This window comes from Rhizobium sp. 01N447_2, assembly GCF_056399245.1.
Genome location: NZ_JBFTQY010000040.1, coordinates 1 through 57118, shown reverse-complemented (window position 1 = coordinate 57118; position 57118 = coordinate 1). Strand labels below are relative to the sequence as shown.

Below are 57118 nucleotides of genomic sequence, written 5' to 3'. Positions count from 1 at the left end.
TCCTCTCTCTGGTTCAGCCTGACGCGCTGGGATCTTTCGACCGCCGAATTCATCGGGCTTGAAAACTTTCAGCAGTTCTTTTCCGAACCCTTCCTGGTCAAGGGACTGCTCAACACGCTGATCTATGCCGTGACGACATCCGGCCTGAAGACGGTCTGCGGGTTGCTGCTTGCCGTGCTGTTGACCAGCAATATCTTCGCCCGCGGCTTCCTGCGCACGCTGGTCTTCTTTCCCGTCCTGGTCTCGACGATCGGCATCGGCATCACCTTCACGGTGATGATGCATCCGACCAGGGGCATCATCAATGTCACGCTCGAGACGCTCGGCATTCCGGGACCTGGATGGCTCACCAATCCGGCGCTGGCGCTTTTTTCGGTGGCTTTGGTCGATGTCTGGAAGGGTGTCGGCCTCGCCACATTGATCTTCATCGCCGGGCTTGCCGCGATCAGCCCCGATTATTATGAGGCTGCAAGGATTGACGGGGCCACGCGTCTCCAGCAATTTTTCCGGATCACCCTGCCGCTCGTGCGTCCCGCCACTGTCATCGTGGTGACATTGTCGCTGATCGGCGGGCTTCGATCCTTCGATCTGATATGGGCCATGACCCGCGGCGGGCCTGGTTTCTCCTCCGACGTGATCGCCTCGGTCATCTATAAGCAATACCAGGCTGGTTTCTACGGTCTGTCGACGGCCGGAAACGTCATCCTGTTCGCGCTGATCGCCGTAATCATCCTGCCATTCACCCTGTGGTTCAACCGGCGCGAGGTTGAGGAATGAGAAGCGTCCGCCCTTACGTGACCGGCGCGATAGCCCTTGCGGTGGCGGCCGTCATCTTCGTCATGCCCTTTGTTTTCGTCGCTCTCCAAGCGGTCAAATCGAAATCCGAAGCCTCTCGCCTTGATTTCGAATTGCCCGAGCAGTGGCTGTTCTGGGATAATCTGATCGCCGTCTTCAAGGCGCGCGACTACCAGCTCGCGCTCGCCTATTTCAACTCCACGCTGATCACCGTGGTCTCCGTCACGATCCTGATCCTGCTGTCGGCAATGGTCGGATATGTCATGCAGCGCCGCAAGACCGTCTGGAACAGGGTGGCCTCCATTGCCCTGTTCATGGGTCTGATGATGCCGCCAGCCGTGGTGCCCACCATCGGCCTCTTGCAGGAGATCGGTCTCTTCAAGACCATGACCGGGATGATCCTGATCCAGGTCGCCTATAATCTCTCGTTCTCGACATTGCTCTACCGCTCGTTCATTTCGACCATTCCACGCGACCTCGACGAGGCGGCGCTGATCGATGGCGCCAAGCCCCGGCAGATTTTCTTCAGAGTGATCCTGCCGCTGCTGAAACCGGTGACCGTCACCAACATCGTCGTGCAGTCGATCGCGATCTTCAACGATTTTACCAACCCGCTCTACTACCTTCCCGGCAAGGAGAACGTGACCGTGCAGCTGACGCTCTATAATTTCCAGAGCATGTATACGAGCCAGTACAATCTCCTCTTCATGAATATCCTCCTGGTGACGATCCCGCCGCTGGTCGTCTTCATCTTCTTCAACCGGCAGATCGTCGCCGGCATGACATCAGGCGCAGTAAAAGGGTAACCGAATGGCTGAGCTCACTCTCAAGCAAGTTCGCAAGAGTTTTGGCGCCCTTGAAGTCATCAAGGGGATCGATCTGGAGGTTGCCTCCGGCGAATTTGTGGTTTTCGTCGGCCCGTCTGGATGCGGAAAGTCGACGCTGCTGCGCATCATCGCCGGCCTGGAAGAAACAACCTCAGGCGCGCTGACCATCGGCGGCAAGGACGTGACCTATGCCGAACCCTCCGAGCGCGGCATTGCCATGGTGTTCCAGAGCTACGCGCTCTACCCGCATATGACCGTTGCCGAGAATATCGGCTTCGGCCTTTCGCTCGCCCGCCGCCCAAAGGCGGAAATCGCCGCCAAGGTCGCGGCGACGGCTGAAACGCTGCAGCTCACCCAGTTGCTGGAGAGAAAGCCGAAAGCACTCTCCGGCGGTCAGAGGCAGCGCGTCGCCATCGGCCGCGCGATCATCCGCGATCCCAAGGTCTTCCTGTTCGACGAGCCGCTCTCCAATCTCGACGCTTCGCTCCGCGCCCAGATGCGCCTTGAGATCGCCGATCTCCACGCCCGCCTGAAATCGACGATGATCTATGTCACCCACGACCAGGTCGAAGCCATGACGATGGCAGACAAGATCGTCGTCCTGAACGGCGGCGCGGTCGAACAGATCGGCAGTCCGATGGAGCTCTACCGCAATCCCGCGACACCCTTCGTCGCCGGCTTCATCGGCAGCCCGAAGATGAACCTCTATGGCGGCGAGACCGCGCGGCGAATGAACTGCACGACCTACGGCATTCGCCCGGAACATATCAGGCTTTCGGAAGGGGCCGGGCAATGGCAGGGCAGGATCCGGCATGTGGAGCGGCTTGGCGCCGACGCGATCCTCTACCTCGACATCCCCGAGCTCGGCGAGATGGTCGTGCGCGCCGAAGGCGAGACGCCGTTTGCGCCTGGTATGACGGTCTGGGCAAATCCGGTCGAGGGAGTGGAACATCGGTTCTGAGGACGGCGAGCGCGCCATCGTCTCGGCGCTCGATTCTGCCGGCGCACCGCGTTTGCGACACCGCTATCTTCACGCCAACCTTGAAAATCTCCAATCAATGATTAATATGCAATCATTGATGAATGGAGATAGAGATGGCAAGCATGACGATCCGCAATCTCGATGACGGGCTAAAGCAGCGGCTGCGCATGAGGGCAGCAACGCATGGCCGCTCCATGGAGGACGAAGCGCGGGATATCCTGCGCGCGGCGCTTGCGACCAGCGAACCACCGGCGCGCAATCTCGCAGATGCGATCCGCGCGCGCCTGCTGTCGGTTGGCGGCGTCGAGCTCGACATCCCGCCCCGCGAGCCGATCCGCGATCCCCCGGACTTCACCGCGTGATCATTCTCGATACCAACGTCATCTCAGAGCTGCTGACGCCTGCACCGAATGCGGCGGTGGTCGGTTGGTTCGCCGCACAACATCCTACATCGATCTTCACGACAGCAGTCACCGAGGCCGAGATCCTCTACGGACTGCGTCTCCTTCCCGAGGGACGTCGTCGACGCGATCTTCAGGCGGCGGTCTTGTTGATATTTAGCGAGGATATTGGCGGTCGCGTTCTGCCGTTTGATCGCGACGCTTCAAATGTCTATGCCACTATCGTCACCGACCGCCGCAAAGCCGGTCGACCGATCAGTCAATTCGATGCTCAGATTGCTGCCATCGCCATTTCACGGGGCGCTTCACTCGCGACACGCAATGTCTCGGATTTTGCGGGAATGGACCTCCAGATCGTCAATCCGTGGAAAGACAGATAAAAGCGCGGAACCGCCAGCGCATCCTGAGCTTTGAGCTGATCACCGCGCCGTAATGTCCGGCAGTTCCAAGCAGTGAAACATCACGCAATGGAATCGCTGCAGCTCGATCGATTCAGCATATTCATTGGACGCATCGGCCGCCGTACGGGGATTCTTGCGGCATGACCCAGGCGACCCATCCGACATTGCTTTTTCATCTAGATCCGGCGCGAAACATGGCGCGCTTCTATCTTCTGGCCGTCGAACCGACCCTGTTCGGCGGCAGCTCGCTCACGCGTTGCTGGGGACGCATGGGGACGAAGGGACAGATGAAGATCGACCTGTTCGACACAGCGGTCGAAGCAAGGGAAGCATCCCGGACGCTGCTGCACGGCAAGCTCAAACGCGGATATCGGCGAAATGAGGAAAATTCACAGGAATCCGGTTCAGAACCGCTCGGCACGCAGGGGCGCCAGATCGATAGCCGGTCTCTGTCCCGCAACCAGCTGGGAAACGAGATAGCCGGTCAGAGCCGACAGCGTCAGGCCGAGATGGCCGTGGCCGAAGGCATAGGTGACGCGGGGCAAGTGGCGGGAGCTGCCGATCACCGGAAGTGAATCGGGCATGGACGGGCGAAAGCCCAGCCACTCGTCGCTGCCTTGCCCGGCCGCCGGCAGGAGCATTTTCACGCCGTCACGGATCATCGCGGTCCGCCTGGGGTTCAAGGGAGCGGCAAGCCCGCCAAGTTCGACGGTTCCAGCCGCGCGCAATCCATCTGCCATCGGCACCATGTAGAAGCCGTGTTCTGGATAGCAGACCGGGCGCGACAGCAGATGGCCCGCTTGCGGGAACAAGACGTGATAACCGCGCTCGGTGTCGAGCAGGACGCGATCGCCTATCGATGCCGTAATCTTGCGCGAATGGGCGCCGGCGGCGACGACCGCGTGGTCCGTCAGGATTTGCGTGTCCGCGGTCCGCAGGCAGATGCCATTACCGCGCGGCTCGATCGCCGAGACTTCGCCGCGGACGATCTCCCCGCCGCCGCTTATAACTGCCTGGGCGAGCGCGAAAGCGAGTTGCCTGGGGCTGGAAAACACATAGGCGTCAGGGAACAGCACGCCCTTGTGGTAGAGCGGCGCAAGATTAGGCTCCATGTTCTGGACATCGGCGCGGTCCAGCCGGTCCATGGCGACGCCATGACGCTCACGCAGCGCGTTCTCAGCGTCAGCCGCCCGGAATTGCGCTTCGGTCTTATAGAGATACAGGCAGCCGTCATGCCGCTTCAGCCGTTCGGCGCCTGCCTGCGTCACAAGCGGTTGCCAGGCCGCATCGGCGTGGGAAAGCAGCACCGCCAGTGTGCCGGCGATCCGCTCGACCTCGGCTTTCGTGCTCGATGCCAGGAAGGCGCGCAGCCAAGGAACCAATTGCGGCAGGTATCTCCAGACGATCGCCAGCGGACCGAGCGGATTGAGCAGCATTCCCGGCACACGCCAGATGACCCCTGACGTCGCAAGGGGAACGACGCCGTGCGGCGCAAAGGTGCAGGCATTTCCGTAGGAGCAGGCCTGCCTGTAGGATGCATCGCCCAAGGGCGGCGCCGGATCGATAATCGTGACCCGGTGCCCCATTCTCTGCAACCAAAGCGCCGTGCAGAGGCCGACCAATCCGGCACCGACCACAGCCACATGCCGGCGCTCGGCGTCGGGCAAGGGCTGAAGCTCCGGCAGCGTCGTGTTCATCGGCTAGACCAGGCCCGCTAAGGCGCGGGGACGATCGTTCAGCGTGGCGGCGATGATGCGCAGCGCCGTTGCAAGTTCGTGACGCGACGATGCGCAGCCGACATTGACGCGAACGGCGTGCTCGACCGGCTGACGGTCGCAGGCAAAGGCGGTGGCGGCCATGACGGCAACGCCATGGGCGCGCAGATTGGCGGCAAAATCCTCGCATCGCCATGGCGCCGGCAGCCGGAGCCATAAAAACATGCAGCGCGGATCGGCGGAGAAGGAATGGCCGGCAAGGATCGTCGTGACGATCGCATGGCGGGCGCGCAGCTCGGCAAGCTGGGCCTTCAGGATCGCTTCGGCCGTGCCGTCTTCCAGCCAGCGCGTCGCAAGCAGCAGCGGCAGCGGAGAGGGCATCCAGGCGGTCGTGCGGACCGCCTCGGCAGACAGCAGCGCCCGGCCGGGCGGACACAAGAGATAGCCGACGCGCAGACCCGGCGCCAGCGCCTTGGAGAGCGCTGATATATGGTAGGTTCTGGTCGGCGCAAGCGTGACCAGGGCGCTTGCCCGGATCCCGAGCATCGGTCCATAGACATCGTCCTCGATGATGACGAGATCGTGCTTTTCCGCGACGTCGACCAGTTCGCGCCGGCGAGCCTCGCTCATGGTGACGACGGTCGGATTGTGCATCGAGGGAACCGTGAAGACGGCGCGCACGCTCTCCCGGCGGCAGATATCGTCGAGCTCCACCGCCGACATGCCCTCATCGTCACTTCCGATGCCGATGATGCGGAAGCGGAACATCTGGGCAAGCGCAATCAGCCCATAATAGGTCAGCCGATCGCAGACGATGGTATCGCCGGGCTCAATCAGGCTGCTGATCACCGCCAGCAAAGCATGCTGGGCGCCGCTGGTGACGACGATATCGTCTTCGGACGGATCGAAGCCGTTGAGCGATATCCATTTTCTCGCCGCGTGGCGCGCCCAGGCAGGACCTTCCGGCGGCTGATACTCCTGCATCTGGCGGAAGCGCCGGTCCGATGAAAGGTCTGGCAGGGATTGGGCGAGGCGCTGCTGGAAATCGTCGACGGCCGGCCGGTTGACCGTCAGATCGATGATACCGGCTGGGTTAGCTGCCCGGTCGACCCGCGGCATGGCGCCGTCGCCCATGACGATCGTGCCGCGCCGGGTGCTGCCCATTACAAGATTGAGGTTCTGCAATTCGCGGTAGGCGCGCGTGACGGTTGAGACGTTGAGCGACCGCTCCCGCGCCAGGTCGCGCTGAGGTGGGAGCTGACTGCCGGGAGGCAAGGCGCCCGAGCGGATCTTCGCCTCGAGCTCGCTTGCGAGCTCCAGATAGGCCGGTATCCGCGTTTCCCGCCCCTGATTTGTCCGGGTCACTTCCGATCTTTCAGACATACAATTCCTGTAACAGCGGCGTAAATTCCATAAGCCGAACGCACACATCAATCCCCGAGGCGCTGCGATTCAGCTCGCTTTCGTGCGACATAGCATGCTTTCCCAATGTTTTCGAGACCCTGCCGCTACCACCACACAAAATTATTTGTGTGGCTTGACAAGCCGAAGTAGACCGAGACAATATAGCCCAGCATCGAGACAAAGAGGCAGGGACCCGCCGATGCAAACAGGAGGACTTCATGAGCGAGCGCTTCATTGCTTTCGAAGGCGTGCGTAAATCCTATGACGGCGTCAGCTATGTCGTTCGCGGCCTGGACCTCGACGTCGCCAAAGGGGAATTCTTGACCCTTCTCGGCCCGTCCGGATCCGGCAAGACCACGACGCTGATGATGCTGGCCGGCTTCGAAGCGCCGACCGACGGGACGATCACGCTTGCCGACAACAGGATCGACAGCGTTCCGCCGCATCGCCGCAATATCGGCGTGGTCTTCCAGAATTACGCGCTCTTCCCGCATATGACCGTCGGCGAGAACGTCGCCTTCCCGCTGAAAATGCGCCGGCTCGGCAAGGCCGAGATCACCGAGCGGGTGCGCCGCGCGCTCGACATGGTGCGCATGGCGAGCTTCGAAACGCGGCGGCCCAACCAGCTTTCCGGCGGACAGCAGCAGCGCATCGCGCTCGCCCGGGCTCTCGTCTTCGAACCGCAGCTCGTGCTGATGGACGAGCCGCTCGGTGCGCTCGACAAGCAGCTTCGCGAACATATGCAGCTCGAGATCAAGCACCTGCATGCCCGCCTCGGCATCAACGTCGTCTACGTTACCCACGACCAGGGCGAGGCTCTGACCATGTCGGATCGGGTCGGCGTGTTCAATGACGGCATCCTGCAGCAGATCGCGCCGCCGCATGCGCTCTACGAGACGCCGGCAAACCCCTTCGTCGCAACCTTCATCGGCGAGAACAATGCGATATCGGGCGAAGTCGTTGCGATCGAAAATGCCGTCTGCCGGATTCGCGCGCCCGATGGTTCGATCATCACCGGCCATGCCGGAGAAGGGTTGAAGGAAGGCGCGCGGGCAACGCTGGTCTTGAGGCCCGAGCGGATTCAGCTGGCGCCGGCAGCCGAAATTCCGAACCGGTTCACCGCCATGCTGAAGGAAATCATCTATCACGGCGACCATGTCAGGTTGCGCGTCTCGGCCTGCGGCTGCGACGATATCTTCATCAAAGTCGCAGCGGCCCAGGATATTCCGGTTCAGTCGCTAGGCTCCACTGCCGTCATCGGCTGGGCGCCGGAGGATTGCCGCGCGCTCGCGCTCTCCTGACCGGACGCTCATTCTTTCGCAAACGCAGCTACAAAAAGGGGAACCACCATGATGCGTTTAAACTGCATGCTTCTCAGTTCCGTCATGACTCTTGCCATAGCAGGAGCCACATTTGCCGGAGATACGCTGACCGTCACATCCTGGGGCGGCGCCTACACGAAGAGCCAGGAGGAGGCCTTTTTCAAGCCCTTCGCCAAGGAAACCGGCACCAAGGTTCTCCAGGATGAATGGGACGGCTCGACCGCCAAACTGAAGGGCATGGTCGAAACCGGCCAGGTGACCTGGGATGTCGTCGATGTCGAACCCAGCCATGCGCTGCAAGGCTGCGACGAAGGCTGGCTCGAAACGATCGACTATTCGAAGCTCGGCGGCAAGGACGCCTTCATCGACGGCGCCGCGATGGATTGCGCGGTCGCGACGATCGTCTTCGGCACCATCTATGCCTATGACGCCGCCAAGTTCCCGAATGGCGGACCGACGACCATGGCCGATCTGTTCGACACGGCCAAGTTCCCCGGGCCGCGCGCCTTGCGCAAGTCGCCGAAGACCACGCTGGAATTCGCGCTGATTGCCGACGGCGTCAAACCCGCCGAGGTCTACGACGTGCTCGGAACGCCGGAGGGCGTCGACCGCGCCTTCAAGAAGCTCGACACGATCAAGAAGGATGTGAAGGTCTGGTGGACGGCGGGCGCGCAGCCGCCGCAGCTTCTTGCCGACGGCGAAGTCGTGATGACCACGGCATGGAACGGCCGCATCTACGATGCCGTCAAGAACAGCGGCAAGAACTTCAAGATCGTCTGGGACGGCCAGGGAATGGACTTCAATCTCTGGGCCGAGCCGAAAGGCTCGAAGAACAAGGAACTGGCGGACAAATTCGTCGCCTTCACCGTCAACCCCGACGTGATGGCGCAGCAGTCCAAATATATCTCCTATGGCCCGACCCTGAAAGCGGCCATCGCCAAGGTTCCGGCGGATATTCTTGTCGATCTGCCGACCGCGCCTGAGAACACGAAGACGGCCTTTGTCGTCTCCTCCGAGTTCTGGGCCGACCATGATGAGGAGTTGACCGAACGCTTCAACAAGTGGCTCGCACAGTAACCTCTTCGGGCGGGCGAGTGTCTCCCTGGCTCCGTCCGCCCCTTTCTCTACCGCAGGAAGGCATGAGCGATGGTGATCGCGACAATGAATGACGGCGAAGGCACGATGATTGCCACCCGCACGCGGGTGAAAAGCCTCGGCAGTGCGAAAAGCAAAGCGCAACTGAGAGCGCTGTTGCTGGTCGCGCCTCTGTTGATCTTCCTGCTGCTCGTCTTCGTCCTGCCCATTGCCCTGTTGTTGACGCGCGCGGTCGACAACAGGGCGGCCTCCGCCGCCCTGCCCTACACGATGTCGGCTCTGTCAGCCTGGGATGAACAATCCCCGCCCGACGAAGCGCTATTTGCCGCCTTTGCCACGGACCTGAAACAATCGCCCCGCGACCAGATCGCCGAAGTGGCCAAGCGTCTCAACTATTACGAGACCGGCATGCGCTCGATGCTGTTGAAAACGGCGCGCACGATCCGCAACGCGGAACCGCCCTACAAGACAGCCTTCGTTGCCATCGATCCCAAGTGGGAGACGCAGCACTACTGGACGATCATCAAGAATGCATCGCCGCCCTTCACCGACTATTACCTGCTCGCCTCGCTCGATCTCGAGCGCGACGCGTCGGGCGCCATCGGCAGGGTCTCGGCGGAGAATGCGGTGCATGTCGATGTCTTGATCCGCACATTCGTCGTCAGCGCTTCGGTGACCGTGATCTGCCTGTTTCTTGGCTATCCGCTTGCCGCCCTGATTGCCCGATCGAAAGGGGCGGTTGCCAATACGCTGCTGATCCTGGTGCTGCTGCCGTTCTGGACCTCGCTTCTGGTGCGCACCAGCGCCTGGGTCGTCCTGCTGCAGGGACGCGGGGTGATCAACTCGGCGCTCATCTGGCTCGGCCTGATCGACCCCGCACATCCGCTCGACCTGATCTACAATCGCATCGGCGTGCTGATCGCCATGACCCATATTCTGCTGCCCTTCATGGTGCTGCCGATCTACAGCGTMATGAAGAGCATCCCTCCGGTCTATCTGCGTGCCGCCTCGTCGCTTGGCGCGCCGCCGGTATCGGCCTTCTTGCGCATATACCTGCCGATGAGCATGCCTGGTGTCAGTGCCGGCGGGCTCCTCGTCTTCATCCTGGCGCTTGGCTACTACATCACGCCGGCTCTGGTCGGCGGGCCGGGAGACCAGATGGTGAGCTATTTCATCGCCTATTACTCCAATCAGGTCACGAACTGGGGCATGGCGGCGGCTTTGAGCACGATCCTGCTGGTGGCGGTGCTGATCCTCTATGCCGTCTACAATCGCATTGTCGGCATCGACAGGCTGAGGATAGGCTGATGACGAACTTCCTTTCTTTCCCGCGGCTATTTTCGATCCTCTTGTGGCTGGCTGGCGGCCTCGTGATCCTGTTCCTGATCGCGCCGATCGTGGCGATCGTGCCGCTCTCCTTCAATGCCGAGCCGTTCTTCACCTATCCGATGCCCGGCCTGTCGCTGCGCTGGTATCGCGAATTCTTCGATTCCAACGTCTGGCAGCTGGCGCTGAAGAACAGCATCATCGTCGCCGTCTTCGCCACGCTTCTGTCGACCTTTCTCGGCACGCTTGCCGCGATCGGCCTCAGCCGGCCCTCCTGCCCGGCGCGGGCAACGCTGACCGCCATTCTGATTTCGCCGATGATCGTGCCGGTCATCGTTTCGGCAGTCGGCATCTATTATGCCTTTGCCGCCGTCGGGCTGCTCAACAGCCTGACCGGGCTGGTGCTGGCGCATACGGCGATCGGCGCCCCTTTCGTGGTGATCACCGTGACCGCGACCCTCGCAAGCTTCGATCATAATCTGATGCGGGCGGCATCCAGTCTCGGCGCAGCCCCGGTCGAAGCGACATTACGCATCATGCTGCCGGTCATCGCGCCGGGGGTGGCGTCCGGCGCGCTCTTTGCCTTCGTGACATCATTCGACGAAGTGGTGATTGCACTCTTCATCGCCGGTTCCGAAGAACGCACGCTGCCGCGCCAGATGTGGAGCGGCGTGCGCGAAACGCTGAGCCCGACGATCGCCGCCGTCGCCACGCTGCTCATCCTGTTTTCGACGCTGTTCCTCGCCACGATCCAATGGCTGCAGCGACGTGCCGAACGTCAGAAAATTGCGCATAGAGAATAATTCAGGGGGGTTGAGCATGCAGATCGAACGCTACGAAACCGGAAAACGAATGAGCCAGGCCGTGACTTATGGCGGCTTTGTCTTCCTCGCAGGCCAGGTCGCAATCGACGCGCCGGGCGCCTCCGTCCACCAACAGACGACCAACATCCTGGCGCGGATCACCCGGCTTCTGGAAAGCGTGGGCAGCAATCCGACACGGATCGTCAGCACGACGATCTGGCTTGTCGATATCTCCAGCTTCGAAGACATGAATACCGTGTGGGACGCCTGGGTGCCTGCGGGCCATGCGCCGGCGCGCGCCACGGTCGAAGCAAGGCTCGCCGGACCGGAATTCACTGTCGAGATCGGCATGATCGCAGCGATCGGGACCTGACAGTTAAAAACCTTGCCGGAAGCGGCTGCGAACTCCTCTTTCACCCTACATGGCATCACCGGCGCGAGCGCTGAAAGCGCTTGTCGGTTGGCTATATCAATCAGCGTCCTGAGGGTCGGGCAGAGGCGGTGAATTCAACTGCCTGGCGTGACACCTTTAGTTGCAAAGCCGTGACACTCGGCGACAACCCTCAAAAGAGGGGGCGGGCAACTTGCCTTTGCCCCATTTAATCTTTAAGGACGCCCCAATTTCCAAGGCGTAGGGACTGAACGAGGATGTCACAGAACGACAACAGATCTTCGGGGCTTGGCGTAACAGCCGGCGACCTGGATCGCTACTTCACATTTCTCCGCCATGTTCTTGTGAATGCAACCGCTACGCGGGCAGCCGGTGAGAGCCTGGACTATGCAGCAGCGGTGACAGAGTCCATGCAACTGGCTCGCGCCACGCACGATGCGGGACGGAAGATCATGTTCATTGGCAACGGCGGCAGCGCGGCAATCGCCAGCCACATGGCAACAGACTATTCCAAAAACGGCGGGCTGCGCGCCATGGCGATGAACGACGGCGCGACGCTGACATGCCTCTCGAACGATCTCGGATATGAGAATGTGTTCTCGACGCAGATCGGCATGCATGCGAACGAAGGTGACCTGCTGGTGGCAATCAGCAGTTCGGGGAGATCGGAAAGCATTACCAAGGCCGTCCGCACGGCCCGGGAAAAAGGCTGCGCCATCATGACTTTGAGCGGCTTCGCGCCGGGCAATCCGCTGCGTGATCTGGGTGACCTGAACTTTTATGTGGCCTCCGATCAATATGGCTATGTGGAGATCGCGCATCTGGCGATTTGCCATGCCGTATTGGATTTCTCCTGCGGGCTTGTCCCGCCTACTCTTTCCTAACGAGCCGTTATACGCGCATGAATTTCCCCAGCATTCACGATCCGGAATTGACGCTCCTTATCCCCAACGATGATGTCACCGATCCTGAAGTGACCATCCTCGTCCCGTCTCTTAACGAGGAATTGACGATCGGAACCTTCGTCGACTGGTGCCGCGAGGGTATCGCGGCAAGCGGTGCGGCCGTGGAGATCCTCATCGTCGACAGTTCGACCGATCGCACACCCGAAATCGCGCGCGACAGGGGCGCCCGCGTGTTGCGGACACCGAAGCGCGGTTTGGGCAGGGCTTACATCGATGCTATCCCATTCGTCCGTGGCAAGTTCATCATCATGGGCGATGCGGACTGCACCTATGATTTTCGCCAGATTGCGCCATTTATCGAGGCCTTCCGGAACGGCTCCGACTTCGTGATGGGCTCGCGGTTCAAGGGCTCGATCGAAGACAATGCGATGCCGGCGCTGCATCGCTATTTCGGGACGCCACTGACGACGTGGATTCTCAATCGGATGTTCGCCAGCCGCTTTTCCGACATCCATTGCGGCATGCGGGGCATCAGTGTCGATGCATTGCTGCGCATGGATCTTCGGTCGCAAGGATGGGAATATGCATCGGAAATGGTGCTGAAGTCCGTGCATATGGAGCTTCCGACCACCGAAGTGCCGATCCACTTCCTGAAAGATCCGGATGGACGGCTAAGCCACATGAAGCGGCGGGGTTGGATGGAGCCGTGGCGCGCTGGCTGGCGTAATCTTCAGGCGATGTTTGTCTACGGGTTTGATTTCTTTCTCATCTGGCCGGGCTTCCTGCTTCTGGCCCTCGGCTTGATTATCATGCTGCCATTGCTCGCTGGACCCATGTCCATTGCCGGTGTGCGCTTCTCGTCCAATGCCATGCTTTTTGCCATGGCCCTGGCCGTCCTTGGTCAATCAATGCTGGTTTCGGCCGCGATCGGTCGGGTTATCTTCGACTATTCGGGACGCGTGCAGCCTCGTTTCGAGCGGCTTCTGCCTTATAACGCGACGATCTGGGGAACGGTCGTGGCCGTACTTGCAGGCGTTTTATTGGCGTTTCCGCTCTTCGATTCCTATGTCGGGAATGGATACCTGCTGCCTGAGATTGGCGTCGAAACGAACTGGGCCGTCTTCGGGCTCTGGCTTATCACGACAGCGTTCCAGATCTTTATTTCAGGGCTCATGATCCGGGCGCTTGGGGTCATGCTGCCCGTCAAGAAGCCTGCGCCCCCTCTCGCGGGATAGGAGCCACGGGAGCGGTGATGATCGCAGGTTGGTGCGCGGTTTCTTTTATAATCTTATGGGGCCTGGTGATCGATCGAGGGATCGTCGTTTGGCTCAATCGAGGTTGCGATCGGCCCTTTCGAGACGGCATCGACTTTTTGTTCAGCGGCATTTTGCCGGCTCTTGCGATCTCAGGCGGTGCGGCTACCGTCCTTGGCGCAGTTCACGGATTACGATGGGAAATCGTTCTTCCTATCGTGGCTGTCTCGATGATCTGGCGGCGGCGCGATCTTGTCGCCGTTCTTTGCGACCTGGGTTCACTGTTTCGAAAAATCGCCGCTAAAGCGAAAATCGGAAACCCGTTTCCGGTGCTTGCGGCACTCACATGCATCGTACTTTGCTATGTGTGGAGCGTTCTGGCCCAATTTCCTCCGGGCATTGCCGACGTGTGGGTCTTCCACATCCCGCTCGCAAACAGCATCATCGAGCACGCCGGCTTTCTGTCTCCGCAGATCGACCATCCCTTCTACGGCAATATTCCACTCTTCTTCAATCTGCTGTTTGCGCTCGTCATGATGGTCAGCGGTCACTGGACCGGCGCGGCGGCGATGAATATCGCAATTTTCTTCGGATTTCTGTTCCTGCTTTCAAGCTGCGCCAGTCGTTGGCGGGCATGCGGTTTTTTCCTGGTGGCCGCTCTGATCCTCAGCATCCCCTTCTTCAGGGGGAGTGTCGGCGAACCGATGACGGATCTGGCCCGGTCGTGTTTCTCAGTCGCAGCCGTGCTCTTTCTGTGGCGCTATTTGGAAACCCGGCGCCCGGCGGAGCTTTTTCATTGTGCGCTCGTCTTAGGGGGAGCGGTCGGAGGAAAATATACGGAACTGCAAATGGTTGGCCTTATAGGGCTGGCATTGATGCCGACGCTTCTCAAGGGAAGGGTATCATTGCCGCTCTTTCTGTCATGCCTCTGCGCATTTCTCGGCGTCGCGGGCTACTGGTATGCGAAAAACCTGATCGTTTTCGGCAATCCGATCTATCCCTTTCTATTCGGCCATCCGGGCCTCACCGACGCTTGGATGGCGGATTACACGCTCGAATTGGGCCGGGCTTTCGATCCCGCCAACCGACATTTCGTGACGAACCTCGCAACTCTGCAAGGTTGGCACGACTTCCTCTATATTCTTTACGAGTGGTTCCTCGCTCGCAAACCGAATAGTTTCGTCGCTCTTGCCTTGATACTGGCCGGTCTGGCAGTGGCTTTTCGGCGCATCGCATTTCTGGCAGCGATTGTCGCTGCCATGTTTGTGATATGGTACACCGTTATGTTCAATCACATACGGTGGGCGACGCCCGCCTATCTGCTTTTCTTTTCGACCGGGTTTATCGGCGCCTCCCTGGTTCGCGAACGGTTGGATAAATGGCTCGACCGGCGTGTCCTGCCGCAGATAGCCCCGCTTGCGAAAATTGTCTCTTCGCCAGCATGCATGGTCGCCAGCCCGGTGGTTATCAGCTTGCTGGCCGGGGGCCTGTGGTTTTCCCACTGGCATCGCGTGGGCGGCGGCGACATGGATCCGGTCAAGGCGAAAGAACTCGACGTCGTGCTTGGGATGATAAGCGTCGACGAATATATGAAGAGCCACCGCCAAGCTTATTTCATGTACCGCTATATCGCGGAGCACGAGCTGAGAGCCGTGTTTCAACCTTTCGATACTGCCAACACATTATTGTCCGCGGCTTACAATGGCGGCCGCGACGGCGGCTGGCAATTGCCACGCTACGTGCTGCCTCTACCGGGTTCGGATATCGATGCTTTCATCAGGGACAATCATATAGGCTACTTCATCGTCCCCCCCGATGCCGGTAGCGCGTTCCTCGCCGAACGCCTTGGAGAAGACAAAATGGTGATGGCCAACAGCGTCGTAGCGCACATGATGCCCCGCTCTTCGGTGATATTGACGGATCGGTTTGGCTGGAAGCTCTACCGTTTTGACGCGGATCGGGCACCGTGACGACTGCGTCCCCCCCAGCGTTGCTTCGCATCGGCATACCGGTTCTGAAAGTGGCTGTCGCGCTTGGCCTCGTCATATGGATCGCGCGCAAGGTAGATTTTTCGGAAGGGTGGGCTGCGATCCAGACCCTGTCGGCGACGACCATTTCGGTCGGCATCCTTCTTCTGCTCTTGCAGGCCCTGCTTTCGGCGTGGCGGTGGTGCCTTCTATCGGACATGATAGGGCAAAGGCTGAAGATCTCAGGCGCGATGAACCTCTTCATGCAAAGCCTGTTTTACAATCAGGCTCTTCCAAGTCCCATTCCAGGCGATGCCGCTCGCATATTCGGTGCCGTCAAATATGGCCTGACGATCGGAGAAGCCACGCTGGGCGTCGTCATGGACCGCATCCTCACTCTTTTCGGACTGGCGGTCGTTGCGCTGATCGGATTGATCATCCTGCGCACTGTTTACGGGCACGACTTTCCCATCCCCTATCTGACGGAACTCACGGCGCTTGGCGTTGCGGGATCTATCGCATCAGCCCTGGTGTTCAGTTGGCGCCGCCACTTATTCGTCCGGTTCTTTCCGGCAAAGCTGCACGCGTTGACCGACGCGTTGCGGGCTTTGATCACCCACCAAAGAATGGTCGGCGTCTTTCTATTGACCCTCGCCATTCACGGGTTGAGCGTCGTCTCGCTTGAGATCCTCGTTCTCGGCCTTGACCTCCCGCTCGATTGGGGTCAGGCCGCAGCCGCTTTCCCGCCGGTGCTCTTGATCGCGATGGTTCCCATTTCCGTCGGAGGATGGGGACTCCGGGAGGGCGGTATGATCATTTCGCTTGCCGTGTTCGGCATAGGCACGACCGACGCGGCAACGCTATCGGTGGTTTTCGGCCTGCTGCAGCTTGTGGTCGGGTTAGCCGGTGGTGTATTCGTCCTTTCGCGTCCTCATTCGGGAAAGATCAAAGCGCTCTGATGAGCCTTAACAGATCATATGGAGCTGCCGACATGCATGCCTTGGTAACAGGAGGGGCCGGATTTATCGGTAGCCATCTCTGCGATCGCCTTCTGGAAAAGGGTTATCGGGTCACCGCGATCGACAATCTTCATCTTGGCCGCATGCGGAACATAGACCATCTGCTGGACCGATCGGATTTTCGCTTCCATGAGCTGGATATGCTCGATCGGGAAGGCATGGATCAGCTCATTGCGGCGGACCGCCCGGACGCTGTTTTTCATCTCGCCGCCAATTCCGATATCGCCGCAGGCAATGCCAATGCGGAACTGGACCTGCAGCTGAACCAGCTGACGACGACGACACTGCTTGCCATCATGCGCAAGCATAAGATCGACAGGCTTTTCTTCGCCAGTACTTCCGCCGTGTTCGGCGAAGCTGAAGGGAACATCGGCGAAAATCACGGTCCTTTGCGGCCGATCTCGTTCTATGGCGCCAGCAAGCTTGCCGCCGAAGCCTATCTGTCCGTCTATGCGCTGTCATTCGGCATCAAGACACTGGTGCTGCGTTTTCCGAATGTCGTTGGGGAGCGCTCGACGCATGGAGCGATCTACGACTTCATCAACAGGTTGAAGGCTGATCCGACGAGACTCCAGGTGCTCGGCAACGGAATGCAGACAAAGCCATATCTCTATGTCGGCGACCTGGTGGATGCGATTCTCCTCGCATGGGACAAGGCACCCGGCGCCTATGAAGTATTTCATGCCAGCGGCATCGGCGAAACGTCCGTTCGGGATATCGCCGAGATCGTGGTCTCGAAGGTGGCAGCCGGAGCCGCCATCGAATACGGCAGCGAGGATCGCGGCTGGCTGGGCGATGTGCCGCGCTTCAGCTACGACATAAGTCGGCTCGTAACACTAGGCTGGTCGCCGAAGCGAAAATCGACAGAGGCCGTTGAACTTGCCGTCGAGCGGATCCTGGCGAATGGCTTCTGAAGACGCTATTCGCCAGGCCGTCATTATTGCCGGAGGCCTTGGAACACGCGCGCGCAGCCTGACAGGCGATGCCATTCCAAAGGCCCTTTTGCCGCTCGGCGGTGTCCCGATCATTCTCAGGCAGATTCGTGTGCTGGCCCGCGAAGGTGTTCAACATGTGCGCGTGCTCGGTGGTCACCTTGGCAGCCAGCTGGAGCCTGCTCTTGGTCCGGAAGCTGAAAAACTCGGCATCAAGATCGAGGTCTTCGTCGAGACGTCTCCGCTCGGCACGGCAGGCTGCTTGACGACTTTGGATACGACAGCCGGCGACGTACTGATCGTCTACGGCGACATGCTTTTTGACATCGATCTGGCGGCACTGGCGCGTCACCGTCATCAATTTCCAGCCGCTCTAACCATCATTGCTCACCCCAACGATCATCCCCGCACATCCGATCTCGTCGTCCAGAAGAGCGGTTATCTCCAGCGCCTGTTGCCCCGCAAAACGCACCGCAATGCGGATTGGCGCAATCTGGTGCCGGCCGGTTTGTACGTAGCCTCAGACCAGTTTTTTGAGGCGCTGGTGCCGGGCCATACGGCCGACATGATTCACGACGTTATTCCCGATCTCCTCAAGCGTTCCATTCCGATCGCGATTTACGACACGCCGGAATACATCAAGGATACCGGCTCGCCGAACCGCCATGCTGCCGCGGAGGAGGACCTTCGGCAGGACCGGGTGCATGCGGTGCATCTGTCAGTTAGAAGACCCGCGGTATTTTTCGATTGCGATGGCGTACTCAACGAAGATGTCGGCGGCCATGGCATTATACATCCCGACCAGGTGAAGCTGATCGGCCGAGCCGGCCAAGCGGTGCGGCTCGCCCGCGAGGCCGGTTTCCTGACGGTTGCCGTCACCAACAGGCCGCAGGTCGCCAAAGGCCTGCTCGACGAACCCGGCCTGGATCATGTTCTTGGTCGCCTGGAGGCCGAGCTTGCCGAAGATGGCGGCGTCCTGGACCGTATCTATTTTTGTCCGCACCATCCGGACAAAGGATTTCCCAATGAGATCCCGGAACTCAAGATCAATTGTGCATGCCGCAAACCGGGCGATCTGATGATCCGCCAGGCAATGACGGAATTGCCGGTCGAAAAATCAAAATCCGTCATCATCGGAGACAGCCTGCGCGACATAGGTGCGGCCCGCAAGGCAGGCATCTGGGCCTATGGGGTCCGAACGGGTTATGGCCTGCGGGATGAAAAGAGCTATCCTGCCGCGGAAGCAGATATTCCCCGTGCCAATCTTGTCTTCGACACGGTCTATGACGCCGTTCGCTTTCAATGCGGTTATCAAGATATCGGGCAGGGGCTGTCCGGAGCCATTCATCAACGTCTTCCAAGTAAAGCAGGTCCGCTGCTCGTCAGCATCTGCGGCCGTTCCCGCTCCGGGAAAAGCACGTTTGCGCATGCGCTCGAGCGTATGCTCTCGGAATCGGGACGCCGGGTGCTGAGGGTGGAACTCGATCGCTGGATACTGCCGCTCGAATATCGCCGTCCTGATATGACTGCGGAAGAACGCAACAGGGTCGAAGTCTATCCTGAGATCGTCAGCACGCTGCGCCGATCCGGACAGGTCGAGGCGCCCGGTTACGAAGCGGCAAGCCGTGGTCAGCGCAAGGGTACGACCACCTATGATGCGCGTGACGCCGAGGTCATTCTGCTGGACGGCATCTTTGCCGGACACAGGTCGACCCGCGAAGACGTCGATATGGCTGTGTTTGTCGAAGCGTCACAACAGACCTTGCTCAGCCGCTTTCACAATTTTTACGCCTGGAAAGGCCTCACGGCAGCAGCGACCGACGGGCTCTGGGCATCGCGTATTCAAGACGAGTGGCCGAAGATCGATCTGCAGCGGGCATCGGCCGATATCGTCATCAATCTTGAGGAGGCAATCCTTTGATCGTTTCATCCGCACCTTTTCGGGTCAGCTTCGCCGGAGGCGGCTCTGACATAGCGTCCTACTACCGCCGTCAGGCGGGCGCAGTATTGTCCTGCGCGATCGCCAAGTACAGCTTCGTTATCGTGCATAGCTACTTCAACGAAAAGAAGTATCATCTCAAATATACACGCACCGAGCTCGCCGACACGCTTGAGGAGATCGCGCATCCGCTGCTGCGCGAGGCCCTGCGAATGCATCAGCTCGAGCCTGGCATCGAAGTTGCTTCGGTCGCCGACATTCCTTCGGGAACCGGCTTGGGATCATCCAGTTCCTTTTCCGTGGCGCTGATCAATGCGCTCTACGCCCACAGGTCGCGCTTTGCCTCCAAGGATCAACTGGCGGAAGAAGCCTGCAAGCTCGAAATCGACATCCTGAAGGAGCCGATAGGCAAACAGGACCAATATGCGGCCGCACATGGCGGATTGAACTTCATCGAATTCAATTCCAACGGCAGCGTGAACGTCCAGCCCGTCGTTCTCAGCTCGGAAAAGATGGCGGAACTCGAGAGCAACATCCTGTTGTTTTTCACAGGAAGCCAGCGCGATACGCGCTCGGTGCTGTCGACGCAGGTGCAAGCCATGGAGGCCGACGAGGAAAAATTCCGGACCGTCGAGCGCATGGTGCAGCTGAGTTACGAAATGCGTGACATCCTGATGGGTGGAGATCTCGGTGCGTTCGGCGAAGCCCTGCATCGCGGATGGATGATGAAACGATCGCTGACATCGAAGATTACCAACAGTGCGATCGACGAGTTTTACGAGGCAGCACGTGCTGCCGGCGCAATCGGTGGCAAGCTTGCGGGTGCAGGCGGAGGCRGCTTCCTCGTTCTCTATTGCCCTAAAGATCGTCAGGAAAAGGTGCGGCAAGCGTTGTCGCAGCTCAAGGAAATCGAGTTTCGTTTTGACTGGAGCGGCGCGCGCATCGCTTTTGCACAGTAGAGAGTGTGAATGGCACCACGTCTCATCATCACCGGATCGACCGGCTATATCGGCGCAAGACTTGTCGCGATGGCGCGTGAGCGCGGCTTCGACGTGGTTGAACTGGGCCGGCGGCCCGGCGCGGCGTGGCGCATTGGCGATGAACCTGCAGCATCCGATCTGGAGGGAGCGGTTGGGCTCGTCCATCTCGCGCATTCCTGGGCGACTTCGCCGGAGGCGGCCGAAGAAGAAAACGTCAATATATCAGGCACCTTGAAGCTGGCGGAAGCGGCAAAGGCAGCCGGCGTGCCGCGCTTCGTTTTTGCCTCGTCCACCTCGTCCAGAAAAGAAGCGCTCAATGTCTACGGCCGGACCAAGTTCAGGATCGAAGAGCATTTGGTTGCCAGCAAGGCAGCACCGATTGTCAGAATTGCGCGAATAGGGCTCGTCTACGGCGGCCCGCGCACAGCGATGTACGGCCTGATGGCGAAATTGGCGGCGCTCAGTCCAATCCTGCCGATGATAGGGCTCAGCCGGAAAGTTCAGCCCATTCATCTCGACGAAGTCGCCGCAGGCCTGCTGGCGCTGGCGACCGGAGAGGACCAGCCGCTGCAGACCTTTGTGCTGGCGCAGGAAAAGCCCATAAGCTTTGCCGCCTGGCTCAGAATTCTCCGCCGCGGCCAGGGTAAGGGCAAGCTTCATTTCATACCGGTTCCGCTGACCGCGGCACTCCTCGCCTGCCGCATGACGAAACTTCTCCCGTTGATTCCCACGGTCGATCCGGAACGCGTGCTCGGGCTTGCAGGCGCCGCGCCGATGGAGAGCGGCGAGAGCCTCAGGCTCCTGATGTTGAACCTGTCCGACCCGGCGACTGCGCTTGCAGGGGAATTCGGCCAGACAAACGAGGAGCAATCGCGACGTGAGGCAGAGGCCCTGCTGCGATATCTGGGCATCGCGCCCACCGAAATACCGCTGCAGCGACTCTGCGAAGGGCTGCGGCATGAGGGATTGTCGCCGCTTGGCCTTTCCCCGGCAATGATCAGGCATCCTGGTTTGCTGGCCCTCTTTGAACCGCCGGCCAATCRAACACGGCATCGCCTCGCGCAGGCCCTTTACTTGGCCGACCTCGCGAGCGAACCGGAAAGGCGCCCGGGCAAAAAAGCCGGATTTTTCGGCGCGATACTGGCGATTTCCAGCGATGTCTTGCTCTTTCCGCTCCGCGCGCTTTTAGCGGGGAGATATCGATGAATGGGCCGGACGCCGACTTCATCATCATCGGCAGTGGACCTGCCGGTGTCTCCGCGGCGTTTCCCCTGATCGCGGCCGGACGCCGCGTTCTGATGCTGGATGGCGGGGGTGATGCCGGATCGCCGGAGGAAAGCCGCAGCGTCCGCGTCCTCGGAAGCAATCTGGAATCGCTGCGAACGGACGACGGAAGTTCGCCGAAATTGCAGACCCCCGTTGCACGAGGAATTCTCGAACCTTTTCGAGACCAATCCGGCATAACCGGCAACGGCTTCTTCCCGATCGGCAGCCTTGCCCGCGGCGGTCTCTCCAACATCTGGGGAGCGCAAATCAGCTATCTCGATGCCGAGGACATCGCGGCCTGGCCGATCGACATCGCCTCCTTGCAGAGATCCTACGAGCATGTCGCCAAGCGCATCGGCATCAGCAGGAATGCGGATTCTACGACAGGCGCTGACAGTGAGCCCGTCCTGCCGCTTGGAGCGACAGCGGCCCATGTTCTCCATCGGCATCAGGCCGCAAAGCCGGCTGATGGATCGTTCCGGCTTTTTCCCGCCGTCAATGCCATACTTTCGCAGGCGAGGTCCGGGCGCGCAGCATGCGATCTGCGCGGCGACYGTCTCTATGGCTGCCCGACAGGCGCGATCTATAACAGCAGGCAGGATCTGCTGCTGTTGCGAAAGTCTCCACATTTTCGTTTGCTCGATAATATGCGGGCCGTCTCGTTGACACGCAGCTCGGGCTGGACGGTCAGAACGGCAAACGGATCGTCATTTTCCGCACCGAGGATCATTCTGGCCGCAGGAGTCCTTGGAACGGCCGCCCTGCTGTCGGACCTCCTGCCGATTGACGCGCAGGGACTGCGTCTTCTGAACAGTCCCACGCTGGCCATTCCCCTGCTCTCCCCCGCAAGGCTGTTGCGTTCGCCGACGGCGACGCACAGCCTTGCGCAGCTTGGGTTATCTCTGCGCTACGGCACCGGCGCATCCGATTACGTGACGGGAGCGATCTATGAAGTTGGTACGCTGCCGGCGCAGAGCTTCATCAACAGGATGCCGCTCGGTCGAAAAGCCGGGCGCGCGGCGTTCGAGCTTATCGGGAGCAGTCTCCTTGTCGCGACGATCTATTATCCCGGCAATCAAAGCCGAAGCTACATCCGTCGGGACGAAACGGCAGGAAAGGGTCTGACCGTCCGCGGCGGCTTCGCGGAAGGTTTCGACATCCACGCCGAGGCCTTGAAAAAGACGCTCCGCCGGGAATGGAAACGGCTGGGTCTCATTCAGCTCCCGGGCGTGTCGCTGGCGGAACCCGGCATCGACGCCCATTTTGCCGGCACCTTGCCTATGGGCGCGTCCGGTCCGTTCGGTACCTCTTCAGACGGCGAATTGAATCTCCATTCCGGTCTCCACATCGTCGACGGTTCGATCCTTCCGGATCTGTCCTCGAAATACGTCACGATGACGATCATGGCCAATGCCGACCGCATCGCCCATCGCCTCGCCGAAACGGAAGCAAACTCGGCACTTTAGGGTTTGAAATTCGCCCGAGCTTTGAGGACTAACAGAACGCATCGGAAAAACCGTTTGCCGATGCGTTCTCGTCTTTCTTTGCGGCAAACCGCAAACACCGATCAGTTCAGGCAATGCCGCCCAGGCATACATATTTAAGCTCGGTATATTCGTCCAATCCGTGCCGCGACCCTTCGCGACCGAGGCCCGACATTTTCACGCCGCCGAACGGAGCCTCGGCTGTGGAGACAAGACCGGTATTGACGCCGACCATCCCATATTCGAGCGCTTCGGCCACGCGAAATACTCGCGACAGATCGCGAGCGTAAAAATACGAAGCAAGCCCGAACTCGGTGTCGTTTGCCTGTTCGATGACGTCCTCTTCGTCGCGGAAACGAAAAAGCGGTGCAAGCGGCCCGAAGGTTTCCTCGCGCGCGACCTGCATGCCGGCAGCGACATCGCGCAGGATCGTCGGCTCAAAGAAATGACCGCCAAGCGCATGGCGCTTGCCCCCTGAAACGATCCCGGCGCCCTTTGAAACGGCATCGCGGATATGGCTTTCGACCTTGGCGACGGCATTGTCGTCGATCAGCGGGCCAAGCACGACGTCACGGTCGAGACCGTTGCCGACCTTCAGGCCCGAAACGGCCGCAGCGAGCTTGGCGGCAAATGCCTCATAGACGCCGTCCTGGACATAAAGCCGATTGGCGCAGACGCAGGTCTGGCCGTTGTTGCGGAACTTGGCGATGAGCGCGCCTTCGACGGCAGCGTCGAGATCGGCGTCGTCGAACACGATGAAGGGTGCATTGCCGCCAAGTTCGAGACCGAGCTTTTTGATCGTCGGCGCGCATTGTCGGTAAAGCAGCTCGCCCGTCCGGGTGGAGCCGGTAAATGTCAGGACCCGAACGTCACGGCTTGCCGTCAGCGCCCCACCAATTGCCGCTGCGTCGCCCGTGACGATGTTGAGAAGCCCCGGCGGCAGGCCGGCACGCTCACCGAGAACGGCGATCGCAATGGCGGAGAATGGCGTCTGCAGCGCCGGCTTGAGGACGACGGCACAGCCGGCGGCAAGCGCGGGGCCAATCTTGCGGGTGATCATCGCGTTCGGAAAGTTCCACGGCGTGATCGCCGCCACCACGCCTGCCGGCTGGCGCAGGACGAGGATCCTTTTGTCGGCCTGATGTCCCGGGATGGTCTCGCCGTTGATGCGTCTTGCCTCTTCGGCGAACCATTCGATGAAGCTCGCACCATAGGTGATCTCTCCCTTGGCCTCGGCGAGCGGCTTTCCCTGTTCCAGCGTCAGGATCATCGCCAGGTCGTCGCGGTTTTCGATCATCAGGCGGTGCCAAGCCTTCAGAACGGCGGCGCGCTCCCCGGCGGTCTTCTTCGCCCAAAGCTTCTGGGCAATCACGGCGGCACGGATGGCGTCCTCCGTTTCCGCCGCACCGAGGTCAGGGACCACCCCCAGCGGCTCGCCTGTGGCTGGATTGCGGACCGTCGCCGCCTTGCGGCCTTCCGCTTCGATCCAGCGATCGGCGATGGGGCATGCCTGGCGAAACAGCGAGGGATCATTGAGCTTCATATGACAACTTTCAACAGAATACGTGAGCAGCACCGGGATCGAAATTCAGATGGACTATATCTCCACGGCTGAGCCCCGCGATAGCCTCATGACCGAACGGCAGGCGAACCGCCAGCGCCTCGCCTGTCGCCGTCTCGGTCGAGACGTGAATATTGTTGCCGAGAAAGGTAATGTCGCTGACAGTTGCGGCAAGACCCGCTCCCGCCGCTGGGGCGCGCGACAATCGAATGCGCTCAGGCCTCAGCATCAGGGCTGCCCTCGTCCCGGAGGTTCCTTTTCCATGCACCGGAATATGATTGAAGACGCTCCCGCCGCCAAGTGAAATGGTGGCCTGCCCATCGGAGGATGACAGCAGGTCGCATGAAATGAAGTCGCTGTCGCCGATGAATTCGGCAACGAAGCGGGTCCGCGGATTGGCGTAGAGTTCCGGCCCCGTGCCGATCTGATCGATGACGCCCTTGGAAAAGACGGCGATGCGATCGGAGAGCCGCAGCGCCTCCTCCTGGTCGTGGGTGACATAGAGGATCGTCACTTCGGTCTGCTGATGGATCCGGCGTATCTCATGCTGGATTTCCTCGCGCAGCTTCTTGTCGAGCGCCGACAACGGCTCGTCCATCAGAAGCACCGGCGGATCATAGGCAAGGGCTCTGGCAAGGGCGACGCGCTGCTGCTGGCCGCCGGACATTTGCGCGGGCTTGCGATCCTCGAAGCCTTCGAGCCTAACGAGGCGCAGCATATCCTTCACCTTGCTGTCGACCTCGGCCTTGGACTTGCGCCTGACCTTCAGCGGAAATGCGATGTTTTCGCCCACCGTCAGATGCGGAAACAGGGTGTAGCGCTGGAACACCATACCGATGTTGCGCTTGTGCGACGGCGTGGCGAGCAGGGTCTTGCCTTCCAGCGTGATGTCGCCTTTCGTCGGCGTTTCAAAGCCGGCCAGAATGTAGAGGGTCGTGCTCTTCCCGGATCCGGACGGTCCGAGAAAGGTCAGGAACTCCCCGCGCCGGACGTCGAGATTGACGTCGTGGACGGCGACGACAGGGCCGTATTCTTTGCGTATTCCGCGGATCTGAAGGAATGGTTCTCTCATTGTTTCAGTACCTTACGCACGACGGCAACAAGCGCCATCAAGATGATCGTCAAAAGGATGAGAAGGGTCGACGCCGCAGCGACAACCGGCGTCAGGTCCTGCCGGAGCGTCGCCCATACTTTTACCGGCAGCGTCTGCAGGGTCGGGCTGGACATGAAGATCGCCACCACCACCTCGTCCCAGGATGTCAGGAACGAGAAGACGGCCGCCGAAAACAGCCCGTGGCTGATCGCCGGCAGGGTGACCCTGATCTTTGCTTCCAGTGGCGAGGCGCCGCACAGAACCGCCGCATCCTCGATCGACTTGTCGAAGCCCTCCAGCGCACTTGAGATGGAGAGGATCGAGAAGGGCAGCGCAAGAACGAGGTGCGAAATGACGAAACCCGCCAGCGTGCCGCCAAGACCGATCCTCAGAAAGAAGGCGTAGAGGGCGACCGCAAGAACCACGACGGGAAGGATCATCGGTGTCAGGAACAGCGCTTTCAGCGCATCGCGGAACAGGAACGAACCGCGCACCAGCCCGAAGGAAGTCACAAGCCCGAGCAGCACCGACAGAATCGTCACGATGACCGCGATCTTGAAGCTCGTCCAGGCCGATTCCAGCCAGCGCGGATCGGCAAAGAGTTCGCTGTACCACTGAAACGTCCAGCCGGGCGGCGGAAAGATCAGCCATTGCGAGGAGCCGAAGGAAAGCGCCGCGATAAAGACGATCGGCAGCAGCAGAAAGCCCGCAGTCAGAAGCGTGATCGCCAGCAGGATATATTTCCACCAGCCGAGGCGGTCGAAATTGAGCAACATGTCAACGCCCTCCCGGGTTCTGGTTGCCGAGGAAGCGCAGCTGCACGGCATAAAGCAGCAGGGTCACCACGAGGAGAACCAGCGCCGCAGCACCTCCCATTCCCCAATTGACCAGCGACTGCACGAATTGCGCAATCAGCTCTGCGAGCATCATGTTCGCAGTGCCGCCGAGAAGCGACGGCGTGACGAAATAACCAAGCGACATGACGAAGACCATGAGGGCACCGGCCGCCATGCCCGGCATCGCCAAGGGCAGCAGGACGCGGGTCAGGCACTGCCACCGGTTKGCGCCGCAAAGTGCTGCCGCCTGCAGGGTCGACGGGTCGATCTTCTTGATCACGCCGTAGAGCGGCAGGATGATGAAGGGCAGCATGATATAGGTCATGCCGATCGTCACCCCCGTTAGATTGTTGACGAGGGCCAAGGGCTTGTCGATCAGCCCCATTCCGATCAGCATTTTGTTGATGAGCCCCGTCCGCTGCAAAAGCACCATCCAGGCATAAGTGCGGGCAAGCAGGTTGGTCCACATCGACAGAAGCAGGATGGCAAAGATCACCGACGTCAGGCGCCCGGGCATGATTGCCAGCGCCCAGGCAACGGGAAATCCGATCAGCAGCGAAATCACCGTAACGAGACCCGAGACGATGAAGGTGTTGGCGAAGATCTTGAGATAGGTCGCGGACCCGATCAGCTGCGCATAGTTTCCAAAGCCCGGCACGGGTTCCAGAACGCTTCGCAACAAGAGCACCGCTACCGGCGCGATGAAAAAGATCGTCACGAAGGCGAGAGCCGGAAGGACCCCGCCGAACCCTGTTGCCCTGCGCACCTTTGGCAGGGGCGCAATTGCGCCGGAGGCATCGCTATATGTCGACATGACAGTCCTTCCCACCCGTCAATTTCCGCAGGCGCCGAGGTCCAACAAACGGGCACCGACGCTGCGGGGGGCACGGCGAACCGCCGCCGTGCCCGTTCTCAAGTTTCAGGCTACTTCGCCTGCCAGGCGTACCACTTCTCGCCGATGGCATCGCGATTATCAGCCCAGTAGTTCATGTCGGCATTCACCTGGCTGGCCGTCTGCTGATCCGGCAGGGTCTTGGCCGTCTCCGGATCCATCAGCTTGGCCGAGTCAACGTTGATTGGTGCATATCCGGTGGCTTTTGCAAGAGCGGCCTGCGGTTCGGCCGCGGTCGCCATTGCAATGAACTTCATCGCGGCTTCCGCGTTCGGCGAACCCTTCGGCACGACGAGCGAATCCGCAGCGGTGATGTTCTGTTCCCATGAGGTCTCGGTCTTGATACCGCTCGCCGCAAGCGCGGTCATGCGGCCGTTCCAGATGCTGCCGAAGGGAGCCTCGGCGGATGCCAGAAGCTGCTGCGACTGTGCGCCGCCCGACCACCAGACGATATCCGATTTGATCGTATCGAGCTTCTTGAAGGCGCGATCGAGATCAAGCGGATAGAGCTTGTCGGCAGCCACGCCGTCGGCAAGCAGCGCCGCTTCGATCACGCCGGGAGCCGACCACTTGTAGAATGTGCGCTTTCCCGGAAACTTTGTCGTGTCGAACAGGTCCGCCCAGGTCTTCGGGCAGGCGCTGACGGCATCGGCATTGCAGCCGATCACGAAGGAATAATAGAAGCTGCCGACCGAATAGTCGGTCACGAAGCGCGGATCGAGCTTGGATTTGTCGATGACGGAGAAATCGAGTTTTTCCAGCTGGCCATTCTTGCCGGCCTGGGCGGCATAGTCACCTTCGACGTCGACAACGTCCCAGGTAACCTGGCCAGCCTCGACCATCGCCTTGAGCTTGCCGTAATCCGTCGGCCCGTCCTGTACGACGGTGATGCCGGTCTTCTCGGTGAACGGGCTTGCCCATGCAGCCTTCTGCGCGTCCTGGGTCGTTCCTCCCCAGCTCGAGAAGACCATGTTGTCGGCGTGCGCCGGTGCGGACACAGCCACGAATGCGGCAACCGCCGCGAAAGCAAATGTTGTTTTCATGTTCCCTTATCCTTGTTCTGGTTGTCCTATAGGTATGCCTTATGCCGTCAGTGCGCCTCGCTCCTGGGAGAAAAGTTAGCTGGCTTCATAATCTTGTTTTCCGCTACTTCGATCAGATCGCGGATCTTGGGCAGGAAGGCCTGCCACCGGGGATCGGCCAGAAGCCTCTGGCGCCTCGCCTCCCGGTCGTCCAGGCTCGCAAAGGCCCAGATGTGGACGATCTCGTTGATCGTTCCGATCTCCGAAAAGAAGTACCCGACGAGCGTGCCGAGATGGCTCTTCTGGATCTCGATCCCCTCTTCCTCGACGACCTTGAGATATTGCGGGATGGTGCCGTTCTTCAGCCGATAGGTGCGGATTTCGTAAAACATCGGCGCTACCTCATCACGAAGGGATCGGGGATCGGATCGTCCGATGTCCTGAGCCAGATCGTCTTGGTGCGGGTATAGTCGAGCGCCGCGGCCATGCCGCCTTCCCTGCCATGGCCCGACAGGCCGAAACCGCCGAACGGCGCGATCGGCGAGACCACGCGGTAGGTGTTGACCCAGACGATCCCGGCGCGGAGCCCCTTCATCAGCCGGTGCGCCCGGGTCAGGTTCTGGGTGAAGACGCCGGAAGCCAGGCCATAACGGGTATCGTTGGCAAGCCGCAGCGCCTCGGCCTCCGTCTCGAACGACACGACGGACAAGACCGGCCCGAAGAATTCCTCGATCAGCGACGGCGAGGCGACATCGTCGCAGTCGAGAATCGTCGGCGGGAAATAATAGCCGTCGCCGTCGATCTTGCGTCCTCCCGTGACGAGGCGGGCGCCACTTTCGATCGACTTGGCGACGAGAGCGCCGATATTGTCCTGCTGGCGCTTGGTGGCAAGCGGGCCGACTTCGGTCGCCATATCGAGCGGAGCACCGATCCGGATCGCCTCCGCCTTCTCCCGCAGCAGGGCGACGAATTTATCCTTGACGCTGCGTTCGACGATCAGCCGCGATCCGGCAACGCAGCTCTGCCCTGTCGCGGCGAAAATGCCCGCGACCTGAGCATTGGCCGCACTTTCGAGGTCTGCATCGGCAAAGACGATGAACGGCGACTTGCCGCCAAGTTCAAGCGAGGTGGAGGCGAGGTTTTCGGCCGAATTGCGAACGACGTGCCGGGCGGTTTCAGGGCCGCCGGTAAAAGCGACATGCGCGACCTTCGGGTGCCGGCCGAGGGCAGCGCCGCAGGAGGCGCCGAAACCGGTGATGATGTTGACGACGCCGGCAGGAAAGCCTGCCTCGTGCACGAGCCGCGCAAATTCGAGAAGCGGCGCCGGCCCGTCTTCCGAGGCCTTGACCACCATCGTGCAGCCGGCCGCCAGCGCMGGGCCGATCTTCACCGCGGACAGGAAAAGCTGGCTGTTCCACGGCACGACCATCGCAACGACGCCGATCGGCTCGCGGCGAAGCCAGACATCCATGTCAGGCTTGTCGATCGGCAGGTAGGCGCCTTCGATCTTGTCGGCGATGCCGGCATAGTAGCGATAGTATTCGGCGACATAAGCGATCTGCGCCGATGTTTCGCGGATGATCTTGCCGGTGTCGCGCGTCTCCAGTTCAGCCAGCACCTGCGCGTTGGCAGCAACCAGGTCGGCCAGCTTGTAAAGCAGCTTGCCGCGTTGAGTGGCCGTCATTTTCGGCCAGGCGCCTTCGTAAAGTGCCTTGTCGGCAGCGTTGACAGCCCGATCGACATCGCCCTCGCGCGCTTCGGGCATCTCAGCCCAGACCGTGCCGGAGGCTGGATCGATGCTCGGATAACAGGCCTCGCCATCTGAAAATTCGCCATCGATGTAGTACTGGAAACGCCGCATGGTCTTACTCCTGAAATGCTGGCATGACCTCGGTGATGAAGCGCTCGAGCGACGCCTTCTTGCGCTCGAAGCTCATACCGGTGTCGATCCAGAAGGAATATTCGTCATAGCCCAGCGCTTCATACGCCTTGAGCCGGGCGATGACGGTATCAGCGTCGCCAACGACATTGTTGGTGCGCATGACCTGATCCGACAGCATCGCGTTTGCTCTGATCTGTTCGTCCGGGATCCGTTCGATCAGACCCTGGGTAACCGGCTTCTCATTTTTGAACCAGGCGAAGAAATAATTGTAGTAGGTGCTCAGTTCATGGGCGGCCTGGGCGACATCGTCCTCCGACGAGCCGACATAGGTATGGCGCAGCAACATGATCTTGGGCCGCTCGATCTCGGGATTCTTGGCGCAGGCGTCGTTGAAGCGCTCCATCAACGACTGAACCTCGTCGTCGCCCTGCCAGAGGGGCGTGACCTGAACGTTGCAGCCGTTGGCGACGGCAAATTCGTGCGAGTTCGGATCGCGCGCGGCAACCCAGATGGGCGGGTTCGGCTGCTGCAGCGGTTTTGGCGCCGACGTGGTCGACGGGAACTTGAAGAATTCCCCGTCATGCGCGTAGTCGCCAGCCCATATACCCTTGACCGCCGGGATGAGCTCACGCATGCGCTGGCCGGCACCCCAGGCATCGAGACCGGGCAGCAGACGTTCATATTCGAAGGAATAGGCCCCGCGCGCGATACCGATGTCGAGTCGTCCATCGCAGATGATGTCGGCCATGGCCGCCTCGCCGGCAAGCTTGATCGGATGCCAGAAGGGGGCGATCACCGTCCCCGTTCCGAGCCGTGCCCGCGATGTGCGGCGCGCCAGATCGGCAATGGTCACAAACGGGTTGGGCGCAATGGTGAAATCCATGCCATGGTGCTCACCCGTCCAGATCGCGTGCATGCCGCCCTTGTCGGCGATCTCGCAAAGCGCGACGAATTCCTCGTAGAGGCTCTTATGGCTTTGATTGGCATCGAGCCGTTCCATATGGACGAAGAGGGAGAACTTCATGCTTTTGCGTCCTTGGCTGGAATTGGGTGAACAGTGCCGCCGGTCTCGTCGCCGAAATAGACGCCGAAATTGCCGATCGAGCTTTCCATCGCGAAACGGTTGACGATATCGGCAGTCGAACTGGTCTTGAATTTTGCCGCAACCAATGCGTCAGGCTTCAGGAACCTGCCGCCGGCAGGCTCGCCCTCTCCGGCAACGGCGTGATAGACGATGTGCTGCTTGCCGTCGCTTTTGCCCTCATAAACCGAATAGAGAAAGCCGATGCTGACCTTCAGCCCGGTTGATGTCTCCAGGTATTTTTGCAGCGTCTCGGTGGGATTGCCGTCATGGGCGTCGACGCTCGGCAGGGAGAGCACATCCTCGCCGAGCAGCAGAACCTCCCCGCGGCGCTCGACAACGGCTGCAAGTTCCATATTACCTTCGCTTGCCGCCGACACTGCCTTGCTTGCGAGCGTCGGCGTGAAATAGCCGCCACGCGCATAGCCGAGACCGTTGCGGCCGCTATTGTCGAAAGCTTCGATGCGGCCCATCAAGATGACGTGGTCGCCAGCCTCGATGACCTCTTCCATGGCGCATTCGAACCAGGCCGCAACGTTCGAGAATATCGGGCAGCCTGCCGATCCCTTCGCCCATTCGACCGCCGCAAACCTGTCCTCGACCGGGCGAGCAAAAGTGTTCGACACGTCTTTCTGCATTTCCGAAAGCACGTTGATCGCAAAATGCTGTGCGCCGGTCATGGTGGCGAAATTACGCGACGTCTTGGCAAGGCAGACGAGGAGAAGCGGTGGATTGAGCGAGACCGAGGTGAAGGAGTTCGCCGTGAAGCCGATCGGATGTCCATCCCCGTCGCAGGCGGTGACGACAGTCACCCCGGTCGGAAAAGCCCCGAATGCATCTCGCAGTGCTCTTGGGTCGACAGTCTGGATTGTCATCGTTCATCCTCCCCGAACGACAGCCACTCAGCGAGCAGCGAATTGACGATATCAGGCGCGGTCAGGTTCACCATATGACGATGCCCTTCGACGATGCGGGCGTAGCCCCGCGGCGCAAGCTCTGCCATTTGTGTCGCCATCAATGGCGTCGAGTTCGGATCATCGGACCCCGTCAGAAACAGCGCCGGACCAGCGACGTCTTTCCAGCCGTCAGCATAGGTCTCGTCTCCTCCCGCGAAGGCGGCGTAAGCGACGGCATATCCCTGGGGATCGACGAGGTTTAGCCATTTTCGCGTCAATTCACGCGCAGTGACGCTGTCCGCATCTTCGCCGAACCAGCGGGCCAGCGGACCTTCCTTGTCGACGCCCGATACCGGAATGGCCGCGGCGCGCGAAAGGACGGCGGCCTTTGCCTCAGGGTCACGCCTGTAGACACCGTTGAGGTAGGCGACACGGCTGATACGCTCGCCAAATGTCGCGGCCGCCCCTCCCGAAACCAGTGCGCCCATCGAGTGCCCGGCAACATTTGCCGTGTCGATTGCCATCTCGTCGAGAAAACGTCCGAACCAGGTGACGAATTCCTCGAGCCGACTGCCCGCCGGCAGCTTTGCGCTCTCCCCATGTCCCGGCATATCGACAGCGATGACGCGATGGCCTGCAGACAGAAATGCGATCTGCGGAGCCCAGGCCTCGAGCCGCATGCCGACGCCATGAATGAGAACCAGCGGCTCGCCGCTGCCGGCCTCATGATAGGCCGTTCCGCTTGCCGTCGTCTTTCGGGACAAGGCACCGGCGGCGTTTGTTGCTGCAGCGGTGCGTGTGGTCGATCCGGCTGTCAGCATCTCAGAGCCGCTCCCTCAAACGCCCGCAGGATTGGCAACGTCCTGCCCCAGGTCTTTCAGATCCTGGTAGCGGTCGCCGATACGGTGATGGGGACGCCCGCCTATCGAAGCACCGAGAGCCACGACGATCTCGTCGGCAGCAGGCGCGTCGGGGATCGACGTCTGGATGGTCAGGTAGTGCGAACGGCGACCTTCATCATTCTTGTCCATCAGCGGGATCATGATCGGCGCATTGGCAGGACCGCGGGTGTTGCAGAAGGCGAGATAGGACTTCGCGCCGACGGCCTGGCGATAAAAATTGCCGAAACGCAGCGTGTGGATAAGCGCGGACCCGTGTTCGATCTCGCCGTCCAGGCCGACGACAGCAGACTTTCCATATCCCTCGACAGCCTCGCCGGACCCGACCGCCTCGATGATCATCTTGGTCAGCAACTCGCCGAGCACCGGAGCGCCTGCGTGAATTTCGGGCTTGAGGTCGTCGACGAAGCCGCGACCGGCCCAGGGATTCTTCACAACCGCGAAGGCGGTAAACAGCTTCAGCGGAACCGCCGCGGCCTTGCCGCCTTCGATCAGCGTCGTTTCGATCTGCAGTCCTGTCTTGCGAATTTGAATGGCCATCGAGCACCTCATTTCTCAATTTCGTATTATGGTATACCATAATATATGAGTGTCAAGTTGGTTCCCGCGAGGACGCAGGTCAAGCCGAGGCGGAGTTTTTCAATTTGGCCCGTGCGCACTCTCGACCCACCGGGCAGCGCTTTCTTCCCGTCAGCGCGTTGTCAGCTGACAAACGACATGGCGGCGCCCCGCCGAGGCCGGCCGAGTCCAGAAGTCACGGTCATCCCAATTCATGGTACCGCCTTACATATTACTTAATATGGCATACCATCACATTGGACAAAGTTGGGTGTCAAGCGCGGAGTATGGATTCCGCTAAATTGCGCGGAACATCATCGCGAATGGAGTGATATCGACAGCTGAGATGAGCGCTTTGCCAGGGCCTGCGGGGGAAGCGGCAGGGGCCTGTTCGTGCCTAGTCGGCAGGCTTCTTCCCCGACAGCACCGCTTCGGCGATCGCGCTTGCGGCGGCGACGTGATCCATCGCGGCCCGGTAAGCCCCCTCGCCGTCACCGCGGCGGATGGCGTCGACGATCTTCGACATCTGCAGCGGTCCTTCAATGCCGCGCCTCTCCGTCTTGATCGTCATCGAGCGCAGGTGGTTTATGCGCACGGTGAGGAGATTGACGACATCCCAGGCAACGTTCCTGTCAACCATGGTGAACAGCGTGTGATAGAAGGAAGAGGTGTTCGTCAGCACAGCCGACATGTCGTTGTCACGGTAGCTGTTGCGGATCCCGGCCAGAGATTCCTCCAGCGCGGCGACGATCTCCGGGCTACGGCGCTCCGCGCACAGCCGCGCCGCCATGCCTTCCAGCGCGCCGCGGATCTCATAGATCTGTTTGGCTTGGTCGATGTCGAGCTGCGCGACGATCGGCCCCTTGTTCGGCAGAATGGCGACAAGCCCTTCGGATTCCAGATGCCTCAGAACCTCGCGCACGACTGTTCGGCTGACGCCGAGCTGGGCGCAGAGGTCACGCTCGACAAGGCGATCTCCGGGACGAAAATATCCGTTGACGATGGCTTCACGGACCTTGTCGAGTGCCAATTCCCGCAAGGTCTTTGCAGGACGCTCGACTCTAATTGCGTCCTTCAGAGCACCGCTCATTGTCTACCTCAGTGTTGGACTTTGCACGCTCAACTTCCGCCGCCGCGGCCGAATGCAAGAATCGTATTATGGCGTACCAGATACTGTAGCTGGCAGCGGCCGGCAATTCAACAAGCGCCGTGCCGACCTATGGCGCCGCCCGTCTTGCCAGACGCGCAAAGGACGATGTAGCACCTTGATCTGCTGCCGACACGTCGGGAGCTAGCCTCTCGAAACAATCTCCTCGACCACGACTTTGGCCTGAACCCGGATATCCGGAACGGCCGTGATCTCCCAGAATTGTCCTGCCGTCAGGGCGCCGACCGCAAATAGTCGGGCCGGCGAGATTCGGGACGGGGCTATCACCTCGGACGCGGCATCCACCTGGATCCCGAGGCCAAGAGGATCGGGGACGATCAACTCAAAGCGGCTCATTTCCTTCAAAAGCGGTGAATGACTGATCCCGGCCCGCTCCATTCCCGTGCAGTTGACGAGCCAGTCCGCCCTGATCTCGGCGATCTCGCGCGTCCCTCTGACCCTGTAGCTGGCAACGAGCCGGCCCTCCTCGGCCCCGAGCGATTTCAGGAAGCCCGCGTGGAAACGAACGGTTCCGTCTAAGACCAGCTTCTCAAACCTGTCGAACACGTCGGGTGCTACCCGGTGACGATGGATGTTCCACCAGGGAAGCGCATGCCTGAGGAAGCGTGCGCGTTCCTCGCTCGAAAGCCGTTGCCAGAGAGCCTGCGTTGCAGGCCTCAGACCGTCCATCACGGCTCGCCAGTCGGCAACCGTCCGGCTCTTTCCTCGCAGGGTCTTCAATATGCCGCTGATCGTATCCGGAAGCCTCTCGACGTCGATCGGCAGAGGTGCTGGCGGCGTCCACGCGTGTCCGAGCGGCGCGAGCCCACGCCGCGAAAGCACATCGATCTTGCCGACGTGGCCATGGGCGCGAAGCGCGAGAACCTGATCAATCATCGTCAGGCCGGATCCGAGGATACACACCGCATCGGATGGTGCGACGCGCCTCAGCCACGAAAGCCGCCACGGGTTTTCGATGATCCGCGATCGCAGCAATGGCGGGACTCCGTCCGGAGCGACCGGCAGGGTCGCGTTCCCGACGCCAAGGCAAAGCACCACGTTCTTTCCGGCAATCTCGTCACCATTGCCGAGATGGAAGGCCAGCGTGCTGCTGTAACGTTCCACGCATCCCGCCGCCTTGGCCTTGATGAAATCGACCCGGCAACGGCCGTCCCGCTTTCGAAGCAGCCGAGCAAGCGTATCGCGGACATAAAGACCGTAATCGCTGCGCGAAGCGAAATCGCCGGCCTTCAACGGGCGTCCATGGCTTTTCAGCCAGTCGACAAAGTCGTCGGGTTGATGCGGCAAGAGGCTCATGCGGCCGGCGGGAACATTGAGGCGATGGAGATAGAGCTCCGTCCGGTAGGCCGTCCCGCGGCCGAAACCAGGATCGTCGCCGACGACGGCGACCTTCGCCGAAGCCGGAAGCTGTTCGATGAGATTGCAGGTAACCGCGATCGCTGAAAAACCGGAACCGACCACGATAACATCATATGTCAAATGCATTCTCCCTGAAGCTCAGAACGTCATCGAGACATTTGGTCATTCAAGCCTCGTGTCGCTCGCCGGTCCCTGCTGATCGCACGAGCGGCAGAACCACGAAAACAATTATCTCTATAGTCTATAAATATAGTTTGTTATTTCTCCCGCTAGCCCCTTCCCAACGATTACGCTTTTGAGGGTGAGATCAAGGGCCACGCGGCCCTGAACAAAGGGGCTCAAGATGCATTTCAGGAATTTGGTTGCCGCAATCGCCGTCGGCGTCGGCACTTTTGCAACGGCTGTTGTCGCTGAAGCGGCGGACAAGAAGGTCGTCGTCGCCTATCAAACCGACGCCTTGCCGTCGTCCGTGGCGATCGCCAATGGCGAATTCGCCAAGGAGACGGGATACGAGATCGACTTCCGCAGGTTCAATTCGGGCGCCGAAATCTTTGCGGCGATTGCCTCCGGTGACGTCCAGGTCGGCTATGTCGGCTCCAGCCCGTTTGCGGCTGCAGTATCACGCGGGCTCGAGGTCAAGGCCTTTTACCTCGCCTCCATCTCCGGCATCGACGAGGCTCTCGTCGTGCGCAACGGTTCTGGCATCGAAAGCCTGAATGATCTGAAGGGCAAGAAGCTTGCGGCCGCGCCGGTATCCACGGACCACTATCAGCTCCTGGCGCTGATCAAATCGCTGGGCCTGACCGAAAAGGACGTTCAGGTCTTCGCAATCCCTCAGCCCGAGATTGTCGCCAGCTATAATCGCGGCGACATCGACGGCGGCTTCGTCTGGGATCCGGCGCTGACCGAACTGAAGAAGAACGGGAAGGTTCTGGTGACCTCCAAGGAGGTGGCAGACAAGGGTGCGCCAACATTCTCGGCCTGGGTCGCGACCTCGACATTTGCCGCCGACAACCCGGACTTTCTGAAGGGCTTCGCTTCGGTCATCAACAAATACTACGCGTCCTTCGCCTCGGACAAATCCGCCTGGGGTCCCGACAGCGACAACGCCAAGTCGCTTGCCAAGCTTCTCGGCGGAACGGCCGATCAGCAGGCCTCGGCTTTGAAGAACCTCACACTTCTGACACCTGAGGTTCAGGCATCGGATGCCTGGCTTGGCGGCGGCGAAAAGGCGGGTGCCGGCAAGATCCTCAAGGACACGGCATCGTTCCTGAAGGAACAGGGCAAAGTTTCCGACGTGCTGGCGAATTACGGCRCCTTCGTCACCGCAGATGCCCTCACCGGCGTCAGCAACTGATCCTCCCCTGACGCCGGCGCAGTCGTTGCGCCGGCGTCAAACTTGCGAGCGGCAACATGCTTAAAGTCGATCACGCCAGCGTTTTCTTCGCAGCCCGCGACGGGCGGACCGTTCACGCGCTCGATCGCGTTTCCTTCGATATTCCCGAGCGGGGCTTCGTCGTCGCGCTCGGAGCATCAGGATGCGGCAAATCAACCCTTCTCAACGCGATTGCCGGCTTCCTTCCGCTGTCGGATGGCCGGATCACACTCGACGGCCGCGCGGTCGAACAACCCGGCGCGGATCGTGGCGTCGTCTTTCAGAAAGACTCGCTGCTGCCCTGGAAATCCGTTCTCGACAATGTCGCGCTCGGTTTGAAATTCGCCGGGGTCAAGCGCAAGGAGGGCCAAGCGCGCGCCCTGGAGCTTCTCCGGCTCGTCGGCCTCGATGAATTCGCTGGCGCTTTTCCCTACGAGCTGTCGGGCGGCATGCGCCAGCGTGTCGGCATCGCACGGGCTCTGGCGACAAATCCCGACATCCTGCTGATGGACGAGCCGTTTGGCGCACTCGACAGCCTGACCCGCGAGCAGATGCAGGAACTGCTGGTTTCCATCTGGGATAAAACGGCAAAGAAGGTCTTCTTCATCACGCACTCGATCGAAGAGGCCTTGTTCCTGGGCACACAGGTCCTGGTCATGTCACCTCGACCGGGGCGCGTCGTGGCACGCTTCGATCTGGATTTCGTTCACCGCTTCGCCGAGACCGGCGACGCCCGATCGATCAAGGCGTCGCCGCAATTTGCCGAGCTGCGCGAGGAAATCCGCGCCATTCTCCACAGCACCGAAGACCTGAGGAGCGCCGCATGAGCGATATAGTGCAGGCACCGCCGATTGCGGCGGGTAGAGAGGACCATCAGGTCAAGCTGGTGAAAATGGCGGGCTTTGGAGCCGGCGAGAAATCGACGGTGGCCATCAGCGTTGCGACAGCGCTGGCCATAGTGCTGATGTGGTGGCTGGTATCGGCGCTCGGTGTCGTCCCACACTTGTTTCTGCCGCGCCCGGACGAGGTGCTGACACAGATCGGCGCCATCTATCGCGACGGTTACGCCGGAGCGTCGCTGTCCGAACATGTTTTTGCAAGCCTGTTCCGCATTGTGGTCGCAGCCTTCATCGCCGTCTCCGCCGGCATTCCGCTCGGATTGCTCATGGGCCTGAACCGCTGGGCAAAAGGCGTGCTCGACGCGCCGATCGAGTTTTACTGGCCGCTTCCGCCGCTCTCCTACCTGCCGCTGATGATCATCTGGCTCGGCATTGGCGAGACGTCGAAGATCACGCTGCTGGTGCTTGCGATGTTCGCACCGATCTGCCTTTCAGCCCAGGCCGGCGTTCGTTCGCTGCCGATCGAGCGCGTCAATGCCGCGCGTTCGCTGGGTGCGAGCCGACTGCAGCTCTTCCTGGACATCGTCCTGCCATCCGCCCTGCCGGAGATCCTCACCGGCATTCGAATTGCGCTCGGTGTCGGCTGGGGCACGCTGGTTGCGGCTGAATTGATCGCGTCCACGCGCGGGATCGGTTTCATGATCATGTCGGCCTCACAATTCCTGGCGACCGACGTCGTCCTCGTCGGCATCGGCATCATCGCGATCTGCGCATTCACCTTCTCGGCCGCCATTCGTTTTCTGGAGGCGTTCCTCGTGCCCTGGAAGGGCAAGCTCTGACCAGAGGGCGGCAGGGAGCCCTATTCAATGGCTTCCTGCCGCCGCGTTCAGCCCGTGTATGGCGACAAGCTCGGCTGCAACGAGCTTCTGAAGCCGCCACAAATTGCGGTCCCTGATGCCGCGTTCCTCCAGATGCTTCACCGTCAGATACAGATATTCGGCGCAGGAACCCATGTGTCCGCAGGCTCTCGCAAGCACCTGCGCTACCGTCTCCAGCGGCAATTTGCGGGAAACGCGCTCGCCTTTCGGACCAGCCCAAAAGACCAGCGCGCGCACCAGCCCATGCGGGGTCGCGACCGGGATCCAGCGAACCGTCGCAGCGTCTTCGATGGTGCCGACTTCACGGCGGATCAACCGCCGTATCTGGCCAAGGCGGTCATCATCGGCAAGCCTGAAGACGACGCCGTTGCAACGTCCACCGCGGTCAAGTGCCATCATCAGGCCCGGCTGGGACCGCGTTCCCCGCCAGCGGGTCATCTGCAGGCAGAAGGAGCGATGCCACCCTCTAGCTGCGCCACGCTGCGATTCGACGGCGTCGAAGTCCGGCTTCCATATCAATGATCCATAGGCGAAGATCCAAAGCGGGGCGCCGGTAGACTCATCGAGAAGCCGGTTGGCGAGCATCTCCACCTCCGCTTCGCTCAGCGGTTTTCGGTGTGGCTCCGGGCCGACATCGATCGCGGGGCGAAGGCTCAACGATACGAGCTCGTCCGTCAGAGCCATTGTTGATCCGGTCAGCAAAAGTCTGCTTCCCCGGACCGCAGACTGTTTATGCTCGCGAATATCCGTCATGCGTCAGTGCACCGTAAATCTGGCCGCATCGGCCTGGCGCCGCTGCAGGCTGCGTATCAGCATCGCGGCCTCCCTGACGATTGCCGAAAACGTCGCATCATCGGCCTCTGCGATCCTTCCCGTCATCTCGCGGATGATCGTCGTCAAATGAATGATGGAATGGCGATGCTGCGGATCTTCCGATCCCATTTCGGCATCGGCCATGGTGAGCAGCGTCTGCACCAGCCGCTCCATGGTTTGGCGGCGCCGGGTCCTCGGATCGGCATTCGGATCCTCGCTAAGGCGCAGCAGGTCGGAGACAATATCGGACATTCCACTCTGTCTCACATTGCAAAAGCCGGCGGCATCGAAAAGCTCTGCCTTCGACCGCGTGCCTGCGTCTTCAAGGCGTCCAGCATCCGGTAGCCGTTGCGCCAGCGGCCAAAGCCGCTGGCGATATTGATGTGCCCGGCAAGGCCGATATTCCTGGTCTCGGCGTTCCACAGGCGGCCGAACAGGGTCAACCGATCGACCGTCATGTAGGCATCGTTCATGCTGCCGACGACGATGCTTGGAAAAGGCAACGGCGCCGTCGGCATGGCGCCAAACGAGATATGCCCGGGATGCAGGTTTTCCGTGGCCGGCAGATCGCATGGAGCAACGAGCAATGCCCCCTTGACGCGCCGCGCTGCACTTCGCCCGGCCAAGCGGGCGGCAAGCAGGCATCCGAGACTATGGGCAACCAGATAGGCCTCGCCGGCCTCTTCAAGCGCGCCTTCCAATCGCAGCAGCCAGTTGTCAAGGTTCGGATGATCCCAGTCGTCCTGAACGACGCAACGACTGCCCGGCTGATCCTGCAGCCAGTGCTGTTGCCAATGCCCGTCTCCCGAGCCGAAAAGCCCGGGAAGAATAAGTACGTCGATCATCTGACGGCATCCTCTCTGAAGCTGCGCGTCGGTCTTTTTCCCGATCGGGGCAAACATCGGACATCACTCATCAGATCCACCCGATCACCAGGGCGAACAGGAATGTGAAGGAGCTGACGATCGTGCAGATTCCAGCCGCATGCCTGAAATGCGACATGACGCTGCCTTCCGCTCTTCTCGCACCGTGCCGACGCAGGTCGGTCTCAACGACAATCGCCATCACGCCGTTCTCCTCAATACCAAAGGCCGGGCATGGTGCCCCAATAATGGAGTTCGTATTCGCGCGCGGACCGCTCACGCTCGTCGTCCCGCGCGAGCGATCCATTCACAGGCTCCCGTGCAGCGGGCGGCTTCAGGCCGAGGAACCGGCCGATCGAAAGCTTCAGCCAGAACTGAAAATCAAGCTTCATGCGAACCTCCTGTCAGGAACCGCGTTATTCTTCGGCTAGGAAATCAGCGAATGACGTTGTGCATTGGCGAGAAGAACGTGAAGCGATGCCGTTGGTCCGTAGAGCATCAGCAGGCGGTTCTCCTCGCGCTTGGCGAGACGATAGCGTCGGGCGAATTCGAAGACGCTCCACAATTGCTCGCTTGGCCCCGGCCTTTCCGCATCGGTGATCGTTGCTTCCTGAGATCGAACCATGGTGACGATCCTTACTCGGCTGCCGCCAGGGCCGGATTTGCGCCCGGAAAGAAGGCCGCCAATTCGCCGATCACTTCGTTGATGCGGGCCAAAAGCGCATCGGATGAAGCCGCATAGTCTGTGAAATCGCGGTCGGACGCATAAACGGCAGTCGGCAAGGTATGGGCCATGAAAAAACCAAACAGCGGCCGAAGCTGATGCTCGACCATCAACGCATGCCGGTCACCGCCGCCGGTCGCCGTGATGATGATCGGCTTGCCCCGAAGTTCGTGGGGGTCGATCAGGTCGATGAGGTGCTTGAAATGGCCGGGATAAGAGCCCTTGTAGGTCGGCGAGCCGATGATCAGAGCATCGGCCTGCACGATCTCGTCAACGACATGCCTGGCCTGCGCGTCGAGATCCTTGCGCCACAAGGCACTGCCGAGCGACGGACCGACATCATTGAGATCATAGCTCTTGCTCGTAAATCCGTAGCGAATGCTCGCACGTTCGGCGATGTGCCGGACGAGTGCCAATGTCTTCGATGGACGGTTGAAGCTGCCAGCGATGCCGACGAGTTTGAAACCTGACATGGTTTTTCCTCTCTTTGCGTTGCTCCAACTATTGTCTACAAAATTGATAGATTAAAGGAACGTGCATCTCTCCTTCTTCGCCTGGTTGAAAAAAACGTTCGCCGCCGCTTCAGCACGCATAGGCTGCAAGCCGATCGCCATCGACATCTCAGACGTCGAGACGCTGCAATTCATTGCGGTCACATTGCTTGATCCAAGCCTAAGGCTTGTCGCCGTGAAGATGACGTTCGAGGAAGGGTAAATTGTCCTGCCCCCAATAGATCTCGCCATCATAGACATAGGTGGGAAAGCCGAAGACGCCGCTGTCGCGGGCATGCACGCGGTCGGCCGACCACTTGTTCTGGACATCGTCGTCGGCTTGTCGCCTGAGGAGCGCTGCGCCATCGAAACCCGCTGACGTCACGATCACTTCGCGCACGTCGGGCTTGCCGATATCCTTCGCCTCGCTCCAGAAGGCATGCTGCAGGGCGCGGGCAACGCCGATCCAATCCTGTCCGTCGAGGTAGGCGGCAATCACGAAGAGGGAGGCCGGCGTCGGATCGCTCAGATCCGGGCGATGTTCGAGCCGCAGTTCCTTGCCGCGCACGCGCGCCCAGCGCTTGAGGTCCCGCGTCCAGTAGGCGCGCCGGATCTCCGGGCGGTTGCGCGAAAAGATACCGCCATTTTCCTCGACCACCGTCGTCAGATAGGGCGTGACGACGACGTCGTTCTTCGCCGCAAGTTCGGCGAAGGCGTCGAAGCCGATGTAGGACCAGGGCGAGCCGATAGAAAAGAAGTACTCTACTGATTTGGTCACTGATGCATGTTCCCTGCGAGGTGATGGTTCTGGCGTCGAATGGTCGACGGCATTTTCAGGAAGCGGATCTAACTTCGGATTGCGCTTTCCATCCGAGCTCCGGTGCTATCAGCGTCACGAAGTCGTGGAGAATCTGGCGATATTCCTCGTGCTCGAACTCGTAAGGGAGCTCCAGCCTTAACTCGCTGACCTCGGGCAGGATCGGATCGGCAAACAGCTGCGCCAATATCTCGTCCGATGTGCCGACGACGTCCCGGGCGAACAGGGTGCGCCGCTCGCCCTGCGGTGAAAGGGTTCGCTGATGGCGGCCATCGGCATAGTCTCGATACCTGCGGCGCGTTGCCGCATCGGCGCTGTCGAAAGGCACGAGTACGCGCCCCAGCGCGACGCGACGCTGCGTGCCGGCGGCGCGATAGGTTTCGATCAATCGCGATTGCGCGGTGAAGAAATCATCCGTTCCCTCACCCGTTATCACATTGCCGGTCAACAGGTTGAAGCCATTGCGGCCGGCCCATTCGGCCGAGCGCTGCGACCCGCCGCCATACCAGATCCGGTCGATTAAGCCCTTGGCATAAGGCTGCAGCCGCGGCCGCTGCGGGCCGAAGGGTGTCTTGATCAAGGTCTGCTCGTCGCCGAGATAAGCGCCGCGCAGATTGTCGGCAAAACGCAGCACGCGATCATGCGAGAAATTATAACCCGTCCAGTCGCCGTCGAAGACAAGCGGAGCGATCAGCTCGGCGTGCAGCGGCCGGCCGGCGCTGACGCCGATGTTCAGCCGTCCGCGCGACAGAACATCGACGGTGGCGAGATCTTCGGCCAGCCGGTAAGGGCTCTCGTAACCGATCGGGATGACCGCGGTTCCAAGCTCGATCCGGCTGGTGCGCTGCGTCGCCGCCGCCAGGAAGGCGCTGGCCGAAGAGATTCCAGGCTCCAGGTGCCGCTGGCGGACCCAGGCGCTGTCGAAGCCCAGATCTTCGCCATATTGCAGTTGCTCAAGCGTCTGCTCCAATCCCGACAACGGATCTTCGTCGGGATAATTGCCGGGGGTGAGGAAGCCGATATGGCTGATGGATATGTTGCCCACTTGCGCCATCCGATGATCAGTATTTCGGCAGGCCAGGCGGGTTGGTCTCGGATGCCGGCAAGGCTTCCTCGGAAAGACGCCAGTGGTCGAGGATTTTTGCGTATGTGCCATCCGTGATCAGGCCGTTGGTGGCGACAGTCAGCGCATCGGCCAGTCCGCTTCCCTTGCGGGTGGTGATCGCGACGTCCGAGCGATCCGGCCAGCCGGCGCTCAGCGTGCCGACGCGCTTGATGTTCTTGTCGCGCGCGGCGATGAAGACGAGCTGTGCATGCGGCTGGACGATGACATCGGCCCGGCCGGACCGCAGCGCGAGAAGGCTTGCCGCCTCGTCGTCGTAATATTGCAGCTCGATCGGTTTCAGGCCCGCGGCAACATCTTCCTCGCTCCACTTCACCAGGATGCGCTCCTGGTTGGTGCCGGCCCCGACGATGATCCTGAGGCCCGCCGCATCCTTGGGCTCCTTGATCGAGGTGACCGGACTGTCGGATTTCACGAAGAAACCATGCAGGCCCTGGCGGTAGGTGGAGAAATCGAACTTCTCCTTGCGCTGCTCGGTGACCCCGACATTGGAGATGACGGCATCATACTTGCCCGAGGCGAGGCCGAGCGGCCAGTCGATCCAGGCGACCGGCACGATCTCCAGCGTCAGCCCGAGGCTGTCGGCGATGGCATAGGCAAAATCGGGATCTGCCCCGACCACGGTCTTGGCGTCGGTGGCATAGGTGGCAAGCGGCGGGCCGCCCGGGCTGACGGCGATGGTGAACTTGCCTGGTGTGGCGAACTTGAAATCCTTCGGGATTGCGGCAATCGCCGCATCGTTCCTGGCGGCGTGAAGCCGGCCCGGCTGCTCTGGGCTGAGGTCGAAATCCTCGGCTGCACGGGTTGCGCCGAAGGAAAGGGCCGACGCCATGGCGGCCATCAGCAGGGTCCGGAATGCCGGAAGGGCAATCATCGTCTTCAATCTCCAAATTGTCAGGCAGGAATGGCCGGCAGCATTGCCGCCGGCCCACCAGGGATCGATCAGGAGCCGCTCTTCGGCAGGCCCGGCGGGTTGGTCTGGGCCTTATCGATCGCCTCCGGACCGAGGTTCCAGGTATCGAGGATCTTCCGATAGGCGCCGCTGGCGATCAGGTCGTTGACGACATCGGTCAATGGCGCTGCCAGGCCGCTGCCCTTACGCGTGGTGACAGCAATTTCAGCCGTGATCGGCCAACCGCCGCTGACGGTGCCGACGAGCTTGGTCTTGCCATTTATCCCGGCCGAATAGGCCTGCGTCGCGTTCACGCTGAAAACGGTGTCGGCCCTGCCGGACTGAACGGCAAGATCCTTGACCGCGTCGTCGTCATAATATTGCACCTCGATCGGCTTCAGGCCGGCGGCGACGTTCTCGCGATCCCATTCCAGCAGGATCTTTTCCTGGTTGGTGCCGGCATCGGTGATGACCTTCAAGCCGGCAATATCCTTCGGCTGCTTGATCGCCGCGATCGGGCTGTCAGCCTTGACGTAGAAGCCAAGCTCGTCCTTGCGGTAGGTCGAAAAGTCGAACTTCTCCTTGCGTTCTTCCGTGACCGTCACGTTGGAGATCACCGCGTCGAACTTTCCGGAGGTCAGCCCCAACGGCCAATCGGCCCAGGCAACGGAAACCAATTCGAGCTTCAGGCCCAGGCTGTCGGCAATGGCCTGCGCCAGATCGACGTCATAGCCGATGACGGTCTTGGAATCGGAGGCATAATCATGCAGCGGCAGATTGCCGCTCGAGCTGATGCCGACGGTGAAGACACCGTTGTCGACGAACTTGAAGTCCTTGACTTCGGCAATGCGCTTCTCGTTCTTTTCCACCCGCAGCCGGTTCGGCTGCTCGGGGCTGAGATCGAACTTCTGCTGCGCCTGAGCGGAACCGAAACCGATCGCAGTAATGGTGACCGCTCCCGCTATCAGAAGCCTTGCCCTATCTGTAAATGTCATGCCCCTTCTCCATTTCATCTTTAGGTTGTGGTTATTGTCATTCGACGCGGCCCGGCATTTCACCAGCACTGTTTCGCGCTAGAGAACCTTGGCGAGGAATTCCCGCGTGCGGGGATGTTCCGCTTGTGTGAAGATGCGGGCCGGCGGGCCAGCCTCCAGAATGCGGCCGCTGTCCATGAAGACGACCGTGTCGGCAACTTCGCGGGCAAAGCCGACCTCATGGGTAACGATGACGAGCGTCGTGCCGGTGCGGGCAAGCTCCTTGATGACGTCGAGCACTTCGCCGACGAGCTCCGGATCGAGCGCCGAGGTCGGCTCGTCGAAGAGCAGCACCTTCGGGCGGAGCGCCAGTGCGCGGGCGATCGCCACACGCTGCTGCTGGCCGCCGGAAAGCTGGCGCGGATAGGCGTTGATCTTGTCGCTGAGGCCGATGCGTGCCAGCAGCTCCTGCGCCAGCTGCACGGCGTCCTCGCGGCCGATGCCGCGAACCTGGATCGGTGCCTCGATGAGGTTTTCGAGCACGGTCAGATGCGGGAAGAGATTGAAGCTCTGGAAGACCATGCCGATATCGGCGCGACGTTTGAGGATATCCTTCTCCTTGAGCTCGTAGAGCGTGTCGCCCTTCCTGCTGTAGCCGACGAAATCGCCGTCGACCGAGATGAAACCCTCATCGACACGCTCCAGATGGTTGATGGCGCGCAACAGCGTCGACTTGCCCGAGCCGGACGGACCGAGAATGGCGGTAACGCTGCCGGCAGGAAGGCTGAGCTCGACATCATCGAGCACTTTCAGCGGGCCGAAGCTTTTGGAGATACCGTGGATGCGCACCGCGCCGCCTGCGGCCCGTAGCGTTGCAGCATCCCGGAAACCGATCTTGCGCACGGTGTCGGTTGCCGTCTCGAGGACAGGCAGCAGACGGCGGAAACGCTCGAAAAATGACTGGAAGGGCAACGGCGTCGGATTGCGCACGGCGCCTTTGGAGAAGTAGCGTTCGATATAGCGCTGAGCGATCGACAGCACCGTCATGATGATCAGATACCAGACGGTCGCGACCATCAGCAGCGGAATGACTTCGAGATTGCGGCGGTAGATCACCTGAACCGTGTAGAAGAGTTCCGGCAGCGCCAGGACGTAGACCATGGAGGTGCTCTTCGCCAGTCCGATGAGTTCGTTGAAGCCGGTCGGCAGGATCGAGCGCATGGCCTGCGGCAGCACGATGCGGAAGGCCTGGCGGCGGCGCGGCAGACCGAGTGCGGCGGCGGCCTCCAGCTGACCGTGATCCACCGAGAGAATACCGCCGCGCACGATCTCGGCGAAGAAGGCCGACTGGTTGAGCGTCAGGCCGAGGAAGGCGGCGGCAAAGGGCGTCAGCAACTGCACTGTGGGATAGTCGAGGAAGACGGTATCGGTGAAGGGAATGCCGATCTTGATCGTCTCGTAGAGGTAGCCGAGATTGTTCAGGATCAGCAGCAGCACGATGACCGGGATCGAGCGCAGCAGCCAGATATAGCCCCAGGAAAGACCGGAGAGCAGCGGCGACTTGGAAACGCGGGCAAGCGCCAGAGCCGTTCCGAGGATGGAACCGGATATGGCGGCAAGCACGGTCAAAAGCAGCGTCCTGCCGAGACCGACGAGCACTGGCTCGGCAAAGAACCATTCAGCAAAGACGCTCCAACCCCAGCGCGGATTGGTGAAGATGGAATAGAGCACGGCGATGATGACGACTGCGGCAAAGGTCGTGCCTGCCAGGCGGCCCGGATGACGCGCCGGCACGATGCGGTAACGGGAATAATCCTTCGATCCTGCCGTCGTGCTGCCGGGGTCGATGCCGGCGAAATCCGTCGTCAGTGCCATTATGCTTCCCTTTTATGATTGTCGGTCTTTGCCGTTTTCAGAAATTTGCGCCGGCCACCCGCAGGCGCGGTTCGGCATCTTCGTGAGCAGGCTGAGCGAGATGGGTGATGTCCTTCTCGAAGGGCAGGCTCTTGTAGATCTCGGGATCCGCTGATGTGTCGAAGAGAGCGGTGTAGCCGTAGTTCAGATAGAGGCCGACGGCTTCGGGCTGGCGAAAGCCGGTCGTCAGGTAGATGCGTGAATAGCCCTGGCGGGCGGCCTGGGCCTCCAGTTCCACCAGCGCCTTGCGGGCAAGGCCCTGACGGCGCAGATCGGAGCGGGTCCAGATGCGTTTGAACTCGGCCGTGCGTTCGTCATAGTTCTTGAAGGCGCCGCCGCCGATGGTCTCGCCATTGCGGATCAACAGGAGAAAATTGCCGTCAGGCGGCGCAAAGGCTTCGGGAGGATAGCGGTTCAGCTCGGCTGCGGCCCCTTCGGCATTGAAATAGTTGCCGTAGCGGCTGTCGTATTCGTGGATCAATTCATCGATCAGCGGCTTGGCGCGCGGGTCGAGAGGGCTGGTATAGAGAAACGTATCGCTCATATTCATCACCCGTTGTCATCCGTGAGGAAGGTTTCGGCGAGCCGCACCCAGTAACGGGCGGCCGGCGCAATGATCGCGTCGTTGAAATTGTAGTGGGCGCTGTGGAGAGGAGCGCTGTCGCCATTCCCGACAAAGAGGTAGCTGCCGGGATTTGCCTGCAGCATGAAGGCGAAATCCTCGCTCGCGGTTCTCGGCCGGAAATCCTTCTCGATCGCCTCGGGGCCGAGTGCGTCATAGGCGACGCGCCTGGCAAACTCCGTTTCCCCAGCGTGATTGACCAGTGCCGGAAAGCCCAGGCGATAATTCACATCCGCCTCGGCGCCGAAGCTTTCGGCCTGGGCGCGGGCAAGGGCGGGAATGCGCTCTCGCAATAGCTGGCGGACCGTTTCGCTGAAGGCCCGCATGGTGAGCTTCATCTCGACGCTTTCCGGGATGACGTTCGAGGCGGAGCCGGCATGGATCGAACCGACGGTCGCGACCGCCATGTCCTGCGGATCGACATTGCGGGAGACGACGCTCTGCAGGGCAGTGATGAAGGAGGCCGAGGCAAGCACCGGATCGACGGCGCGGTGCGGCTCGGCGCCGTGGCCGCCCCTGCCGATGATTTTGATCACCGCCTGGTCGACCGAAGCCATGGCGGGGCCAGCGACGAAGCCGAATTGGCCTGCTGGCACACCCGGCCAATTGTGCAGCCCGAAGACGGCATCGACAGGAAAACGCTCGAACAGGCCCTCCAATATCATTTTGCGGGCGCCGGCGCCGATTTCCTCGGCGGGCTGGAAGATCAGCCGCAGCGTGCCGCTGAAATTGCCGCTTTCGGCGAGATAACGCGCGGCGGCGAGCAGGATCGACGTATGCCCGTCATGGCCGCAGGCATGCATGACGCCGGGATTGCTGCTGGCATAGGCAAGACCGGTCGCCTCCTCGATCGGCAGGGCATCCATGTCGGCGCGGATGCCGATCCGCCTTTTGCCGTCGCCGCGCCTGAGGGTGGCGACGATGCCGGTTCCGGCAATGCCTGTCGCCACCTCATAGCCCCAGGAGGAAAGGCAGGATGCAACGAGCTTGCTGGTCCTGAGCTCCTGGAACGCGAGCTCCGGATATTGATGCAGGTCGTGGCGAAGCGCGATGATCTCGTCGAGGTAGGCGGCGATACCCTTCTCGACCGGATCGTTGCTCTGCGGGTTCTGAGCGATGATGTTCATGACGGTTCGTCGGCGCTTCAGGCGCCGACAGCCTTTCCGCGTTCGACCTGATCGGCGCCCGCCGCATACCGGCTTTCGCGGAAGGGTAGGCCGAGATGATCGCGCAGCGTCTCGCCCTTTAGGACCGGGTCGAAATAGCCGCGCTCCGTGAGGATCGGCAGAACATATCTCGAGAAATCATCGAAGCCCTCAGCGATGACAGGGAAACCAAGGATGAAGCCGTCGGCAGCACCATGGTCCACCCAGCGGATGATCTCGTCGGCGATATGCTCGGCCGTGCCGATGAAAGCCGTGCGAGGCGTTGCCGAATCGAGCGCGACCTGGCGGAGCGTCAGGCCCTTCTCCCGCGCCGTCTTCTTGATGCGGTCGGTGGTGGCGCGGAAATTGTTCCTGCCGATATCGCCGAGTTCGGGGAATGGTTCGTCGAGCGGATAGATGCTGAAATCATGATGATCGAAGAAGCGGCCAAGATAGAGCAGTGCCTCCTCGATGGTGACCAGGTCGCGGATCGCCTGATACTTGGCGTCCGCCTCTTCCTGCGTCGCACCGACGATCGGTCCGATACCAGGGTAAATGCCGACTTCCGCGGCACTGCGGCCATGGGCAATCACGCTGTCCTTGAGCTGGCGGTAGAAGACCTTCGCCTCCTCGAACGGTCCGCCATTGGTGAAGACCGCGTCGGCATGTTTGCCGGCGAGCCTGATGCCGGAATCCGAGGCGCCCGCCTGGAAAACGACGGGTTGGCCCTGCTTGGAACGGCCGATGTTGAGCGGCCCCTCGACGCGGAAGAAGCGGCCCTTGTGGTTGAGGCGATGCATCTTCGTCTTGTCGACAAAGACGCCGGTCTCGCGGTCGCGGACGAAGGCGTCGTCGTCCCAGGAATCCCACAGGCCCTTGATCGCGTCGATATAATCCTCGGCGATCTCGTAGCGCAGTTCGTGCTCGGGATGTTCGCGGCTGTAGTTACGTCCCGAACCCTCGAGCGGCGAGGTCACCGCATTCCACCCTGCCCGGCCGCCGCTGATGAGATCGATCGAGGCGAACTGGCGGGCGATGGTGAAGGGATCGCTGTAGGAGGTCGACACCGTGCCGACGAGGCCGATTTTCGAGGTCGAGGCGGCGAGCGCCGAGAGAATGGCGATCGGCTCGAACCGGTTGAGGAAATGCGGAATGGACTGCTCGTTGATGTAGAGCCCGTCGGCAACGAAGGCGAAAGCGATGCCGGCCGCCTCCGCCTTGCGCGCTGTCTTGACGAAGAACTCGAAATTGACGCTGGCATCGGCCGGTCCGCTCGGATGTTTCCAGGCATTCATGTGACCGCCGGGACCTTGCAGCATGATGCCGAACGTGACGTGTTTCTGAGCCATGGGATCAATCCTTCTTGGAAACGGTCAGGCGACGAGGGAAAGCCGCTCCTTGGCGAGCAGCTCGATGGAAGCCAGGCGCTCGGCGACCGAAAGCGCCGGCGTGTCGAGCACGAACTCCTTGACCCCGTAGCGGCGATGAAGTTCGTCCAGCTCCTTGCGGATCTGCTCCGCCGTGCCATGCAGCACGCTCGGCACCTTCTCTTCGATGCGGTAATCGGTGACGCCGGCCTGGCGGGCAAATTCGGCCGCCTGCTCCTCGCTGCCGACATTGACGGTCTGGCCGTTCGGCAGGAACACCTTGACGATGCGCAGCTTGCCGACGCGCTCGCGGGCATAGTCCTCGCTTTCGGCGGCGAAGGCTGCGAGCGCCAGGATCGGGCGCTTGCCGCCGGATGCCCGCTCATTGGCCTCGAAGGTCCTGCGCAGATTGTCGGGATCGCCGTTCAGGTGACCGGCGAACACAAGCTCCCAACCCTTCTCGGCAGCGAGCTCGGCGCTTTCGACGCTGGCGCCAAGCAGGAAACGCTCGGGCGCAGTCGGCGGGAAAGGCGTTGCCTGCGCGCCTTCGTAATTCGGGTCGGCGGCGAGATAGATGTTGAGATCGGAAAGCTGGCTTGCAAAATCAGGCTTCCTGGCCGGATCGACGGCAAGCTGCAGGGCGCGCGTCGAGAGCGGAAATCCGCCCGGTGCCTTGCCGACACCGAGATCKACGCGGCCAGGTGCAAGCGATGCCAGAAGATTGAAGGTCTCGGCAACCTTGTACGCGCTGTAGTGCTGCAGCATGACGCCGCCGGAGCCGATGCGGATCCTCGATGTCCTGGCAAGGAGATAGGCTATCAGCGCCTCCGGCGCCGAGCTCGCCAGATTGGACATGTTATGATGCTCGGCGACCCAGAAACGGTGATAACCGAGTTCCTCGGCCCGGGCGGCAATCTTGACCGTCGCCCGCAGCGCGTCCGCCGCCGTCAGACCCTGTTCGATCGGGCTTTTGTCGAGAAGACTGAGGAGGTAGGTCATGGCACCACGATCCGATCCCTGGTTGCAAAGTTTAGTCTATAAAATCAGTAGACAAACTTCATTATAAGAAATGGCATTCTCTTTCGAACGCGATGAGTGAAAAAAAGCGGCCGCACCTAAGATGGAAAATCGCCTGCCGGGACTGTGTCCCACCGGCAGCGCAAGGCTTCCTTCAATCGCCACTTGATGGTCTATATCTTGGTCGAAACGGAGTAACCACATGAAGCTGTCAGAACAGGTCAAGCCGATCAGCTACCTCAAGGCGCATGCGCCCAAGATCGTTCGGCAGCTGAAGGACAATCCGCAGCCGGTCGTCATTACGCTTCACGGAGAAGCGAAAGCCATCCTTCAGGACATCGGCCAATACGAAGAAACACAGGAGACGCTGGCGCTCCTGAAGGTGTTGGCGCTCACCAACCGGCAGGTCGAGGAGGGCAAACTGCGTCCCGCTGCGGAATCCTTCGCGCGCATCCGCAAACGTCTGGCTGACAGCCAACCCTGATGCCATCTCGTATTCTTTTCGCCGAGGAAGAGGAACGCGACATCGAGGATCTCTATCGCTTCATCGCTAGCCGCGACGGCAGAGCGCATGCTGACGGAAATCAAGAGCGCATGCGCCGAGCTTGAAGAATTCCCCGCCGGCGGAAATATTCCGAAGGAATTGGCGGGTATTGGAATTTCCGAATATCGGGAACTGCCCATAAGCCATGGTGCCTGATCTATCGCATTATGGGCACCGATGTCGTCGTCTATTGCGCCTTAGGCGGACGGCGCGACATGCAGAGCGTTCTCGAGCGAAGGCTCATCCGCTGACGTCCGGCATATCGTACTTCACCGCTTCGGATATAGGGCTTGTCCAAAACCATCCCACTTACCTGCGTCGATCACGACGGATCACGCTCAAGCACATTGAAACATCAATGTTTTTCTGTCGTGCGGACAGGGGGCGTCTTTGGCAAACTGGGGGCTGTTKAAAGGGGTCGCTGCGCTTTTGCGACGTTTCGTAGCGCAGCGATCGTGCGCTGCGGCGCGTCAAGGATTGCGGAAAGATGGGTGGCACGCCCAGCCGGCATGCGTCCTTCCATGGCAATCGCCTGTGCGATGGTCTGCGGAACCGAAATGCCCATCCCCAGTGGAAAATCGGGATTGGTGCTATGCCATGCATGCGGCACCACAATGTCGGTTCTGATATCGGGGCGTGAATTCAAGGCCCCGAACCAGTCCCAGGCGCCCATGACGTCGATGACGTCCTTAAATAGCATCGGCATACCGACCTTGGCGCTGATCGTGACGATGCGCGTGCGGGTGGCGATCGCCTCTGCCAGATGCGGATGCTCGCTTTCGATTGCATAGAGCGCTTCCGACAGGACAAGATTGCCCTTGGAATGACCGACGAGGAGACGTGGCGCGAACCGCTGATCCTCGAGGAGGGCGATGACTGTCTCGGTGTCCTTGCTTGTGCGCGTCCAGAGATAGCCGCTCTCAAGCTCTTCGCTTTTCGAAAACAGCTTGGTGAAACTGTCGAGTGGCTCGAAGGCGTGACGGATGCTGTTCAAGGCGCCGAAGAAGAAAAACCCGCCGAGCGCCTCGGTCAGGATGTCGGCGAGCCCATATCCCGAAACGACGGCGGTGACCGACTCGCCGAGCGCATCGGCGACATTGCGCGCGAAGGCTGCGGCTCCGAGCGCAGAACTGCCGACACCTGCAATGGCGAGTGCGCCGACGGGTGCCGCTTTTTCCAGATAGTCGTTGACTGTCAGGAAGACCTCGAGTGCTCCCCGGCCGGTTGGCGGCACAAGGATGATTGCCCCCTCGCGGGCCAGCCAGAAGGCAAGTCTCGGCGTCTCCTCCGCGGTTATGGTGTTCACATCGTAGAAAACGGCGTCGAGAACGGCGTTGCGTCGCTGCAAGCCGTCGAGAGTGATCGTGCGGAAGGCATTGTCGGCGAGTTTTTCGGGCAGCGCCGCCGTGCGCTCCATCTGCACATTCGCAAGGACAGGCACTGGACGCATGGGGCACCCTCATTTTGATAGGGACACGCTGCGTTGCAGCATAGCCGCTGTTGACCGACGATGCAATTTTAAGGTGAAGGATCTTGCGCTATTTTTCCGCACCGGCATGCAGCCGGGAGCCAGCCTCAGATCTGTCCTCTGTCCTAGGACCAAGGACAGCAATGGGAGTCGCCTGTGTGGGGCTTGGAGTTTCGTTCTTCCATGACGGTTACGGGCCACGTTCCCGGCGGAACCGAATCTGCGATGGGAACGTCGGTGTCGACCCATCATCGTGCGATGACGGTCAGGCTTTGACATAAGCGCCCCTTTCATGTTTACTGTCCTCGGTCCTAGGACGGAGGACAGTAAACATGAAAAGCCAAGATATCGTCATCCTGTTGAAGCTGATTAGCCTGCAAGATCAGGAAATCGCCAAAGGTATGGATCAGCTAAGATCTGAATCCATCGGTGGCGACCCCTATTCCGTGCGCAATCTTGAAGCCCTGCTCGGGATCAGCAAGACTGAAATCGCCCAATCGATCAGGAGAAGCGTCGCCTCCGGAATCGCGCGCAAAGATAACATTCCGAGCGAGCCCCGGCCGCATCGGCGAAATCTGTTTGATTTTATTGCAAAAGGACTGAAATTCGTCTTCCCAGCCAAATTGGGACCGCTGCAACGGGGCTTGCCCACTGCGTTTGCAGCGCCGATGCTGAACGGGCTTCTCGTCAGCGGCGGAACCTACGATTATGTCTGGCCCCACGCTAGCGGACATCAAATGGGACAGTCGGTCGAACCCCTTTTCAGAAGCGTGCCTGAGGCTGCATTGAAAGACGAGCGGCTCTACGAATACTTGGCGCTGGTCGATGCGATCAGGCTCGGAAATCAGCGAGAGGCGGGTCTCGCCGCCGATCACCTCAAGTCGAAGATCACCTCAGGTCGTGGATCGTAAGCAGATGACAGAAGTCCGCGAACAATTGCTGGAAATGCTCAGAGCCGTCGCCACCGCTCTGGGCGACGAACTACGTTCGCGCCTGGTCTTCGTCGGCGGCTGCACAACGGCGCTCTTCATTACCGATCCGATAACGCTCGAGGACGTACGCACCACCGACGACATCGACCTCATCGTTGACCTGGCGGGATGGCCGGCATGGGCTCATCTCCAGGAGGAGCTTCGACTGCGTGGTTTCATGGAAGCCGCCGGCGAGGAGGTGATATGCCGGATGCGCCTCGGCAAACTCAAAGTTGATTTCATGCCCGATGACGCCGCGATCCTCGGCTTCACCAATCGCTGGTACGCCGAGGGGATAGAAACCGCAGCGCAACACCAACTTTCAGACCATCTGTCCATTCTGGTGCTGACCCCGCCCCTGTTTCTCGCGACGAAGCTGGAAGCGTTTATCGGGCGCGGACATGATGATCTTCTCACAAGCCGCGATGCAGAAGACATCCTGCTCATCGTCGACGGCCGAGAAACCCTCCTCGACGAAGTCTTGGCGGCAGCGGAAGACGTCCGACAGTTCATCGCCGCGCAGTTTCACGCCCTTCTGAAAAACGGCGACTTCGACGATTTCCTGGCCGGTAATATCCGCGGACCCGCCGGACGTGTCGGGATTGTACGGGACCGCTTCGTCGCCATAAGCCAGAGTGCGGACGGTGTCGCACATGAAAATTGAAGCTCTATGGTTCAGCCAACAAGGAACGCGCACGATTGACAATCGAGACCATGCCGGGATCGGCATACGGGACGGCGAGTTTTTGGCCATCGTTGCCGATGGTTCCACAGCCGGCCCGATGAACGGCGAATACGCGCAGTCAATCGTTGAGATGGTGGTGGATTGGTTCGTCGGGGCCGCCGACCCCTTCAGCAACGAACACGTCCTGAAGGCACTCAAGCAGATACATCAGACGCTTCGGGAGACGTTCCCACGCGGTTCTGCCAGCATCCTTCTTTTCCACGTCAGCGAGCGGGCTGACCTTACGGTCATCCATTCCGGTGATTGCGTCCTCGGATGGATCGACGCCGATATTGTCTGGCAAACCAGCCCACATACTCTGGCCAACGCCCTAGCTGCGATGCCGCTCAAAGACATCGCCAAATCCGCAATACGCCACCGGCTCACCCAAAGCTTTCGCGCAAGAGAATACATGTCACCGGAGATCTTCACGCAAGAGCAAGTCGCAGGCATTTTCCTGCTGGCCACCGACGGGTTCTGGGCCGAGCTGACGGAACCGGAGCAGATCGCGTTTCTTGGCGGCGACCAATCCGCCACCGCTGAAAGGGATGATCGCAGCGTTCTCGAACTGCGGATTTCGCCGAACGATTCCCTCGAGGTTTCGCTGAACAATCGATCCTCATCCAACCTTTATCGAAAATCTTGAGCCTCGATGTCGCTGTCAAAGAAGCGCCGAAGATCGCCACTGCCGGCCATCCATCAACTTGATGGAACATTGGCAGGCGCCGACGATCATCGCCGGAACGCGCTCGACGGCCTTCGATTTATATCGAAGCCTTTAAGCCTTGGCGTGGCGGCCAAGTTCTCCGGAATCTAAACCGTAGCTTGGCTTGAGAACTCGCAAACCGACCAAACATGGAGGTGGATGCTCTTTTCGCCAATCGATGTACAGATTAACGCATTCGGCATATMGACACATACTATAGGCTCAATCCCAAACTCTTCGTGCGCGAAAGCGAGCGCTCCAACTCCATCTGCTGCGTGAGTTCTGCACGATGACTGCGGTCGGCAAGGCGGACGACCTGGCGGATCCGCTCGATGTCCCCAGCCTGATCGGGACCCATTCGCTTCAGCTGATCTGCGAGATCTGAGGGATCGGCGCG

At 60.6% G+C, this 57118-nt stretch carries 59 protein-coding genes and 2 pseudogenes; 28 read left to right on the top strand and 33 right to left on the bottom strand.

What is annotated here, in order from left to right; all coding sequences use genetic code 11:
* From AC1ECN_RS23945 to AC1ECN_RS23920, 6 genes and pseudogenes are all read left to right on the top strand, one after another.
* A partial coding sequence (locus AC1ECN_RS23945) for a carbohydrate ABC transporter permease (protein ID WP_477954296.1) occupies positions 1-777 on the top strand: 777 nt, incomplete at its 5' end.
* The gene (locus AC1ECN_RS23940) at positions 774-1601 is read left to right on the top strand and encodes a carbohydrate ABC transporter permease (protein WP_018483069.1); all 828 of its coding nucleotides are present in this window, start codon (positions 774-776) and stop codon (positions 1599-1601) included. The genes AC1ECN_RS23945 and AC1ECN_RS23940, both read left to right, overlap by 4 nt.
* Before the next feature lie 4 nt (positions 1602-1605).
* A complete protein-coding gene (locus AC1ECN_RS23935; RefSeq protein WP_027688902.1) occupies positions 1606-2583 on the top strand; it encodes an ABC transporter ATP-binding protein in 978 nt (325 codons plus the stop codon).
* Between the two features lie 134 nt (positions 2584-2717).
* Positions 2718-2966: a FitA-like ribbon-helix-helix domain-containing protein gene (locus AC1ECN_RS23930; RefSeq protein ID WP_027688903.1), complete on the top strand. Its 249-nt coding sequence runs from the start codon at positions 2718-2720 to the stop codon at positions 2964-2966.
* On the top strand, positions 2963-3385 hold the full coding sequence (locus AC1ECN_RS23925) for a PIN domain-containing protein (protein WP_477954293.1): 423 nt from the start codon (positions 2963-2965) through the stop codon (positions 3383-3385). The genes AC1ECN_RS23930 and AC1ECN_RS23925 overlap by 4 nt, the downstream gene beginning before the upstream one ends.
* Before the next feature lie 161 nt (positions 3386-3546).
* Positions 3547-3780: pseudogene (locus tag AC1ECN_RS23920) on the top strand (WGR domain-containing protein); the annotation flags it as partial.
* Between the two features lie 30 nt (positions 3781-3810).
* Here AC1ECN_RS23920 and AC1ECN_RS23915 read toward each other — a convergent pair.
* Both AC1ECN_RS23915 and AC1ECN_RS23910 read right to left on the bottom strand, forming a co-directional pair.
* A complete protein-coding gene (locus AC1ECN_RS23915; RefSeq protein WP_477954291.1) occupies positions 3811-5103 on the bottom strand; it encodes an NAD(P)/FAD-dependent oxidoreductase in 1293 nt (430 codons plus the stop codon).
* Between the two features lie 3 nt (positions 5104-5106).
* Complete coding sequence (locus AC1ECN_RS23910) at positions 5107-6504, bottom strand: aminotransferase-like domain-containing protein (protein ID WP_477954289.1); 1398 nt, start codon at positions 6502-6504, stop codon at positions 5107-5109.
* Positions 6505-6743: 239 nt separating this feature from the next.
* Between AC1ECN_RS23910 and AC1ECN_RS23905 the strand changes: the two genes are divergently transcribed.
* The 14 genes from AC1ECN_RS23905 (at position 6744) to AC1ECN_RS23840 (ending at position 23189) form a co-directional block, all read left to right on the top strand.
* Complete coding sequence (locus AC1ECN_RS23905; protein WP_185828592.1) at positions 6744-7826, top strand: ABC transporter ATP-binding protein; 1083 nt, start codon at positions 6744-6746, stop codon at positions 7824-7826.
* Positions 7827-7874: 48 nt separating this feature from the next.
* Entirely contained in the window at positions 7875-8924 is a 1050-nt protein-coding gene (locus AC1ECN_RS23900) for an ABC transporter substrate-binding protein (RefSeq protein ID WP_028743191.1), read from the top strand.
* A gap of 69 nt (positions 8925-8993) precedes the next feature.
* The gene (locus AC1ECN_RS23895; protein ID WP_130689015.1) at positions 8994-10250 is read left to right on the top strand and encodes an ABC transporter permease; all 1257 of its coding nucleotides are present in this window, start codon (positions 8994-8996) and stop codon (positions 10248-10250) included.
* Positions 10250-11071, top strand: a complete 822-nt coding sequence (locus AC1ECN_RS23890) for an ABC transporter permease (protein ID WP_130689014.1) — start codon at positions 10250-10252, stop codon at positions 11069-11071. The genes AC1ECN_RS23895 and AC1ECN_RS23890 overlap by 1 nt, the downstream gene beginning before the upstream one ends.
* Positions 11072-11087: 16 nt before the next feature.
* A complete protein-coding gene (locus tag AC1ECN_RS23885) occupies positions 11088-11444 on the top strand; it encodes a RidA family protein (protein WP_477954286.1) in 357 nt (118 codons plus the stop codon).
* 275 nt (positions 11445-11719) lie between these two features.
* Positions 11720-12346 (top strand): SIS domain-containing protein, encoded by a 627-nt coding sequence (locus AC1ECN_RS23880; protein ID WP_024322586.1) that lies wholly within the window; start codon positions 11720-11722, stop codon positions 12344-12346.
* A 17-nt stretch (positions 12347-12363) separates the two neighbouring features.
* A complete protein-coding gene (locus AC1ECN_RS23875) occupies positions 12364-13602 on the top strand; it encodes a glycosyltransferase family 2 protein (protein ID WP_018071774.1) in 1239 nt (412 codons plus the stop codon).
* A 17-nt stretch (positions 13603-13619) separates the two neighbouring features.
* Entirely contained in the window at positions 13620-15590 is a 1971-nt protein-coding gene (locus AC1ECN_RS23870) for a hypothetical protein (protein WP_477954284.1), read from the top strand.
* Positions 15587-16546 (top strand): lysylphosphatidylglycerol synthase transmembrane domain-containing protein, encoded by a 960-nt coding sequence (locus AC1ECN_RS23865; RefSeq protein WP_477954282.1) that lies wholly within the window; start codon positions 15587-15589, stop codon positions 16544-16546. Before AC1ECN_RS23870 ends, AC1ECN_RS23865 begins: the two co-directional genes overlap by 4 nt.
* 32 nt (positions 16547-16578) lie before the next feature.
* Positions 16579-17520: an NAD-dependent epimerase/dehydratase family protein gene (locus AC1ECN_RS23860; protein ID WP_024322589.1), complete on the top strand. Its 942-nt coding sequence runs from the start codon at positions 16579-16581 to the stop codon at positions 17518-17520.
* A complete protein-coding gene (locus AC1ECN_RS23855; protein ID WP_477954281.1) occupies positions 17510-19459 on the top strand; it encodes an HAD-IIIA family hydrolase in 1950 nt (649 codons plus the stop codon). The genes AC1ECN_RS23860 and AC1ECN_RS23855 overlap by 11 nt, the downstream gene beginning before the upstream one ends.
* The gene (locus AC1ECN_RS23850; protein ID WP_477954279.1) at positions 19456-20436 is read left to right on the top strand and encodes a GHMP family kinase ATP-binding protein; all 981 of its coding nucleotides are present in this window, start codon (positions 19456-19458) and stop codon (positions 20434-20436) included. The genes AC1ECN_RS23855 and AC1ECN_RS23850 overlap by 4 nt, the downstream gene beginning before the upstream one ends.
* Before the next feature lie 9 nt (positions 20437-20445).
* Positions 20446-21663, top strand: a complete 1218-nt coding sequence (locus tag AC1ECN_RS23845; protein WP_477954277.1) for an NAD-dependent epimerase/dehydratase family protein — start codon at positions 20446-20448, stop codon at positions 21661-21663.
* Complete coding sequence (locus AC1ECN_RS23840; RefSeq protein WP_477954275.1) at positions 21660-23189, top strand: FAD-dependent oxidoreductase; 1530 nt, start codon at positions 21660-21662, stop codon at positions 23187-23189. Before AC1ECN_RS23845 ends, AC1ECN_RS23840 begins: the two co-directional genes overlap by 4 nt.
* Positions 23190-23295: 106 nt before the next feature.
* Here AC1ECN_RS23840 and AC1ECN_RS23835 read toward each other — a convergent pair whose 3' ends face one another.
* The 13 genes from AC1ECN_RS23835 to AC1ECN_RS23775 form a co-directional block, all read right to left on the bottom strand.
* Positions 23296-24750, bottom strand: coding sequence for an NAD-dependent succinate-semialdehyde dehydrogenase (locus tag AC1ECN_RS23835; protein WP_018071766.1), 1455 nt, complete (start codon positions 24748-24750; stop codon positions 23296-23298).
* A gap of 10 nt (positions 24751-24760) precedes the next feature.
* Positions 24761-25840 carry an ABC transporter ATP-binding protein gene (locus AC1ECN_RS23830; RefSeq protein WP_130798784.1) on the bottom strand — a complete coding sequence of 360 codons (1080 nt, stop codon included), beginning with the start codon at positions 25838-25840 and terminating at the stop codon, positions 24761-24763.
* The gene (locus AC1ECN_RS23825; RefSeq protein WP_018071764.1) at positions 25837-26637 is read right to left on the bottom strand and encodes an ABC transporter permease; all 801 of its coding nucleotides are present in this window, start codon (positions 26635-26637) and stop codon (positions 25837-25839) included. The genes AC1ECN_RS23830 and AC1ECN_RS23825 overlap by 4 nt, the downstream gene beginning before the upstream one ends.
* 1 nt (position 26638) lies before the next feature.
* Entirely contained in the window at positions 26639-27511 is an 873-nt protein-coding gene (locus AC1ECN_RS23820) for an ABC transporter permease (protein WP_018071763.1), read from the bottom strand.
* Positions 27512-27621: 110 nt separating this feature from the next.
* Positions 27622-28632 carry a polyamine ABC transporter substrate-binding protein gene (locus AC1ECN_RS23815; RefSeq protein ID WP_027688919.1) on the bottom strand — a complete coding sequence of 337 codons (1011 nt, stop codon included), beginning with the start codon at positions 28630-28632 and terminating at the stop codon, positions 27622-27624.
* A 47-nt stretch (positions 28633-28679) separates the two neighbouring features.
* Entirely contained in the window at positions 28680-29003 is a 324-nt protein-coding gene (locus tag AC1ECN_RS23810; protein ID WP_003538302.1) for an NIPSNAP family protein, read from the bottom strand.
* Positions 29004-29008: 5 nt separating this feature from the next.
* Positions 29009-30472, bottom strand: coding sequence for an aldehyde dehydrogenase (locus AC1ECN_RS23805; protein WP_130770073.1), 1464 nt, complete (start codon positions 30470-30472; stop codon positions 29009-29011).
* A gap of 4 nt (positions 30473-30476) precedes the next feature.
* Positions 30477-31517: an LLM class flavin-dependent oxidoreductase gene (locus AC1ECN_RS23800; RefSeq protein WP_130676642.1), complete on the bottom strand. Its 1041-nt coding sequence runs from the start codon at positions 31515-31517 to the stop codon at positions 30477-30479.
* On the bottom strand, positions 31514-32449 hold the full coding sequence (locus AC1ECN_RS23795) for a flavin reductase family protein (RefSeq protein ID WP_130674241.1): 936 nt from the start codon (positions 32447-32449) through the stop codon (positions 31514-31516). Before AC1ECN_RS23795 ends, AC1ECN_RS23800 begins: the two co-directional genes overlap by 4 nt.
* Positions 32446-33291, bottom strand: coding sequence for an alpha/beta fold hydrolase (locus tag AC1ECN_RS23790; protein ID WP_130705867.1), 846 nt, complete (start codon positions 33289-33291; stop codon positions 32446-32448). The genes AC1ECN_RS23795 and AC1ECN_RS23790 overlap by 4 nt, the downstream gene beginning before the upstream one ends.
* Before the next feature lie 15 nt (positions 33292-33306).
* Positions 33307-33909, bottom strand: a complete 603-nt coding sequence (locus AC1ECN_RS23785) for an amino acid synthesis family protein (RefSeq protein ID WP_018071756.1) — start codon at positions 33907-33909, stop codon at positions 33307-33309.
* A gap of 415 nt (positions 33910-34324) precedes the next feature.
* Positions 34325-35017: a GntR family transcriptional regulator gene (locus AC1ECN_RS23780; protein ID WP_130666121.1), complete on the bottom strand. Its 693-nt coding sequence runs from the start codon at positions 35015-35017 to the stop codon at positions 34325-34327.
* A gap of 201 nt (positions 35018-35218) precedes the next feature.
* Positions 35219-36580, bottom strand: a complete 1362-nt coding sequence (locus AC1ECN_RS23775) for an FAD/NAD(P)-binding protein (protein WP_130775969.1) — start codon at positions 36578-36580, stop codon at positions 35219-35221.
* A 217-nt stretch (positions 36581-36797) separates the two neighbouring features.
* On the opposite strand from AC1ECN_RS23775, the gene tauA reads away from it, so the two are divergent.
* Genes tauA through AC1ECN_RS23760 form a run of 3 tightly spaced genes read left to right on the top strand, consistent with a single transcriptional unit; the run spans position 36798 to position 39507 of the window.
* A complete protein-coding gene (gene tauA, locus AC1ECN_RS23770) occupies positions 36798-37811 on the top strand; it encodes a taurine ABC transporter substrate-binding protein (RefSeq protein ID WP_477954269.1) in 1014 nt (337 codons plus the stop codon).
* Positions 37812-37867: 56 nt separating this feature from the next.
* A complete protein-coding gene (locus AC1ECN_RS23765; protein WP_477954267.1) occupies positions 37868-38656 on the top strand; it encodes a taurine ABC transporter ATP-binding protein in 789 nt (262 codons plus the stop codon).
* Positions 38653-39507 carry an ABC transporter permease subunit gene (locus AC1ECN_RS23760; protein ID WP_477954265.1) on the top strand — a complete coding sequence of 285 codons (855 nt, stop codon included), beginning with the start codon at positions 38653-38655 and terminating at the stop codon, positions 39505-39507. Before AC1ECN_RS23765 ends, AC1ECN_RS23760 begins: the two co-directional genes overlap by 4 nt.
* Before the next feature lie 24 nt (positions 39508-39531).
* Here the strand turns inward: AC1ECN_RS23760 and AC1ECN_RS23755 are convergent, their stop codons facing one another.
* The 16 genes from AC1ECN_RS23755 to AC1ECN_RS23680 all read right to left on the bottom strand — a co-directional run bounded on the left by AC1ECN_RS23755 (position 39532) and on the right by AC1ECN_RS23680 (position 52290).
* The gene (locus tag AC1ECN_RS23755) at positions 39532-40299 is read right to left on the bottom strand and encodes a gamma-glutamylcyclotransferase (RefSeq protein ID WP_477954263.1); all 768 of its coding nucleotides are present in this window, start codon (positions 40297-40299) and stop codon (positions 39532-39534) included.
* Positions 40300-40302: 3 nt separating this feature from the next.
* Entirely contained in the window at positions 40303-40611 is a 309-nt protein-coding gene (locus AC1ECN_RS23750) for a hypothetical protein (protein WP_131589187.1), read from the bottom strand.
* 11 nt (positions 40612-40622) lie between these two features.
* Complete coding sequence (locus AC1ECN_RS23745) at positions 40623-41204, bottom strand: RBBP9/YdeN family alpha/beta hydrolase (RefSeq protein ID WP_164020343.1); 582 nt, start codon at positions 41202-41204, stop codon at positions 40623-40625.
* A 70-nt stretch (positions 41205-41274) separates the two neighbouring features.
* Positions 41275-41424: a hypothetical protein gene (locus AC1ECN_RS23740; protein ID WP_164902886.1), complete on the bottom strand. Its 150-nt coding sequence runs from the start codon at positions 41422-41424 to the stop codon at positions 41275-41277.
* A gap of 13 nt (positions 41425-41437) precedes the next feature.
* The gene (locus tag AC1ECN_RS23735; protein ID WP_018494049.1) at positions 41438-41614 is read right to left on the bottom strand and encodes a hypothetical protein; all 177 of its coding nucleotides are present in this window, start codon (positions 41612-41614) and stop codon (positions 41438-41440) included.
* A 35-nt stretch (positions 41615-41649) separates the two neighbouring features.
* Positions 41650-41847, bottom strand: coding sequence for a hypothetical protein (locus tag AC1ECN_RS23730; protein WP_024323770.1), 198 nt, complete (start codon positions 41845-41847; stop codon positions 41650-41652).
* An 11-nt stretch (positions 41848-41858) separates the two neighbouring features.
* Positions 41859-42419 (bottom strand): FMN reductase, encoded by a 561-nt coding sequence (msuE, locus tag AC1ECN_RS23725; protein WP_477954260.1) that lies wholly within the window; start codon positions 42417-42419, stop codon positions 41859-41861.
* 199 nt (positions 42420-42618) lie between these two features.
* On the bottom strand, positions 42619-43215 hold the full coding sequence (locus AC1ECN_RS23720) for a DsbA family protein (protein ID WP_477954258.1): 597 nt from the start codon (positions 43213-43215) through the stop codon (positions 42619-42621).
* A gap of 55 nt (positions 43216-43270) precedes the next feature.
* Positions 43271-44308 carry an LLM class flavin-dependent oxidoreductase gene (locus tag AC1ECN_RS23715; protein ID WP_477954256.1) on the bottom strand — a complete coding sequence of 346 codons (1038 nt, stop codon included), beginning with the start codon at positions 44306-44308 and terminating at the stop codon, positions 43271-43273.
* Between the two features lie 7 nt (positions 44309-44315).
* On the bottom strand, positions 44316-45251 hold the full coding sequence (locus AC1ECN_RS23710) for an ABC transporter substrate-binding protein (protein WP_477954254.1): 936 nt from the start codon (positions 45249-45251) through the stop codon (positions 44316-44318).
* 68 nt (positions 45252-45319) lie between these two features.
* Positions 45320-46264 carry an ABC transporter substrate-binding protein gene (locus AC1ECN_RS23705; RefSeq protein ID WP_477954252.1) on the bottom strand — a complete coding sequence of 315 codons (945 nt, stop codon included), beginning with the start codon at positions 46262-46264 and terminating at the stop codon, positions 45320-45322.
* Positions 46265-46342: 78 nt separating this feature from the next.
* The gene (locus AC1ECN_RS23700) at positions 46343-48118 is read right to left on the bottom strand and encodes an amino acid ABC transporter permease/ATP-binding protein (RefSeq protein ID WP_477954250.1); all 1776 of its coding nucleotides are present in this window, start codon (positions 48116-48118) and stop codon (positions 46343-46345) included.
* Positions 48119-48155: 37 nt separating this feature from the next.
* Positions 48156-48710: a GNAT family N-acetyltransferase gene (locus AC1ECN_RS23695; protein ID WP_477954249.1), complete on the bottom strand. Its 555-nt coding sequence runs from the start codon at positions 48708-48710 to the stop codon at positions 48156-48158.
* Positions 48707-49906, bottom strand: coding sequence for a M20 aminoacylase family protein (locus tag AC1ECN_RS23690; RefSeq protein ID WP_477954247.1), 1200 nt, complete (start codon positions 49904-49906; stop codon positions 48707-48709). Before AC1ECN_RS23690 ends, AC1ECN_RS23695 begins: the two co-directional genes overlap by 4 nt.
* Positions 49907-49923: 17 nt before the next feature.
* Positions 49924-51273, bottom strand: coding sequence for an LLM class flavin-dependent oxidoreductase (locus tag AC1ECN_RS23685; RefSeq protein WP_131618429.1), 1350 nt, complete (start codon positions 51271-51273; stop codon positions 49924-49926).
* A gap of 24 nt (positions 51274-51297) precedes the next feature.
* A complete protein-coding gene (locus AC1ECN_RS23680; RefSeq protein WP_477954246.1) occupies positions 51298-52290 on the bottom strand; it encodes an LLM class flavin-dependent oxidoreductase in 993 nt (330 codons plus the stop codon).
* Positions 52291-52510: 220 nt separating this feature from the next.
* On the opposite strand from AC1ECN_RS23680, the gene AC1ECN_RS23675 reads away from it, so the two are divergent.
* Together AC1ECN_RS23675 and AC1ECN_RS23670 are read left to right on the top strand one after the other, a co-directional pair.
* Positions 52511-52792 (top strand): type II toxin-antitoxin system Phd/YefM family antitoxin, encoded by a 282-nt coding sequence (locus AC1ECN_RS23675; RefSeq protein WP_130676661.1) that lies wholly within the window; start codon positions 52511-52513, stop codon positions 52790-52792.
* A pseudogene (locus tag AC1ECN_RS23670) lies at positions 52792-53103 on the top strand (type II toxin-antitoxin system RelE/ParE family toxin). Before AC1ECN_RS23675 ends, AC1ECN_RS23670 begins: the two are co-directional and overlap by 1 nt.
* Positions 53104-53207: 104 nt before the next feature.
* On the opposite strand, the gene AC1ECN_RS23665 reads toward AC1ECN_RS23670, so the two are convergent.
* Positions 53208-54302: a hypothetical protein gene (locus AC1ECN_RS23665; RefSeq protein WP_477954244.1), complete on the bottom strand. Its 1095-nt coding sequence runs from the start codon at positions 54300-54302 to the stop codon at positions 53208-53210.
* Between the two features lie 350 nt (positions 54303-54652).
* Between AC1ECN_RS23665 and AC1ECN_RS23660 the strand changes: the two genes are divergently transcribed.
* Genes AC1ECN_RS23660 through AC1ECN_RS23650 form a run of 3 tightly spaced genes read left to right on the top strand, consistent with a single transcriptional unit; the run spans position 54653 to position 56661 of the window.
* Positions 54653-55231 carry a hypothetical protein gene (locus tag AC1ECN_RS23660; RefSeq protein ID WP_130657532.1) on the top strand — a complete coding sequence of 193 codons (579 nt, stop codon included), beginning with the start codon at positions 54653-54655 and terminating at the stop codon, positions 55229-55231.
* A gap of 4 nt (positions 55232-55235) precedes the next feature.
* On the top strand, positions 55236-55955 hold the full coding sequence (locus AC1ECN_RS23655) for a hypothetical protein (protein ID WP_130657531.1): 720 nt from the start codon (positions 55236-55238) through the stop codon (positions 55953-55955).
* Complete coding sequence (locus AC1ECN_RS23650) at positions 55945-56661, top strand: protein phosphatase 2C domain-containing protein (protein ID WP_027688943.1); 717 nt, start codon at positions 55945-55947, stop codon at positions 56659-56661. The genes AC1ECN_RS23655 and AC1ECN_RS23650 overlap by 11 nt, the downstream gene beginning before the upstream one ends.
* Positions 56662-56935: 274 nt before the next feature.
* Here AC1ECN_RS23650 and AC1ECN_RS23645 read toward each other — a convergent pair.
* Positions 56936-57118: hypothetical protein (locus tag AC1ECN_RS23645; protein ID WP_477954241.1), on the bottom strand; the 183-nt coding region annotated here is incomplete at its 5' end.

Coding starts and splice junctions, on each gene's coding strand:
- AC1ECN_RS23940 (WP_018483069.1), top strand. CDS start 774: ATGAGAAGCGTCCGCCCTTACGTGACCGGCGCGATAGCCCTTGCGGTG.
- AC1ECN_RS23935 (WP_027688902.1), top strand. CDS start 1,606: ATGGCTGAGCTCACTCTCAAGCAAGTTCGCAAGAGTTTTGGCGCCCTT.
- AC1ECN_RS23930 (WP_027688903.1), top strand. CDS start 2,718: ATGGCAAGCATGACGATCCGCAATCTCGATGACGGGCTAAAGCAGCGG.
- AC1ECN_RS23915 (WP_477954291.1), bottom strand. CDS start 5,103: ATGAACACGACGCTGCCGGAGCTTCAGCCCTTGCCCGACGCCGAGCGC.
- AC1ECN_RS23910 (WP_477954289.1), bottom strand. CDS start 6,504: ATGTCTGAAAGATCGGAAGTGACCCGGACAAATCAGGGGCGGGAAACG.
- AC1ECN_RS23905 (WP_185828592.1), top strand. CDS start 6,744: ATGAGCGAGCGCTTCATTGCTTTCGAAGGCGTGCGTAAATCCTATGAC.
- AC1ECN_RS23900 (WP_028743191.1), top strand. CDS start 7,875: ATGATGCGTTTAAACTGCATGCTTCTCAGTTCCGTCATGACTCTTGCC.
- AC1ECN_RS23890 (WP_130689014.1), top strand. CDS start 10,250: ATGACGAACTTCCTTTCTTTCCCGCGGCTATTTTCGATCCTCTTGTGG.
- AC1ECN_RS23885 (WP_477954286.1), top strand. CDS start 11,088: ATGCAGATCGAACGCTACGAAACCGGAAAACGAATGAGCCAGGCCGTG.
- AC1ECN_RS23880 (WP_024322586.1), top strand. CDS start 11,720: ATGTCACAGAACGACAACAGATCTTCGGGGCTTGGCGTAACAGCCGGC.
- AC1ECN_RS23875 (WP_018071774.1), top strand. CDS start 12,364: ATGAATTTCCCCAGCATTCACGATCCGGAATTGACGCTCCTTATCCCC.
- AC1ECN_RS23870 (WP_477954284.1), top strand. CDS start 13,620: ATGATCGCAGGTTGGTGCGCGGTTTCTTTTATAATCTTATGGGGCCTG.
- AC1ECN_RS23860 (WP_024322589.1), top strand. CDS start 16,579: ATGCATGCCTTGGTAACAGGAGGGGCCGGATTTATCGGTAGCCATCTC.
- AC1ECN_RS23855 (WP_477954281.1), top strand. CDS start 17,510: ATGGCTTCTGAAGACGCTATTCGCCAGGCCGTCATTATTGCCGGAGGC.
- AC1ECN_RS23835 (WP_018071766.1), bottom strand. CDS start 24,750: ATGAAGCTCAATGATCCCTCGCTGTTTCGCCAGGCATGCCCCATCGCC.
- AC1ECN_RS23830 (WP_130798784.1), bottom strand. CDS start 25,840: ATGAGAGAACCATTCCTTCAGATCCGCGGAATACGCAAAGAATACGGC.
- AC1ECN_RS23825 (WP_018071764.1), bottom strand. CDS start 26,637: ATGTTGCTCAATTTCGACCGCCTCGGCTGGTGGAAATATATCCTGCTG.
- AC1ECN_RS23815 (WP_027688919.1), bottom strand. CDS start 28,632: ATGAAAACAACATTTGCTTTCGCGGCGGTTGCCGCATTCGTGGCTGTG.
- AC1ECN_RS23810 (WP_003538302.1), bottom strand. CDS start 29,003: ATGTTTTACGAAATCCGCACCTATCGGCTGAAGAACGGCACCATCCCG.
- AC1ECN_RS23800 (WP_130676642.1), bottom strand. CDS start 31,517: ATGAAGTTCTCCCTCTTCGTCCATATGGAACGGCTCGATGCCAATCAA.
- AC1ECN_RS23795 (WP_130674241.1), bottom strand. CDS start 32,449: ATGACAATCCAGACTGTCGACCCAAGAGCACTGCGAGATGCATTCGGG.
- AC1ECN_RS23790 (WP_130705867.1), bottom strand. CDS start 33,291: ATGCTGACAGCCGGATCGACCACACGCACCGCTGCAGCAACAAACGCC.
- AC1ECN_RS23785 (WP_018071756.1), bottom strand. CDS start 33,909: ATGGCCATTCAAATTCGCAAGACAGGACTGCAGATCGAAACGACGCTG.
- AC1ECN_RS23780 (WP_130666121.1), bottom strand. CDS start 35,017: ATGAGCGGTGCTCTGAAGGACGCAATTAGAGTCGAGCGTCCTGCAAAG.
- AC1ECN_RS23775 (WP_130775969.1), bottom strand. CDS start 36,580: ATGCATTTGACATATGATGTTATCGTGGTCGGTTCCGGTTTTTCAGCG.
- AC1ECN_RS23765 (WP_477954267.1), top strand. CDS start 37,868: ATGCTTAAAGTCGATCACGCCAGCGTTTTCTTCGCAGCCCGCGACGGG.
- AC1ECN_RS23760 (WP_477954265.1), top strand. CDS start 38,653: ATGAGCGATATAGTGCAGGCACCGCCGATTGCGGCGGGTAGAGAGGAC.
- AC1ECN_RS23755 (WP_477954263.1), bottom strand. CDS start 40,299: ATGACGGATATTCGCGAGCATAAACAGTCTGCGGTCCGGGGAAGCAGA.
- AC1ECN_RS23750 (WP_131589187.1), bottom strand. CDS start 40,611: ATGTCCGATATTGTCTCCGACCTGCTGCGCCTTAGCGAGGATCCGAAT.
- AC1ECN_RS23745 (WP_164020343.1), bottom strand. CDS start 41,204: ATGATCGACGTACTTATTCTTCCCGGGCTTTTCGGCTCGGGAGACGGG.
- AC1ECN_RS23740 (WP_164902886.1), bottom strand. CDS start 41,424: ATGGCGATTGTCGTTGAGACCGACCTGCGTCGGCACGGTGCGAGAAGA.
- AC1ECN_RS23735 (WP_018494049.1), bottom strand. CDS start 41,614: ATGAAGCTTGATTTTCAGTTCTGGCTGAAGCTTTCGATCGGCCGGTTC.
- AC1ECN_RS23730 (WP_024323770.1), bottom strand. CDS start 41,847: ATGGTTCGATCTCAGGAAGCAACGATCACCGATGCGGAAAGGCCGGGG.
- msuE (WP_477954260.1), bottom strand. CDS start 42,419: ATGTCAGGTTTCAAACTCGTCGGCATCGCTGGCAGCTTCAACCGTCCA.
- AC1ECN_RS23715 (WP_477954256.1), bottom strand. CDS start 44,308: ATGGCGCAAGTGGGCAACATATCCATCAGCCATATCGGCTTCCTCACC.
- AC1ECN_RS23710 (WP_477954254.1), bottom strand. CDS start 45,251: ATGATTGCCCTTCCGGCATTCCGGACCCTGCTGATGGCCGCCATGGCG.
- AC1ECN_RS23705 (WP_477954252.1), bottom strand. CDS start 46,264: ATGACATTTACAGATAGGGCAAGGCTTCTGATAGCGGGAGCGGTCACC.
- AC1ECN_RS23700 (WP_477954250.1), bottom strand. CDS start 48,118: ATGGCACTGACGACGGATTTCGCCGGCATCGACCCCGGCAGCACGACG.
- AC1ECN_RS23690 (WP_477954247.1), bottom strand. CDS start 49,906: ATGAACATCATCGCTCAGAACCCGCAGAGCAACGATCCGGTCGAGAAG.
- AC1ECN_RS23685 (WP_131618429.1), bottom strand. CDS start 51,273: ATGGCTCAGAAACACGTCACGTTCGGCATCATGCTGCAAGGTCCCGGC.
- AC1ECN_RS23675 (WP_130676661.1), top strand. CDS start 52,511: ATGAAGCTGTCAGAACAGGTCAAGCCGATCAGCTACCTCAAGGCGCAT.
- AC1ECN_RS23660 (WP_130657532.1), top strand. CDS start 54,653: ATGAAAAGCCAAGATATCGTCATCCTGTTGAAGCTGATTAGCCTGCAA.
- AC1ECN_RS23655 (WP_130657531.1), top strand. CDS start 55,236: ATGACAGAAGTCCGCGAACAATTGCTGGAAATGCTCAGAGCCGTCGCC.
- AC1ECN_RS23650 (WP_027688943.1), top strand. CDS start 55,945: ATGAAAATTGAAGCTCTATGGTTCAGCCAACAAGGAACGCGCACGATT.